At 34.5% G+C, this 57,671-nt stretch carries 51 protein-coding genes (1 of these 51 cut by a window edge); 43 read left to right on the top strand and 8 right to left on the bottom strand.

The features are described 5' to 3' along the window. The first annotated feature begins 110 nt into the window (after positions 1–110). The 6 genes from KHA90_RS11260 (at position 111) to KHA90_RS11285 (ending at position 5,757) form a co-directional block, all read left to right on the top strand. Positions 111–2,255 (top strand): T9SS type B sorting domain-containing protein, encoded by a 2,145-nt coding sequence (locus KHA90_RS11260; protein WP_213299379.1) that lies wholly within the window; start codon positions 111–113, stop codon positions 2,253–2,255. A gap of 92 nt (positions 2,256–2,347) precedes the next feature. Then, positions 2,348–2,914, top strand: a complete 567-nt coding sequence (locus tag KHA90_RS11265; protein ID WP_213299382.1) for a Crp/Fnr family transcriptional regulator — start codon at positions 2,348–2,350, stop codon at positions 2,912–2,914. Positions 2,915–2,979: 65 nt separating this feature from the next. Then, entirely contained in the window at positions 2,980–3,597 is a 618-nt protein-coding gene (locus tag KHA90_RS11270; RefSeq protein WP_213299385.1) for a DUF1295 domain-containing protein, read from the top strand. Positions 3,598–3,722: 125 nt separating this feature from the next. Further along, entirely contained in the window at positions 3,723–4,286 is a 564-nt protein-coding gene (locus KHA90_RS11275) for a Crp/Fnr family transcriptional regulator (RefSeq protein WP_213299388.1), read from the top strand. Between the two features lie 171 nt (positions 4,287–4,457). Next, on the top strand, positions 4,458–4,847 hold the full coding sequence (locus KHA90_RS11280; RefSeq protein WP_213299390.1) for a RidA family protein: 390 nt from the start codon (positions 4,458–4,460) through the stop codon (positions 4,845–4,847). 697 nt (positions 4,848–5,544) lie between these two features. Beyond that, a complete protein-coding gene (locus tag KHA90_RS11285; protein ID WP_244860304.1) occupies positions 5,545–5,757 on the top strand; it encodes a hypothetical protein in 213 nt (70 codons plus the stop codon). 39 nt (positions 5,758–5,796) lie between these two features. Here KHA90_RS11285 and KHA90_RS11290 read toward each other — a convergent pair whose 3' ends face one another. The 3 genes from KHA90_RS11290 to KHA90_RS11300 all read right to left on the bottom strand — a co-directional run bounded on the left by KHA90_RS11290 (position 5,797) and on the right by KHA90_RS11300 (position 10,771). Beyond that, a complete protein-coding gene (locus KHA90_RS11290) occupies positions 5,797–7,326 on the bottom strand; it encodes a glycoside hydrolase family protein (protein WP_213299394.1) in 1,530 nt (509 codons plus the stop codon). A 230-nt stretch (positions 7,327–7,556) separates the two neighbouring features. After that, positions 7,557–9,737 carry an HAD-IIB family hydrolase gene (locus KHA90_RS11295; protein ID WP_213299396.1) on the bottom strand — a complete coding sequence of 727 codons (2,181 nt, stop codon included), beginning with the start codon at positions 9,735–9,737 and terminating at the stop codon, positions 7,557–7,559. Positions 9,738–10,027: 290 nt separating this feature from the next. After that, entirely contained in the window at positions 10,028–10,771 is a 744-nt protein-coding gene (locus tag KHA90_RS11300) for a polysaccharide deacetylase family protein (RefSeq protein WP_244860305.1), read from the bottom strand. 365 nt (positions 10,772–11,136) lie between these two features. Here KHA90_RS11300 and KHA90_RS11305 point away from each other — a divergent pair, with 365 nt between their 5' ends. Next, entirely contained in the window at positions 11,137–12,006 is an 870-nt protein-coding gene (locus tag KHA90_RS11305; RefSeq protein WP_213299400.1) for a helix-turn-helix transcriptional regulator, read from the top strand. Positions 12,007–12,604: 598 nt separating this feature from the next. On the opposite strand, the gene KHA90_RS11310 is transcribed toward KHA90_RS11305, so the two are convergent. After that, positions 12,605–12,805 (bottom strand): hypothetical protein, encoded by a 201-nt coding sequence (locus KHA90_RS11310; protein ID WP_213299402.1) that lies wholly within the window; start codon positions 12,803–12,805, stop codon positions 12,605–12,607. 271 nt (positions 12,806–13,076) lie between these two features. Here KHA90_RS11310 and KHA90_RS11315 point away from each other — a divergent pair, with 271 nt between their 5' ends. The 31 genes from KHA90_RS11315 to KHA90_RS11465 all read left to right on the top strand — a co-directional run bounded on the left by KHA90_RS11315 (position 13,077) and on the right by KHA90_RS11465 (position 47,751). After that, entirely contained in the window at positions 13,077–13,646 is a 570-nt protein-coding gene (locus KHA90_RS11315) for a Pvc16 family protein (protein WP_213299405.1), read from the top strand. Then, entirely contained in the window at positions 13,643–14,470 is an 828-nt protein-coding gene (locus KHA90_RS11320; protein ID WP_213299408.1) for a hypothetical protein, read from the top strand. The genes KHA90_RS11315 and KHA90_RS11320 overlap by 4 nt, the downstream gene beginning before the upstream one ends. Before the next feature lie 36 nt (positions 14,471–14,506). Further along, positions 14,507–16,084, top strand: a complete 1,578-nt coding sequence (locus KHA90_RS11325; RefSeq protein ID WP_213299411.1) for a phage tail sheath family protein — start codon at positions 14,507–14,509, stop codon at positions 16,082–16,084. Positions 16,085–16,346: 262 nt separating this feature from the next. Next, entirely contained in the window at positions 16,347–16,814 is a 468-nt protein-coding gene (locus KHA90_RS11330) for a phage tail protein (RefSeq protein WP_213299414.1), read from the top strand. Next, positions 16,804–17,274 carry a phage tail protein gene (locus tag KHA90_RS11335; protein WP_213299417.1) on the top strand — a complete coding sequence of 157 codons (471 nt, stop codon included), beginning with the start codon at positions 16,804–16,806 and terminating at the stop codon, positions 17,272–17,274. The genes KHA90_RS11330 and KHA90_RS11335 overlap by 11 nt, the downstream gene beginning before the upstream one ends. A gap of 6 nt (positions 17,275–17,280) precedes the next feature. Beyond that, positions 17,281–17,451, top strand: a complete 171-nt coding sequence (locus KHA90_RS11340) for a DUF5908 family protein (protein ID WP_213299420.1) — start codon at positions 17,281–17,283, stop codon at positions 17,449–17,451. Positions 17,452–17,461: 10 nt separating this feature from the next. Continuing rightward, positions 17,462–18,139 carry a CIS tube protein gene (locus tag KHA90_RS11345; RefSeq protein WP_213299423.1) on the top strand — a complete coding sequence of 226 codons (678 nt, stop codon included), beginning with the start codon at positions 17,462–17,464 and terminating at the stop codon, positions 18,137–18,139. Beyond that, positions 18,136–19,935, top strand: a complete 1,800-nt coding sequence (gene vgrG, locus KHA90_RS11350) for a type VI secretion system tip protein VgrG (protein WP_213299426.1) — start codon at positions 18,136–18,138, stop codon at positions 19,933–19,935. Before KHA90_RS11345 ends, vgrG begins: the two co-directional genes overlap by 4 nt. Positions 19,936–20,193: 258 nt before the next feature. After that, positions 20,194–20,493 (top strand): PAAR domain-containing protein, encoded by a 300-nt coding sequence (locus KHA90_RS11355; protein ID WP_213299429.1) that lies wholly within the window; start codon positions 20,194–20,196, stop codon positions 20,491–20,493. Beyond that, positions 20,486–20,917, top strand: coding sequence for a GPW/gp25 family protein (locus KHA90_RS11360; protein WP_213299432.1), 432 nt, complete (start codon positions 20,486–20,488; stop codon positions 20,915–20,917). The genes KHA90_RS11355 and KHA90_RS11360 overlap by 8 nt, the downstream gene beginning before the upstream one ends. After that, positions 20,917–24,633, top strand: a complete 3,717-nt coding sequence (locus KHA90_RS11365; RefSeq protein ID WP_213299435.1) for a hypothetical protein — start codon at positions 20,917–20,919, stop codon at positions 24,631–24,633. The genes KHA90_RS11360 and KHA90_RS11365 overlap by 1 nt, the downstream gene beginning before the upstream one ends. Then, a complete protein-coding gene (locus KHA90_RS11370) occupies positions 24,634–27,402 on the top strand; it encodes a hypothetical protein (RefSeq protein ID WP_213299438.1) in 2,769 nt (922 codons plus the stop codon). It abuts the gene before it with no gap. Beyond that, positions 27,386–31,081: a contractile injection system tape measure protein gene (locus tag KHA90_RS11375; protein ID WP_213299441.1), complete on the top strand. Its 3,696-nt coding sequence runs from the start codon at positions 27,386–27,388 to the stop codon at positions 31,079–31,081. The genes KHA90_RS11370 and KHA90_RS11375 overlap by 17 nt, the downstream gene beginning before the upstream one ends. Before the next feature lie 139 nt (positions 31,082–31,220). After that, positions 31,221–33,239 carry a hypothetical protein gene (locus KHA90_RS11380; RefSeq protein WP_213299444.1) on the top strand — a complete coding sequence of 673 codons (2,019 nt, stop codon included), beginning with the start codon at positions 31,221–31,223 and terminating at the stop codon, positions 33,237–33,239. A gap of 11 nt (positions 33,240–33,250) precedes the next feature. After that, complete coding sequence (locus tag KHA90_RS11385; protein WP_213299447.1) at positions 33,251–34,090, top strand: hypothetical protein; 840 nt, start codon at positions 33,251–33,253, stop codon at positions 34,088–34,090. 60 nt (positions 34,091–34,150) lie between these two features. Beyond that, positions 34,151–35,074, top strand: coding sequence for a hypothetical protein (locus KHA90_RS11390; RefSeq protein WP_213299450.1), 924 nt, complete (start codon positions 34,151–34,153; stop codon positions 35,072–35,074). Continuing rightward, the gene (locus KHA90_RS11395; RefSeq protein WP_213299453.1) at positions 35,064–36,431 is read left to right on the top strand and encodes an ATP-binding protein; all 1,368 of its coding nucleotides are present in this window, start codon (positions 35,064–35,066) and stop codon (positions 36,429–36,431) included. Before KHA90_RS11390 ends, KHA90_RS11395 begins: the two co-directional genes overlap by 11 nt. A gap of 7 nt (positions 36,432–36,438) precedes the next feature. Then, complete coding sequence (locus KHA90_RS11400; protein WP_213299456.1) at positions 36,439–36,984, top strand: hypothetical protein; 546 nt, start codon at positions 36,439–36,441, stop codon at positions 36,982–36,984. A gap of 254 nt (positions 36,985–37,238) precedes the next feature. Then, positions 37,239–37,889, top strand: coding sequence for a GH25 family lysozyme (locus tag KHA90_RS11405; RefSeq protein WP_213299459.1), 651 nt, complete (start codon positions 37,239–37,241; stop codon positions 37,887–37,889). Between the two features lie 44 nt (positions 37,890–37,933). Next, entirely contained in the window at positions 37,934–39,052 is a 1,119-nt protein-coding gene (locus KHA90_RS11410) for a hypothetical protein (protein WP_213299462.1), read from the top strand. Between the two features lie 59 nt (positions 39,053–39,111). Next, positions 39,112–39,663 (top strand): eCIS core domain-containing protein, encoded by a 552-nt coding sequence (locus KHA90_RS11415; protein WP_213299465.1) that lies wholly within the window; start codon positions 39,112–39,114, stop codon positions 39,661–39,663. Positions 39,664–39,720: 57 nt separating this feature from the next. After that, positions 39,721–40,314, top strand: coding sequence for a hypothetical protein (locus KHA90_RS11420; protein ID WP_213299468.1), 594 nt, complete (start codon positions 39,721–39,723; stop codon positions 40,312–40,314). Positions 40,315–40,372: 58 nt separating this feature from the next. Further along, positions 40,373–41,290, top strand: coding sequence for a hypothetical protein (locus tag KHA90_RS11425; protein WP_213299471.1), 918 nt, complete (start codon positions 40,373–40,375; stop codon positions 41,288–41,290). A gap of 105 nt (positions 41,291–41,395) precedes the next feature. Next, entirely contained in the window at positions 41,396–42,523 is a 1,128-nt protein-coding gene (locus KHA90_RS11430) for an NAD(P)/FAD-dependent oxidoreductase (RefSeq protein ID WP_213299474.1), read from the top strand. Further along, the gene (locus KHA90_RS11435; RefSeq protein WP_213299477.1) at positions 42,524–43,237 is read left to right on the top strand and encodes a methyltransferase domain-containing protein; all 714 of its coding nucleotides are present in this window, start codon (positions 42,524–42,526) and stop codon (positions 43,235–43,237) included. It begins immediately after the preceding gene. Continuing rightward, positions 43,234–44,286, top strand: coding sequence for a type III polyketide synthase (locus KHA90_RS11440; RefSeq protein ID WP_213299480.1), 1,053 nt, complete (start codon positions 43,234–43,236; stop codon positions 44,284–44,286). The genes KHA90_RS11435 and KHA90_RS11440 overlap by 4 nt, the downstream gene beginning before the upstream one ends. Before the next feature lie 239 nt (positions 44,287–44,525). Further along, complete coding sequence (locus tag KHA90_RS11445; protein ID WP_213299483.1) at positions 44,526–44,963, top strand: 3-hydroxyacyl-ACP dehydratase FabZ family protein; 438 nt, start codon at positions 44,526–44,528, stop codon at positions 44,961–44,963. Beyond that, a complete protein-coding gene (locus KHA90_RS11450) occupies positions 44,960–46,234 on the top strand; it encodes a beta-ketoacyl-[acyl-carrier-protein] synthase family protein (RefSeq protein WP_213299486.1) in 1,275 nt (424 codons plus the stop codon). Before KHA90_RS11445 ends, KHA90_RS11450 begins: the two co-directional genes overlap by 4 nt. 4 nt (positions 46,235–46,238) lie before the next feature. Continuing rightward, positions 46,239–46,493, top strand: a complete 255-nt coding sequence (locus tag KHA90_RS11455; protein WP_213299489.1) for an acyl carrier protein — start codon at positions 46,239–46,241, stop codon at positions 46,491–46,493. After that, positions 46,490–46,999, top strand: a complete 510-nt coding sequence (locus KHA90_RS11460) for a 4'-phosphopantetheinyl transferase family protein (RefSeq protein WP_213299492.1) — start codon at positions 46,490–46,492, stop codon at positions 46,997–46,999. The genes KHA90_RS11455 and KHA90_RS11460 overlap by 4 nt, the downstream gene beginning before the upstream one ends. Before the next feature lie 377 nt (positions 47,000–47,376). Then, on the top strand, positions 47,377–47,751 hold the full coding sequence (locus tag KHA90_RS11465) for a response regulator (RefSeq protein ID WP_213299495.1): 375 nt from the start codon (positions 47,377–47,379) through the stop codon (positions 47,749–47,751). 61 nt (positions 47,752–47,812) lie between these two features. Here the strand turns inward: KHA90_RS11465 and KHA90_RS11470 are convergent, their stop codons facing one another. Beyond that, a complete protein-coding gene (locus KHA90_RS11470; protein WP_213299497.1) occupies positions 47,813–48,061 on the bottom strand; it encodes a hypothetical protein in 249 nt (82 codons plus the stop codon). 178 nt (positions 48,062–48,239) lie between these two features. Here KHA90_RS11470 and KHA90_RS11475 point away from each other — a divergent pair, with 178 nt between their 5' ends. Further along, positions 48,240–51,518, top strand: coding sequence for a CheR family methyltransferase (locus tag KHA90_RS11475; RefSeq protein WP_213299500.1), 3,279 nt, complete (start codon positions 48,240–48,242; stop codon positions 51,516–51,518). A 36-nt stretch (positions 51,519–51,554) separates the two neighbouring features. Here KHA90_RS11475 and KHA90_RS11480 read toward each other — a convergent pair whose 3' ends face one another. Further along, positions 51,555–52,013 (bottom strand): response regulator, encoded by a 459-nt coding sequence (locus KHA90_RS11480; protein ID WP_213299503.1) that lies wholly within the window; start codon positions 52,011–52,013, stop codon positions 51,555–51,557. A gap of 639 nt (positions 52,014–52,652) precedes the next feature. Between KHA90_RS11480 and KHA90_RS25630 the strand changes: the two genes are divergently transcribed. The 4 genes from KHA90_RS25630 to ligD all read left to right on the top strand — a co-directional run bounded on the left by KHA90_RS25630 (position 52,653) and on the right by ligD (position 56,570). Next, on the top strand, positions 52,653–52,778 hold the full coding sequence (locus KHA90_RS25630; protein ID WP_262899359.1) for a hypothetical protein: 126 nt from the start codon (positions 52,653–52,655) through the stop codon (positions 52,776–52,778). Between the two features lie 18 nt (positions 52,779–52,796). Next, positions 52,797–53,288 carry a hypothetical protein gene (locus tag KHA90_RS11485; RefSeq protein WP_213299506.1) on the top strand — a complete coding sequence of 164 codons (492 nt, stop codon included), beginning with the start codon at positions 52,797–52,799 and terminating at the stop codon, positions 53,286–53,288. 113 nt (positions 53,289–53,401) lie between these two features. Next, positions 53,402–53,884, top strand: coding sequence for a hypothetical protein (locus KHA90_RS11490; protein ID WP_213299509.1), 483 nt, complete (start codon positions 53,402–53,404; stop codon positions 53,882–53,884). Continuing rightward, entirely contained in the window at positions 53,871–56,570 is a 2,700-nt protein-coding gene (gene ligD, locus KHA90_RS11495) for a DNA ligase D (RefSeq protein ID WP_213299512.1), read from the top strand. Before KHA90_RS11490 ends, ligD begins: the two co-directional genes overlap by 14 nt. On the opposite strand, the gene ku is transcribed toward ligD, so the two are convergent. Further along, positions 56,567–57,337 (bottom strand): non-homologous end joining protein Ku, encoded by a 771-nt coding sequence (gene ku / locus KHA90_RS11500; RefSeq protein ID WP_213299515.1) that lies wholly within the window; start codon positions 57,335–57,337, stop codon positions 56,567–56,569. The two genes, ligD and ku, sit on opposite strands and share 4 nt — an antisense overlap. Before the next feature lie 12 nt (positions 57,338–57,349). Continuing rightward, positions 57,350–57,671 carry the 3' portion of a SpoIIAA family protein gene (locus KHA90_RS11505; RefSeq protein WP_213299519.1) on the bottom strand. It continues 47 nt past the right edge of the window, so the window shows 322 of its 369 coding nt (coding positions 48–369); its start codon lies beyond the right edge, outside the window — the gene reads right to left on this strand; it ends in the stop codon at positions 57,350–57,352.

Below are 57,671 nucleotides of genomic sequence, written 5' to 3' on the forward strand. Positions count from 1 at the left end.
CATCGCCTAACGGAATCACGGGAATTTGGAATCCCACAGCAATTAATTCTTCGGTTAGCGGAAATTATATTTTTACCCCAAATACAGGACAATGTGCCACGACTTCAACTTTGTCTGTTACCATTACGCCCGAAATAATTCCGGATTTTGATACAAGTTTGACTTTGTGTAGTGGAAATTCTGCGCCAATTCTCGCCATAACATCGCCTAACGGAATCACGGGAACTTGGAATCCCACAGCGATTAATTCTTCGGTTAACGGAAATTATATTTTTACGCCAAATACAGGACAATGTGCCACGACTTCAACTTTATCCGTTACCATTACGCCCGAAATAATTCCGGATTTTGCAACAACACTAACTTTGTGTCCAACGGATATTCCGCCAATTCTTGCCACAACATCACCTAACGGAATCACGGGAATTTGGAATCCCACAGTAATTAATTCTTCAGTTAACGGAAATTATATTTTCACCCCGAATACAGGACAATGTGCTGCAACTTCAAATTTGACCGTTACCATTACGCCCGAAATAATTCCGGATTTTGCAACAACACTAACTGTATGTCCAACGGATACTCCGCCAATTCTCGCCACAACATCACCTAACGGAATCATAGGAACCTGGAATCCCACAGCGATTAATTCTTCCGTTAACGGAAATTATATTTTTACCCCAAATACAGGACAGTGTGCCACGACTTCAACTTTATCTGTTACCATTACGCCCGAAATAATTCCGGATTTTGATACAAGTTTGACTTTGTGTAGTGGAAATTCTGCGCCAATTCTTGCCACAACATCGCCTAACGGAATCACGGGGACCTGGAATCCCACAGTAATTAATTCTTCAGTTAACGGAAATTATATTTTCACCCCAAATACAGGACAATGTGCCACGACTTCAACTTTGTCTGTTACCATTACGCCCGAAATAATTCCGGATTTTGCAACGACACTAACTTTGTGTCCAACGGATATTCCGCCAGTTCTCGCCACAACATCGCCTAACGGAATCACGGGAACCTGGAATCCCACAGCGATTAATTCTTCGGTTAACGGAAATTATATTTTTACCCCGAATACAGGACAATGTGCCACGACTTCAACTTTATCTGTTACCATTACGCCTGAAATAATTCCTGACTTTGATACAAGTTTGACTTTGTGTCCAACGGATATCCCGCCAATTCTTGCCACAACATCGCCTAACGGAATCACGGGAATTTGGAATCCCACAGCGATCAATTCTTCGGTTAACGGAAATTATATTTTCACCCCAAATACAGGACAATGTGCCACCACTTCAACTTTATCTGTTACCAGTACGCCCGAAATAATTCCTGATTTTGATACAATTTTGACTTTGTGTCCAACGGATATCCCGCCAATTCTTGCCACAACATCGCCTAATGGAATCACAGGAACTTGGAATCCCATAGCAATTAATTCTTCGGTTAACGGAAATTATATTTTTACCCCAAATACAGGACAATGTGCCACGACTTCAACTTTGTCTGTTACTATTACGCCCGAAATAATTCCGGATTTTGATACAATTTTGACTTTGTGTCCAACGGATATCCCGCCAATTCTCGCCACAACATCACCTAACGGAATCACGGGGACCTGGAATCCCACAGTAATTAATTCTTCGGTTAACGGAAATTATATTTTTACCCCAAATACAGGACAATGTGCTGCAAAAGTGACATTAGCAGTTAATGTGTCATCTTTTAAATATTCAGTAAGCCAAGAATGCATCGACAATAACTATTTTATAAAAGTTATTCCTAATTCGGATTTTAAAACTTCGGATTTTAATTATAGCTGGATTGATGATAATGGGAATCAAATTGGCTATAATGATGCCACTTTTAATTTTACAGAATATAGTGAACGTTTGAATAATAAGCCTTTACTGCCCTTACAACTCAAGGTTATCGTAAGTCTTGAATCTTGCGAAATTGAACAAGTTTTTCAAATTGCGGATAATTTATGTGGCATTCCAAATGTAGTTTCTCCTAACGATGATGGGATAAATGATAATTTTAATCTTAGCAGTTATAATGTAAATAATCTTAAAATTTTTAACCGTTACGGAACAGAGGTTTACAATTTTCAGGGAAAATATGAAAATCAATGGTACGGACAATGGAGGAATGGGAAATTACCCACCGGAACTTACTTTTATATAATTTCTACTCAAAATGGAGAATCAAAAGCAGGATGGGTATTTTTAAGCTATTAGGTAATTTGAGAAAATAAAATAGATTTTTTGTCTAACTTCATTAATTTTATAAGCTAAAAGCAGGATCTCATAATGAAAAATCGACTAAAAAAATGCAGCAGATAAAAGCCTATTTTCAATCTAAATTGCAATTGACAGATGAATATTGGGAACTGTTTTCATCAAAATTAGAGCAAAAAAAATTCCCTAAAAAATCATTGCTTATTAAAGCTGGTGAGACTGAAAAATATCTCTCGTTTATCAACAAAGGAATGGTCCGACTTTATATTCCGGGTGAAATTGAAGATCTGACTTTTGGATTTGCTTTCGAAAATAATTTTGTCAGCGCTTATGATTCTTTTCTTACCCAAATGCCTTGTACGTATTGCATTGAATCTCTAGTAGAAACCGTTGTCTGGCAAATATCTTATGATGATTTACAAAGTATTTATCAAAACTCAAAAGAAGCTAATTTTATGGGCAGACTTGCCGGTGAATCTCTTTTTTTAGAAAAAGCACGAAGAGAAATTTCCTTCCTCAAAGATACTGCTGAACAGCGTTATTTGCATTTGTTTACACAACAGCCTCAACTCATTAAACACATTCCGTTAAAATATATTGCTTCGTATATTGGCATTACGCCACAAGCTTTAAGCAGGATTAGAAAGCGAATTTCTTAACCTGGGTTCATTGTTTTGAATGACTATCTTTTACAATTTTGTCATAATTATAAAAGATAGAAATCATGAAATTAACCGTAAATTTTATTATCAACGCTCATAAAATATTGGTAAGTCCGTTTGGCATTTTGCTAATGTGGTATTATGATAATTGGTCCGCCTCTGCTTTTCTGTATTTGGGTTTGCACGGAACTTATTCATTATTGTGGCTTTTAAAACAGGATTTATATCCTGACAAACGATTTGAACAAAAAATCCCTGTCTGGATTGGGATTCTGACTCCGTTTTTGCCACTTGCAGCCTATTATATTGCGCCTTTTCTTTTAATTTCCCGACACATTACTTTGCCTGCGTGGATTTTTGCTGTTGCGCCTGCGATTTATACTTTGGGCATTTTTATGCATTATGTCAGCGATGCGCAAAAACATTATACGTTACGTTTACAAAAAGGAATTATTGATGATGGTTTATTTGCAAGAACCCGAAACCCGAATTATCTGGGCGAAATATTAATTTATGCTTCATATGCGCTTTTATCCTGGCATTGGCTTCCGTTTTTAGTATTAGGCGGTTGGATTTTATACTTTTTTAAAAATATGCGCAACAAAGATCAATCGATGTCAAGACACGCCGCTTTTAACGATTACAAAAAGAAAACAGGAATTTTATTTCCAAAGTTTTAGCCCGATAAAAGCATATTACAAAGTTTTGAAAAAGATATTTAAACACAAAAAGACAATCTTTACGGATTGTCTTTTTTAGCTTTATCCCATTTCATTATCAAAATTTCAATAACTTTGAACCCAATATGCGGGCAAATCTTAGAGAACATATCGAAAAAATAATTCCGTTAACGGATGAGGAGTTTGCGTTTATATGCACTCATTTTTCGACTAAAAAATTTAAGAAACATCAATTTCTTATTCAGAAAGGTGATCCTGTAAAATATTGTTACTTTGTCATTTCAGGACTTTTAAAATTGGTTTACACCGATGACTCTGCAAAGGAACATATCGTTTCTTTTGCCATGGAAGATTGGTGGGAAAGTGATTATTATGCATTTTTTACTCAAACCGAAGCCACAATGTCATTAGAATGTCTGGAAGATACTGAGGTGCTTTGTTTTTCGCTTGACGATTATAAAAAAATGTGTGACGGACTTCAAAAAATGGAACGCTTTTTTCTGGAGAAGGCAAATTTTGGCTTTCTGGGATCGCAGCGCCGCATTATTTCCTGGCTGACTTCGAACTCAAAAGAACGATACGAGCAGCTTTTAAAACAATCTCCGTCACTGATTCAGCGCGTTCCTAAAAGTCTTATCGCTTCGTATTTAGGGATTTCGCGCGAAACTTTAAGCAGATTATCTTCGTGATGTGACATATCTCACTTTAAATTCGTGAGAAATGTCAATACCTTATTCCACTTGTAATTCACAATTTTGCAGTACAAATTTTAAACTGTTATTGTGAAAAAATCAGCACAACTTTTAGTATTTCTACTATTAACGATGCCAATATTGGCACAAACTAAAAAATCGAAGCAAATGGAAAAAAGAGCAATTAATCCGTGGGAATGGCAAAATCAGCGCAGTTACGTTCAGGCTGTCGAAGTAAAAAATCCGCAAGGAACACTATATGTTTCAGGTCAAACGGCGATAAGCGCGGACGGAATTTCGAGTAACGAAAACATGGAATCGCAAATAAAACTGGCGCTCAAAAATCTGGAACAAGTAATTACCGAAGCCGGATATGAACCTAGCGGAATTGTTCGCCTGAATATTTATACGACAAATACTGAGGAACTTTGGCCCCATTTTAATCTAATTCAGGATTGGGTTGCGAAACACGGTATGAAACAAGCGACAACCTTACTGGAAGTCAAAAGTCTTTTTGAAACCTTAAAAGTAGAATTAGAAGCTACGGTTGTAAAATAATTTAATTTGATATTGAAATTTGATATTGAAATTTGATATTGATATTGAAATTTGATTTTGATATTGGTAAAGTAAACCCGACAGGTATAAAAACTTGTCGGGTTTTATGCTAATTATAGAATAAAAAGACTAAAAAAAGTTTACCACAAATTGCGCAAATTTTCACAAATTAAATTCGTACTCATTCGTGGATCCCGATAGCTATCGGGAGTGGCAAAAAAAATACAAAATCCGCGTAAATCAGTTTAACCTGTTAAAATCCGTGGGCTATTATTTAAAAAAGTTTACCACAAATTGCACAAATTTTCACAAATTAAATTCGTTCTTATTCATGGATCCCGATAGCTATCGGGAGTGGCAAAAAAGATATAAAATCCGCGTAAATCAGTTTAACCCATTAAAATCCGTGGGCAAAAAAATAAATTCTTTCAATTACAAACAAAAGCATTTCAATTAGTTACAACCGCAACAATCAAAAAACAAAGTTTATTTCAAAAATTACAGCTTTTTTTAAAACTAAAAAGTAAGTTTTATCGTAATTGTTTGAAACGATAGTCTTGTAATGAGATTAGATTCGATTCACTGTAACGTTTTTGGAAAAACATTGAATTTTTTCTTATTCCTGATTATCGTTCTTTTTTATTAAATTTTAAGAAGATTAAGTGTGGACAATGTAAATGTGCAAAGGTTAAATAAAATGCTGGCTTACCTAAAAAGCAAACAACGCGAACTAAAAAAACAAAATGATAATGACACCCGAAGTCTTGAATCCATGATAAAATATCTGAAAAAAGATATGCTGGAGCAATTTAAACTACATCATTACGACATTTACATCAAGAATGAAATCAATAATACCGAAACTTTTATACAAAGTGTTCAAAGTATTATTGACTCTAATTCTCAGTAATTATTTTATAACTTCATTGTAATAATTTCGTTTAATATCTTAATTCCCTACTGGATCTTTCATTTGGGTTATTTTATTGTATTCTTCAAGACCTTTACTAGGATCTGCCGTTGCATATTCATTTTCCGGTTCCGGAATAACGTGAATTTTTGAATCGCTTAACGCAACTATCGCAGAACACACATAAACACCTATTTTGCCTTCGCTGTATTTGAAATCCAGTAATGTCAATTTTACAACTTCATTGATCGAAAGTTCATAATAATTTCCGTAACGAATGATCTTGAAATAGATTTCCTTAGTGTCTACTATTTCAAATTGATTGGTTTGGATATTTTCAAAAACAAAATTATTTTTTACGTCTTTTTCATTAAATCCCCATGCTCTGAACTGAACAAAACCGTTTACAAAATCAATCGAGATATAATAAGCAGTTCCTTGCTCATCACATTCGATCACGAAACCAGTTCTTCCCATTCCTTCAACTGCCAGAGTTCCTTCCCAGACAAAATTTTCAGATGGTTTGTCAAAGCAATACACTTCGTAACCGCTTCTACAGCCTATTCTCCATTTATTTTCGTTCTCCAGTTCAAAATTTGCCGAAGGATTTCCTAAAATCGGAACCGGAATTGGCAAGTTTTTTTGATGGATTGTTCTTTGATACAAAGTTCTCCAATGGTGATATGTTTTTAATAAAAGTCTTCCATTACTATCAACATCCAATTGTTTTGGCGGTGGAATTACCCGAAGTGTATTAACATTTCCTCCAACAAAGTAAAAATTATAAATCAAATAATAATCGCCTTGTTTTACAATTCTTGCTGCATAATTACCTTGTGGCATCAATACATTATTATGAAAAGCGTGATATTCTCCTTTAAAATCAGGAGAAAACCAATAGCGTACTTTTATATCTTCGCGAATTGATCCTAATAAATAATGCCTTCCTTTAATTTCGACCACACAAGGACATTCAATATCATCATAAACATACGCAACATGAAGTGGTTTTTGAAGTACAAATCCCTTTTCGCCTCTTTTTGCCACGCCAATACAACCACGCCTATATGTAGGTCCTACGGCACTTCGGGCACAAATAAGCAAATAATCTTCTCCTTCAAATTCATATTTATAGGGATCTCTAAAACTCAGCCATTCCCGCGGATTATTGTCTCTGCTTTCATAATACGGAGCATTACTTTTAAGCGGTAAACCGTACTGATTGTCTTTTGTCCAATGCAATAAATCGGGAGAAATTGCACGTCCTATTTTTTGCGTCAATCCCTTATCCTGACGTTTTAAACCTGTATAATACATTTCGTAACCTTCTCCGGCAGAGTTTTTACTTACGTGCATTGTCCATAACATATCATCATCCCATTCTCCGGGATCGCCTACAAACAAAGCATTTTTAACTCTTTTCCATGAAAGACCGTCTTTTGAAACTGCATGCGCAATGTAATCGTGATTGGGAATTATCAAATGAAATAAATGATGGATTCCGTTTTCGTCAATAAATACATCGACGTCGCCAATTTCCCAATTACTAAATCCTGAACCTGAATACATATTCTATATTTTTATTTAATTTGTTGTTTGTGTTTACTATGCGTCAAATAGATTCCTATTTTTCTAACACATAGAAACATAGGTTTATGTGTCTCATCTTAAAAAAGAATGCAAAAAGAAATACATTTCTTCACATACTTAACTTTGTGTATTTAAAACAAGTGAAACGCCTTTTTTTGAGTTTACAAAAACTATGTTTCTATGTGTTAAAAAATTACACACAACAACTATTATTTAATTATTTTATAATGTTTTAATCCTTCTAAAATCCCCGATGATGCTGAACTTTTAGCTACATAAATACTTTTAGTCGTTTCATAATCAGCTAATTCTACACTTCGGTTTCCTACGATGATTCCCCTAATTGCGCCTCGAAACATATCAATATCGTTTCCGGAATCTCCCGCAGCAATTACATTTGTTAACGGAATCGACCATTTACGGCATAAAAACTTAATAGCATTTCCTTTTGATGCTCTTTTAGGAATAAAATCCAGAAATTCGCCATGACTAGGGATAATGTTTATTTTGTACCAGCCTGTGCCTAAAGCACTAATTAATTGATCATAATCGTAATTTTCTTTCTCATAATAATAGGATATTTTATAAGGGTTTTGTGCCTCTTCTTCCTGCATGCGCATCCACGGAATCTCTTTTAATCGGTTGACGATATCATCTCTTTTCCAGCGTCCTGCGAGGAATTTTGCCCAGCCTTTGTCCAGAATATAATCTTTACCGTTTGTATAATAAATTTCGGTTCCCACAGAACAAATAATAAAATCCGGAATAGGAAATTGTTCTTCTTCAATGACTTTTTTAACCAGCGTTAAATTTCTTCCTGATGCTAGGGCAAAAGCCATTTTATCAGTACGACTATTTAAATGTTCTTTTAACTCCAATAATCCAGGATTATTAAGTTTAGGCTCAATCAATGTTCCGTCAATATCCGAAACAAACAAATGGGCGACTTTCCTTTTTAATCGCTCAATATTAATATTAGGGTAATGCTGTTTTTTGAATCCTGAACCTGATGATGATGATAAATTTTCATTCACCAGTTCTACATATTGATTCACGTGGCTTAACCAACTGTAATGTTTCTGGATATTAATTGCTCCGTTATTAGAGTAATATTTCCATTGACTTTCATTAGTTAAGATATTTCTTAAAGATTTTTTGATTTCATTTTCATCCAGTGGATTTACCAATTCTCCGTTTTGACAAGTGGGAATAATCTCTGATGGTCCGCCATTTTTTGTCACGACAACAGGCAATCCTGAACTTGCAGATTCAATTACGGTTAAACCAAAGTTTTCATGTAGAGCCAAATTCACAAAAACACCGCGTTTTTCGGCGGCATAACGGTAAATAATCGAAACCTCATTTTCAACGTCATGTTTCTTCGGAATCGCCATTTTTCCGTACAAATCATATTTGTCCATTAAAAGCAAAAGATCCGTAAGAACATCTTTTTCAGATTCCGGCATTTGCGAAATATCTTTCCTGATTCCGGCAAAAATTACCAGATTGGCGATGCTTTGCAATTCCTTGTCTTTACCATAAACCTCAATTAAAGTATGAAGATTTTTATGACGATCCGGTCTTGAAAGCGCTAAAATAAAAGGTTTGTGCGGATTAATTAAAAACTTCGAAATGGTTTCGGCAACCCAATATTTCCTTTGCTCCTCTTCCATTTGTTTTTCGCCATCTTGTTCTCTGTGGTAATACGGAACAAATTTAGTGGTATCAATTCCGGGAGAAATAGCGTGGTATTTTCCTAAACCAAAATTTAAGTATGGTTTGTAAGTTTCAATTTCCTGCTCTGTCGAAGTAACAATAAATTCAGATAATTCTAATGTTTTTTCTTCGGCGGCAATTCTTTGAGCAAACTTGAATTTCTTTTCAATTTCTTCTTCATTTTCCCCACTTTCAAGCAGTTTTTTCTTTTTATGGAAACCAAGTGAGTGCCCGGTATGTGCAAACGGAATATTTAAAATTGTCGATAATTCACTTGCTACATATCCTGCATCACCATAATGGGAGTGAATCCAGTTTGGGAAAATATCATGAAGTTTGATATGTTGAACAACTCCGTTTACAAAAGTGTCCAGTCCGTCCCATAATTGTTCTTTTGGCTTGTACTTTTTCCCTAAAAAGGGAATTCGCCTTATGTCTAATTTTTCATTAACAATTTCAATAGGTACTGCATATTCCGGCGAAAGCTTTGGATCGTCAATTAATCTTGTAAATATATGAACGTGTTCTACATCTGGATGTTGTGATAAAAACTCAGCGAGTTCATACACATATTTAGTTTGTCCGCCATTATCAGCATCTCTACCAATCTCTAAACCTGAACCTTTTAAGAGTCCATGAATGTTGATTAATGAAATTCGTAATTTTGTCATCATTGTACTTTATTTGTTAGAATTTTTAAGGTACGAAAAATCGACGAATTTGACCCGAACTCCTAAAAAAAATAACAAGATTCTTAACATTTCATAACGATTATGTAAGAATCATAGTGGTGACAGGTTGAGTTTGATTTTAAAAAATAAAAATTGCATGACAAGTTTCTCCACAGTTTAAAAAGATTAAAAATTGATTGTAAACCTGTGCAAATCCGTTCAATTCGTAAAATCCGTGGGCAATAATTTATTCGTGAAAATTTGTGCTAAAAAAACAGTTGCATCAAATTTTTTTATTCTTCCGGAAGCAATTCATCTAAATCAGATAACTTATAAAATTTAAGATCGTTAAGTTTCATGTATTTACAAATAAACTCTAACGTTTCTATTTTTGTCTGATAATTTTCGGTAACATTTTTAACAGGTTTATGTCCGCATAAAAGTAGAATTTTATTGTGCTTTTTAGCATAATCCAATAATTCCAGAACATACGGAATGCTAAAATGAATGTGGCTGTTATCGATATCAAAAGCAAATACAATTTTTGAATTATTAAAAAAACTATCTTGTTTTTCAGGAGCTTCACCGCCAAAAGCCCTTCCTCTTATAATTTTATAATCCTTTGATAATGCTTTATCCAGCGCATCAGATCTTTCTCCGTAAGGATAGGCAAATGAAGTCACATTAAAATTATGCCTTTTCATGGAGACTATCATAGGATCAATTTCCTGTTTCATATAAGCATCAATTCCGTGTTGTTTTACAAATTTTACGGCGTTATAATGGTGATAGCCGTGCGCCGCAATTTCATGTCCTTCTTTTTCCATTTCATGCAATTTCTTCATTTGTGGAGCACCAATAGAATCGATTCTGCAAACATTAAAAGTCGCTTTCCATCCATATTTTTTCAAAGCCTGATCTGCTTCGTACCATTCATCGACATAAGCATCATCAAAAGATAAAAGCACGCCGGCTTTATAGGGTTTTGATACCGGTATTTTGTTTTTGGTTTCGCAGGAAAAAAAAGTTAAGAACATTAAAAACAATATTGCTTTTGTAAAATACACTTTCATTAAGTTGCTGTTTATTAATTATTTATAGTTTCAATAATTGTAAAGCTCGTAATTCAAAATAAGGAATTATCTGCATTTAAAGATACATATTTCTTAATTACAAAATTTCAATTTTTGATTGTCTTGTATTGTTTTATTTATCATTTGAAAAACTATTGAAAGAGTTTCATTTTGAAAAACAATCTACCAAATAATCTAACCTTAAAAATGGATTTCATGACATTAAAAAACCATTTTGTAACATATTTTTCATTTCTTAGTAAAGAGATATTTACTTTTAAATCGGATTAAAAAACAAATAACCAGGCAACAAATACTCCCCAAAAAAAATGCTTGAAAAACGAACGATATTAATAGGATGTGATGATACTGTGGTTTTAACCAAGGTACTCAATATCTTGTCTGTCATATCAGATTTTACTTTTTCGACCGTTTCTGTTTCACGGGCAAGTGACCTGAATGATACCGCCAAATCTCTTAATCCTGATCTTATTATTTTATGTTTTGGCAGAAATCAATCTATAATTAACGATCCAAATTTCAATTCCGGCAAAAGAGATATTCCTATTTTATGTTTGACAAAAAGTAGTGAATGCGAATCTTTATGCTGGTCAAAAAACTGCATTGTTTTTACATATCCTTACAATCATATTGATAATACTGATTTTTTAATTTACAGGATTCAATCGATTATACTGCTTAAAAAAACAGAATCAGAAGCAAAACCAACTTCCACTTTTGCAGCGGCAGCATTTCAAAAACCAGATAATGATACAACGCGCGAATTAAGTCATTATGTAATGGAACTCGACCAGAAAATTGAAGTATTGCGCAAAGTAAAAGAACGCATTTCATATCTATATCCCAACGTAGATAATTCAACCCGAATTGAATTAATGTCAATTGTAAATTCTATAAAAAACGTTGCAAACGACACAAAACTCTGGGATGATTTTAAAATTTATTTTGAACAGTCAAATCCCAATTTTCTTTTGGCTCTAGCCAAAAAACATCCTTCGCTAAGTTCCAAGGATTTAAAATATTGCTGTTATATCAAAATGAATATGAGCAATAACGACATTACAAATCTTCTGGGAATCAATCAGGAAAGCGTACGAACTCACAAGTATCGCCTTAAAAAGAAATTAACGCTTGAAAAAGAACAAGATATAATTTCGTATTTACGAACTGTTTCGTAAAAAATGCAAAATTGTTGATTTTGATTGTCTGTAATGGATTAAAATCCATCTCTACAATATGTTTCGTTCCTCCGGAACTCTTATGAAAATTCCGTTGAAACACAAAATAACCCCAATATTTGTCATCCGAAGGAACTAGGAATCTCATCAAGTCGCTCGACTAAGATTGTTTTTGCCCACGGATTAAAACAGTTTAGACGGATTTTCACCGATTAACAAAAATATTTGAATTATTAAAATTGCGGAACAATCAATTTTTGTCGATTTTGATTGTCTATGATGGATTAAAATCCATCTCTATAATATGTTCGTTCCTCCGGAACTTTTATGAAAATTCCGTTGAAACACAAAATAACCCCAATATTTGTCATCCGAAGGAACTAGGAATCTCATCAAGTCGCTCGACAAAGATTATTTTTTTGCCCACGGATTAAAACAGGTTAAACGGGTTTTCACCGATTAAAAAAAATAATTGAATTATTAAAATTGCTGCACAATCAATTTTTGTCCATTTTGATTGTCTATGATGGATTAAAATCCATCTCTACAATATGTTTCGTTCCTCTGGAACTCTTTTACGAAATTCCGTACGAATGATTCATTTTGTAGCCAGCGATTTTAATCTCTTGTACACAACGTAACCAACGTAACCTAAATATTTGTCGATCTTCATTGCGTATGATGGATTAAAATCCATCCCTACATGTTTCGTTCCTCCGGAACTTTTTTTAAATTCCGTTGAAATAGAAAATAATCCCAATTTTTGTCGATTTTGCAATACAGATTCTTCGTTCTTCACAATGAAAAACTTTGCGGTCATAACTAGGAACATTCTTCCTCTACATAGAATTAACAAAACAAAAACCATAATATAAATAGACAATATATATTTTGTCTATGTGTATTTTTTTTGTCTACAGTTTGTCTATAAAATGCACCAAAAAACATTCATTGTGTATACGAAAAGTATATTGATTATTTTTCGTACAAATCTAATTATCAGGTACTTTTACACGTATAGACAGAGAATCTATTTCACTATCTTATAATCTGTTTAAGAGTTAAATACCATGATAAATTCATCACTTAAATTTACGAGTAAATTACTCAATCAGTTTTTAAAAAACCGATTTACGATCACAGAGGACAAAACTGCTGTAAATTATATTGTTGATGTAAACGGATCTTTTCCTAAGGTAAATATGAACAAGGTCGTTTTGTCTGTAATCAATATCGAAAAAGAAACCAATCAGCCTTTTTATATTCGGAATCAAAAATTAGAAAACGGAAATTATTCTAATTTTAATCCAACAGAAAGATACAACGTCGATTTACTAATAAGCTGCAATTTTGATGATTATAGCGAATCGTTACAATTTCTGGATGCGGTAATTCATTTTTTTCAGATCAATAATTATCTCGATTCCGCTTCCTCCTCCTCTATTCCTGATGGTCTCAGCAGACTTGAATTTGAATATGAGAAAATTTCTTACCATCAAATGCACAGTTTATGGACAGCAATGGGAGCAAAATACCAACCGTCGATCATGTACAAAATGAAACTGATGAAAGTTCAGTCTCATGAAACCATAGACATTATTCCGGCAGTTACTACTACCAATAATAACGCAGGGATATGATACAGAGTAATTTCATAAAGATTTTTGGCGTTGCGGTTTATCATTCTTTTTATGATAACAACAAATGCAATTGTCTGCACTTTACTCCTAATGCTAAAACGGCGAAAGCATTTCATAAATTCGGATTTAAAACAAATCTTGTTACTAATGGTTTTGAATTATTCTCTAACACAAAATCATCAGTTTCAGATTTCTTAGATTATATATTAAAAACAACACATCAGGATTATTTTGAATTTGATATCAATTGTAGTAATCCTAATTTTATTTTGTTTACCGCATTACCAATAAACTGGCTGGGCGAGATTAATTATTCAAGCCAGGATCCTAAAAACCAAACCAATAAGGATTCCATTATTCTCAACCAAACATTAGAGACAAAACCAATTTCTAAGTATTTTGGCAATCTTAAAATATACTTCGACGATATCAAAAAGAGTACAAATTCTTTACTTTTCGAAATCAATTTTACTGCAAGAGCAACGCAATGGCAATATTATTTTATCAATAAAAATAACATTCAGCTCAGCGATCCATCCATAACCGAAAAAGAAAACATACAATTTAACGGGCCAGAAAAAATGACGCTTCAAACAGGAGAACAAGCATTACTTTTTACTTCAGGCACAACCAATATTTTACTGAGCGAAAAACCAAAATACAAATTTGATTTAGTTAATAAAACCACATCAAATCCTTCATTACCAACAAATTCAAAAGGCAAAATCATCTTTAAAGGATTGCCAGTTCCTGATGTTTCGAGAATTGGTATCATCGAAAATCAGCACCATCAAGTGACATCACCCATGTATATCTATCTATAAAAAACTATTTATAATGAACACTAAAATCAAGAATCAATGAATTTATCTACCATCCAGACTCCTGGTGTTTACATTCAAGAATTAAATGCTTTCCCAAACTCGGTTGTAGCAGTTGCTACGGCAGTTCCGGCATTTATTGGGTATACACCTCAGGCATCATACGAAGGAAAATCGTATACAAATGTGCCTGTGAGAATCACATCATTTGCTGATTTTCAAGCTTTTTTCTGTTTGCCGGATCCTCCTGCGCCCGCGAGTCCAGCGAAACAATACAGTCCTGAATATTACTTAGTGCAGCAAAAAAGTCAGCCTTTAAAAGGCGATTATATGCAAATTGGTGCCTCGTTTTATTCCATCGTTCCAGATCCTAACACGGTTTATTATTTGTACAATAGCGTCAGGCTTTTTTACGAAAATGGCGGTGGTGATGCCTACATTGTTTCGGTTGGACCTTACGGACCTGCATCTCAAAAACCGGGAACGCCTGGAATACCTGTCGTGAACCCCAATGTGGAACTAAACGATTTAACCGGAGGACTTGCTTTATTGCTAAATGAACAGGAACCTACTATGTACATTTGCCCCGAAGCCACTTTATTAAGTGTCGAAAATAATGGAACGTTAATGCAGGAAATGCTTTTGCAATCTACAAAAATGCAAACTGCAATGTGCTTGTTTGATATTATTGGCGGCGATGATCCGGATCCTATTTTATATACGCAGGATATTTCAAATTTCAGAATGAATACAGGTTCTGTTGGGTTAAATTACGGAATGGCGTATTATCCTTTTATAGGAACGACCATCATGCAAAACACAGATATTGATTATACCAACTTATTTGGTGGCGATTTAAAGCAATTACAGGCAATTCTTAATCCGGCAAGCGCACCTAATCCTGCTGTTGCCTCTATTCTTGCCAATGCTCAGGCGCCTAACAGCACTTTGACGGTAACGCAAAACAACAATGCTTTATTAATTGCCAGTCAAACTTATTCGTTGATTATCAAACATGTATTGACAGATGCTAATATTCTGCCTCCAAGTGGTGCAATGGCGGGAGTTATTACTACGACAGATAATATGATTGGTCCGTGGGAAGCGCCTGCAAATACATCAATTGTTGGAGCGGCTTCATTACCAATTTCAATTTCCGAAAGCCAACAGGCGAACTTAAATGTTGACGCTATTTCCGGTAAATCGATCAATGCTATCAGAATGTTTAACGGATTGGGAATTTTAATCTGGGGATCAAGAACACTGGACGGAAATAGTCAGGACTGGAGATATATTCCGGTACGCAGAACGATGATTTTCCTGGAACAATCTTGTAAACTCGCAGCTCAGGCGTATGTTTTTCAGCCAAATGATAAAAATACGTGGGAAGCAGTAATTTCTATGATTAGCAGTTTTCTTAATTCAATCTGGAAACAAGGCGGTTTACAAGGCGCAAGTGCTTCTGATGCTTATTCTGTAGCTTGTGGATTAGGTTCTACCATGACGGGAGATGACATTTTGAATGGATTCATGAATGTGTCTGTAAAAGTTGCAGTAGTGCATCCGGCTGAATTTATCGTACTGACGTTTCAACAGCAAATGGCAACTTCGAGTTAATATAAAATCCAATCATTACGCATAATTGATTTAACACATAGTCGCGATAGCCATCGGGACATAGATTTTTTGTATGCTCCAAAAAAAGGTGTTTCACTTATTTGAACGCACATAGCAACCTATGTTAAAGAAATGTATTTATTATTGTATTCCTATTTCTAGAACATAGATCCTATGTTTATATGTGTTAAGAAAATTTTCATTACTCAAAACAAAAACGAGTTTAAAATCTAGTAAATCTTTAATTTAAAAATAAAATAAAATGGCAACAGATGACGGAAGCGTACAAGGCGCAACATGGCCCATGCCTAAGTTTAGGTTTGAAGTAGACCTGGGAACAGAATTGACAAAAGTAGCTTTTCAGGAAGTTACAGGAATGGATGTCGAAAATCAAATTATAGAATACCGCAAAAGTAACAGCCCTCTTTTTTCTGTAGAAAAAATGCCCGGAATTACTAAATACGGCAATATTACTATGAAGCGAGGCATATTTGTAAACGACAATACTTTTTGGGACTGGCATCAGCAAGTCGTTATGAATACGATTAAAAGAAGAACGGTGCTGATAAAATTACTAGACGAAAAAGGCGGCGTAACCATGCAATGGACGCTTAATAATGCGTGGCCAACTAAAATTACCAGCACAGATTTAAAATCTGATGGAAACGAAGTCGCCGTTGATACTATAGAAATTGCACACGAACAACTCATCATAAAAAATGGTGGATAGTACGGATTATCCGGTTAGCTTTTATTTTACACTTTCATTTTCAGGTGTAGATGCGGCTTTCAAAGAGGTATCAGGAATTTCTAAAGAATTAAGCATTGAAGAAATTGTTTGCGGAGGCGAAAACCGTTTTAAATACCGCCTCCCAACCGTTTCTAACAGTCAGAATTTAGTGCTTAAACGAGCTATTGTGCCTGCGGGATCTCAACTTGTCAACTGGTGCGCCAACTGCATTGATCAGGGATTATCAAATGCGATTCAGCCGCAAAATGTGATTTTAAGATTACTCAATGCCAGCGGAATCGTCTGTGTTCAATGGACTTTTAATAATGCTTATCCCGTAAAATACGCCGTTTCTGACTTAAACTCTCAGGAAAGCAACATTGCAATTGAAACTATTGAACTCGCTTATACCTATTTTGATATTTCATCGGATACTAAGTTTGATAACCTTTTTACCTAAATTATTATGCCAATCGAAATACGAGAACTTATTATCAAAACTGAAATCGTAAGTACAAACACGAAAAATTCGGCTGTAGCCAAAGAAAGAGAAATAGCCATTTTAAGGAAACAATTGTTAGAAGAATGCAAAAGGTTAATTGCCGAAAAAAATCAGGAGAATAGCTATAAACGTTAAAACAAAACCAATGGCAAGTTTAGAATTAATGAAAATAACGGGATATACAGATGAGGATTTTCAAAACAAATTCTCAGGAAATCCGTATGCTTTCATGATTAATCCTGATACTGTTAAAATCCAAAAAAACATTGAATACAACGAACAGCAGGCTCCGGCAACAAGCTCGGCTTCGCAAAAATATAAAAGTACGCCAAGTAATAAATTGAGTTTTGAAATTGTAATTGATTGTACCGGTATTGTCGATTCTGGACGTACGGATATGGCAACAGAAATTACGGCATTGGAAACGATTATTTACACGTATAATGGTAAAATTCACCGTCCTAATTTTGTAAAAGTACAATGGGGGCAGAATATTACTTTTAACGGAGTTCTGGATAGTATCGATATTTCATTCACGCTTTTTAAACCGGACGGAAGCCCTTTAAGAGCTAAAATATCGCTGTCATTCAGTCAATATATTTCTCCTAAAACCGTGACCATGACAGATGCGCCGGAATCACCGGATCTTACTCATATTGTCAACGTTGTTGAGGGAATGTCATTACCGCAATTGTGCAAGCAAGTCTGGAACGATGACTCGTATTATATTCAGGTTGCAGGTTTTAATAAACTTAATAAGTTCAGAAACCTGAACGGAATTGATAAATTAATATTTCCACCCATAAATCCTTCTAATTCATGAGTGCATCAAACGAAATAAAAAGCGGCGGAATTGCTACTTTCTCGGTCAAAATTAATGGCACTTTAATTCCGGATGAATTGAGTGTACTTTCTGTTCATATCGAAAAAAAAGTGAACCGTATTGCCATTGCTAAAATCGTAATTCTGGACGGAGAAGCGAACACAGGAACATTTACGGCAAGCTCCTCCTCGACTTTTGTTCCCGGAGCAAAAATTAGTATAGAAGCAGGATATGATGAAACTAATCAAGTTGTGTTTTCGGGCATAATTATGGCGCAGACTATCAGGATCGATAATTTAGTTGGTTCTGCATTAGAAGTTGAATGTCGGGATGAAGCTATAAAAATGATTGTGGGCAGAAAAAGCCTTACGTATTCCAATCAAAAAGACAGCGATATCATTTCATCAATAATAGGAACATATTCAGGTTTAACCTCAGATGTTGATGCTACCACAACAACATGGCCGGAACAAGTGCAATATTATGTTACAGACTGGGATTATATTCTGGCTCTCGTCGAATCAAACGGATTAATTGTAACTACGATAAACGGAAAAGTTTCGGTTAATGCACCGGATAAAACCACGACATCTGTACTTACAGTTACTTATGGAGATAATTTGATGGAATTTAATGCAAGACTAAATGCCACAACGCAATTAGGAAACGCAACAGCTAATTCATGGGATTTTAAAACACAAGCCGTTATAAATGGTCAGGCAACGCCAAATGTATCAGGATCAGGAAATTTAACTTCAAAAACATTATCTGAAGTTATTGGACTTGATGACTTTCAATTGCAGACTTCGGCACCTTTAGAAACCGCAGATTTAACGAATTGGTCAAAAGCGCAAATCATCAAAAGTGAATATTCTAAAATTAGGGGAAATGCTAAATTTCAGGGTACAAACTTAATCGATCCCGGAAAGTACATGACTTTTGCCGGCGTTGGTGACAGGTTTAATGGCGACTATTTAATTGCAGGCGTTACGCACGATTTATCGCAGGGAAACTGGATTTCTGAAGTGACTTTGGGACTTTCTCCTATTTGGTTTACAGAAGAACCTGATGTAATGGCTCCTCCCGCGTCCGGATTGATTCCCGGAGCAAAAGGGCTGATTAACGGAACGGTAAAAAAGATGTTTGGCGACCCTGATTCTCAATACCGAATTTTAGTTGAGGTTCCGTTATTTGATCCTAATGGCGAAGGAATCTGGGCAAGGCTTTCTAATTTTTATTCCACAAGCGGTGCAGGAGCTTTTTTCATGCCCGAAGTTGGTGATGAGGTGATTCTGGGTTTCCTGAACGAAGATCCGCGTTATCCAGTGATTTTAGGAAGTTTGTATAGCGGAACACAAATAAAACCGTTTACAGGATTAGATCCCAATGAGAAAAATTCGGTGAAAGCCATAGTTTCAAAATCAGGAATCTCGGTACAATTTGATGATGAAAATAAAATCTGGACGGTTGAAACGCCCAATAAAAACACCATAATTATTAGCGATAAAGACAAACAAATTACGATTAAAGACGAAAATGAAAATAGCATCATAATGTCCAGCAGCGGAATCGATATGTCAAGCCAAAAAAGTATCAGCATATCTGCTCAGGAAAATGTAACCATAAAAGGAACACAAGGCGTAACCATTGAATCCAACGGTGGCGATGTACAAACAAAAGGATTAAACATCAAAGAATCAGCAGACATGCAATACAGCGCACAAGGCGGACAAATGGCACAAGTGTCCGGTGGAATGGAATTGACCCTGAAAGGTGCGATGGTGATGATTAATTAGATTTTTAGATGTTAGATGAAAGAAGCAAGAAGCAAGATGAAAGATGTTAGAAGCAAGATTATAGAATATAGATTATTTCTTATAAGTTTTACAAGCTATCGCAACTAAAATCAAGTATTCCCAATAAAACTCATAACTCACAACTAACATCTTTCATCTTTCATCTTTCATCTTGCTTCTTGCTTCTAACATCTTGCTTCTTGCTTCTTTCATCTTGCTTCTTTCATCTAACAACTAACAATTAACAATTAAAAAAATATGCCTCCAGCAGCACGACTTACAGACTTTCACGAATGCCCGATGGTAACACCTGCAGTACCGCCAATTCCTCATGTGGGCGGGCCAATTATTGGTGTAGGAGAACCAACTGTTTTAATTGGGGGATTACCTGCGGCACGAGTTGGTGATATGCTGGTTTGTGTGGGACCGTCGGATGCTATTATAAAAGGATCGGCAACAGTTATGATAGGCGGATTACCAGCCGCAAGAATGGGAGATACAACCGCTCATGGAGGATCTATTGTCCTGGGAGCATTAAACGTAATAATAGGTGGATAATACAGCACATAAAGACAACGCTTTTTTAGGTTCGGGATGGGCATTTCCTGTGTCTTTCTCTGCAGATAATCATCAGCTTAATTTATCGGCTAATGAAGCCAATATCAACGAATCTATTAATATAATCCTGAATACCAGAAAGTGCGAACGAACACTCGAAGCTAATTTTGGTTCAGGATTACAGCAATTTATGTTCAGGAAAATTGACAGCACTTTAAAAGGCGAAATTACCGAAACCATCAAGTTTGCCTTATTACGGTATGAACCGCGAATACTGGTGCAGGATATAAAAGTCGCCGCAACAGATATCACAAATGGTGTAATCGAAATACTGATCATATACCTCTATGCACAAACCAATACAAGACACAATTATGTGTTCCCGTTTTATTTAAAAGAAGGTACAAACCTAGCCCGAAAATAATGATTTTAACTGATCAAAATAGCGCCATAAATTCACTCAACGAATCACTCGTTCCGGATCCGTATTTAATTGACGGAAGAACGGAACAAGACTGGTTGCACTTTTTGACGGAATTTAGCAAACTGATCAATTTCTATAACGATAAAAATAAAATAGAAGGAAACTGGAATCCGTTTTTACTAAAAGATCCTGTTTTTTTAATGGCATCCATTTCAAAAACCAATTATAAAAACCTGCATTCATCTTATAAAAACAGCTGTTCTGAGATTAAGAGATTAATTCAAAATGAGACTAATTCCCAATCCAATGCATTGAATAAATTATTCGATCATATTACTTCAGTCTATAAAATTATCGAGCGCTGGACCCATTATTTGCTAAGCAATAATGAAAGCTACGACCTGAAAACTTACATTATTAATGAAGTAAAAAACAGATTAAGCATTGATTTTTGGGCAATACAGTCGTTTAGAAACTATTTGTATAAACTATCCTTTAACGGAATTTTCATTGTTCCTTCGCCACAACAGGATTTCGATTCATTTGATAAAAATATCTGGAATATCAACAAAGACAAAAGTCCGTTTTGGGAAGTTTTTGGGTTTGAAACCGAACAGAATATTTTGCAGGCAAAGGATAAAATGACCACTTTTTGTTTGGATATTCTAACCAAAATCGGAGATAAATTATTTCATTTTCTGGAAACAATCATTCATCATTCCGGTAAGGAATTCAAAAAGTTAAGTCTTAAAAAAGGACATTTTCCGGACACAACATTATTGCGTTCTTTTGTAAATATTTTGCAATTGCAGCAAAACCAATTGAACAAAATTTCTGAAAAACATCTTGATTTTTATTATAAAGATATTCTAAAACAAACCAAATTACCAGCAATTCCGGACAATGCTTATTTGTGCGCAACACTTGCAAAAAATGATTCGGTATTTACATTGCCGTCAGGAACTTTATTTAGTGCAGGAATTGATGCGCAAAAAAATCCCGTGTTATTTGCTTCCCAAAAAAATGTCAACTTAAATCCAGCCGTAATTAAAAGTGTTCAAACACTTACGTACCAAAATCAGCCCAATACTAATTCGTTCAATTTGCAAACTATTAGCAAACCAACCAGTATTCAGTTAGATCAGGACAATAAAGCCATAAGCTGGGAAACCTTTGGAACCACTACTCCATCTGTAAATGCATTGCCTGTTGGGATTTCTTTTGCTTCGCCAATGTTGTTATTGCGCGAAGGACAACGCACAATCACTTTAACGCTTGAATTTGATTCGGCAGTTGATTTGCAATTGTTACAAAACGCAACTTACTTTTTAAGCACACAAAAAAACTGGCTGAAATTAGTAGTACTTCCAACTGATTTTCAACTAAATGCATCATTGCCAAATACGGTTATAATTACGCTAAATATTGATCCTGTACAACCTTCAATCGAACCTTTTTTAATTAATCCTGACGGAATATCGAGCGATTGGCCCATGATGAAAATCTTGTTTCAAACGATTTCAAACCCCAATACACCGCCTAAAATAGTGAATCTGACTATTGAAGTAAAAATTAAGGGAATCAAAACTTTTCAATTGTATAATGATTTTGGCGAATTAAATACAAAGAATCCCTTTCCTCCTTTTGGACCAATTCCTGTGGCAAATGCCAATTTTATAATAGGCAATAATGAAATATTCAGTAAACCGCTCGACAGCCTTTTGATAGAAATTGACTGGGATAAAAGACCTGCCGATTTTGAAAATTATTACAGCGCATACAATCACTATTTGTTTGTTTTGAATAATCCAACCAAACAAAATAGTTTTGTATCAGAAGTGGAAGATAAAATCAAAAATATTTTTCATAAAAAAGTCGTTTTACCCAATCCTGATGTGCCTTTTTCGAACAAAGCTTTTACGGCTAATTTCAATATAATGCAGGGCAAATCATGGCAAGGACTTACAATGACCAAAATTGAAAATACAGCCAATGATTCGGTTTTTGTACCAACTTCTGAGGTTTCAAGTCCAGTATATTTATTTGGTCAGGAAAAACCGGATCCTAAACAGCCAATCCTCTCAACATCAAGTAGTTTATACATTTATTACAAAACAAATACATCACAAATAGCAACAATTCCGTTTCTGGCAGATCCAAATATTCAAAAAGAACCTTTAAAATTCACCGATACAAGTTCCTCAGGATTTTTAAAAATGACTTTATCGGGTTGTGAATATGGTTTTGGCTCAGAATTATATCCTAATGTTGTCGCCAATATTGCACTTCAAAACGGAAATAAACTGGCAATGGCAAAAGATAAAGAAGTGACCGATTTTGTGGCATCGGCTAATTTGCCATTTGCTCCAAAAATCAAAACTTTTACCGGAACATACTCCGCAAGTGTAACCTATAAACTTGACGGAACAAATCCGGATTATCCGTTTCAGTATTTCCTTTATTCGCCATTTTCTACTTATAGTTTATTTGACAGCATTACAATTGATTCAACAGCAACAGTCATAAATACCACAATTACAGGAGTTTCAGCAACATCAATTACAACCGGATTTCCGCTTTATCCGTCATTTAATTATACCGGAGCATTATTTATAGAACTGACGAATTTAATCTGCAACAGCTCGATAAATTTATATTTTGAATTAGCCCGAAACACCACCGCCATCACCACCGAAGACAGCGTTCAATACTACTATTTAACTAAAAACGGCTGGAACGAAATAAAGCCATTATCAGATGAAACAGATCAGTTTAGATGTTCAGGAATTATAGCATTACCAATTCCTGCAGATTGCGGGAACAACGCCATGTTTATGCCCGGAACCAACAATTGGATTGCTGTAACCGTTACCGGAAAACCCGAATCGTACTCTAAAACTACCTTTTTACAAGCGAATGGTTTTAGTGTTGAACGAACAGGAACTGCCTTTTTATCCAATACAGAAAAGCCAGAAATAGCGGCTACTACAATCACAAAACCGGAAACAAAAATTTCGCAAATAGCAACAATAATTCAGCCTTTTGCATCCTTTGGAGGAAAAGCCGCAGAAAATAAAACCGACAGAAACCGAAGAGTCAGCAATAGCATCAAAACCAAAAACAGGGCCAGTTCTCCCGCCGATTATTTTACTTTGATCGCTGAAAATTTTAATGATGTTTATTACTCAAAAGTGGTAACTAAAAACAGCGATAACAGCTGCAATGTTTATTTGGTCAAAAAAGCCAAAGAAAACGACGCTAATGCCTTTATCCCTTTAGTTGACAATTCATTAGAAATTAAAGTGGAACAGTTTTTAAAACAAAATTCCTCGCCTTTTATCAACTTAAATGTCAACAATTTTAATCTGGAATATGTTTGTATCGCTACTAAAATCAGCATTAAAAGTGGTTATCAGGAAACACTTATTCAAAAGAATGTCAATCTTGCTCTCAAATTATATTTATCGCCCTGGATAACGGATTGTCCATCTCAAATAGAAATTGACAAACCGCTGACTAATGCCAAAGTAAGCTCTTTTATTCAAAATATTGAAGGCGTTGCAACGGTTGAAAATGTTTATTTTTCAAGTTATTACATCAATAGTACAACAGGTTTACAAACGAGTTTAAAACAAAACAAGGAAACCTTAAAACCGCACGGACCCATAACATTATTGGTTTCATCGCCTAATCACGATATTACTTTTTTATCATAAATGGATACAATTAACCACATATCAAAAACCAAACTCCCTTTGCATCAGGATTTTAATTTCCTGAAAAGTGAAGCGATTGATTTTATCCAAAATCATATTGGAAAAGAGTGGACCAATTTTAATCCAAGTGATCCGGGAATGACAATTTTAGATCAGTTTTGTTATGCCTTGACGGAATTAGGGTATTGTACTGATTTTACAATTCCCGATATTTTAACAGATTTTACCGGTAAAATCGCCATTGACGACCAGTTTTATCTGCCGTACAAAATATTGACAACTTCTCCTTATACCATTAATGATTATAGAAAATATCTTATTGATGGAAACGAGAATATCTTTAATGTTACAATACTTTGCTATAACAATAATATTTTCCCAATAAACAGGATTTATCAGGTTTATCTTTATATCAATCCGGATATTGTTGATGTAATTGAATCCAAAAACATATGTAAATCAGCATTTTATTATTTGAATAAAAGCCGAAATTTAGGTGAAGTTTTTAATCTTCCAATTGCTTTACAAACTCAAAATTGCTCGATTGGCGGGAAAATAGAAATCACAAAAAAAGTGGATCTTTATGCCGTTTTACTGGATTTACAAAGTAAAATACGTGAATTTATATTCGCAAAACCGGAACAATTAAGTTATGAAACCTTAATCGCAAAAGGATATAATTCTGCAGCAATATATGATGGTCCGTATTTAAAAAATGGCTGGATTTTAAACGAATCTCTGGCTGATAAAATCGATCAGATAAAAGCAATTGATTTAATTCCGGTGATTGAATCCGTGACGGGAATTGTAACCGTTTCAGGTTTACAGCTTTATCAGAATGAAAAAATCACTTCTGTATTGCAAGCTACAGTAAATCAAATACTATCGATTGATATTCTGGGTTCCTATAAAAGTAAAAATCTAACGATCACCTGCAATGGAAAAGAAGTTGCGTTTGATGCGTTTGGACCCTTAATTATAACGCCCGATAAATTTGAGGAAACTACGGCAAACTTAAACAATAAGGTGCATTTGAAATTGCCAAAAAGCAGTTTTAGGGATATTAATACCTACTATTCCATTCAAAATACTTTTCCGCAGCAATATAATATTGGTGCAGATAAAGTTGCTGATGATTCGGCGCCAATTCAGGTTGCCCAATCCCGACAATTAAAAGGATATTTAACCTTATTTGATCAAATACTGGCGAATCAGTTTTCGCAATTAGCAAATGTTTCTAAGTTATTTTCGTTTACGAATTCGGTTTGCGGAGCGCCATCTGACGAAGAAAATTTCTATGCGGTAAAAGATAAAGAACAGCAAAAAAATCTGGAATATCCTGTGCCTTACAAGATGTTTTCGCCAAGTTATTTTTATCAGTCTCTATATACCGTGCCGCATATTCGCCCAATTTTAAAGGACAGTAAAACTTTTGATTATAGTTTTGGCAACGAAACCGAAGCCGAACAACAAGAAAAAAGCTGGTTTGAATATCAGCAGGATCCGTACAATCCGTACATTTTTGGGATGATGAAACTCATTGAAGAGGAAGATGTTAACTTAGACCGACGCAATAAATTACTGGATCATTTGCTTGCGAGACACGGCGAATCGCCTAAAGTTATTGATGCCATTATCAATGATACGATTTACACGGGTGACAAACGAAAAGATCAGTTGATTTTGAAAAGTCTGTATTTGCAAAATCTTGGTTTACTGACTTATAACCGACAAAAAGGCTATAATTTCCTGAGCGCATCAAAAATTGCTGATAATACAAGCGGCAATATTGATGTAAGTCTTCCGGTAATCAAGTCGAAACATTTGGGATATATCAGCGAAAACACAACCGATTTCATATTCAGATCAGAACAAATTAATAAAAAAGAAAAATTAAGCAGACCGGATTTTAATAATTTCTCCGGACTTGAATTGAAACTTAATTTATTATTCGGTTTAAAAAATATATACTCCAATTTCATCACGTCTCAATTTGATATTCAGCAAAACAATATTGAAAATCAATTGAATACCTACAAAACCATTCAAAAAACGTTTTGGTTTAAGGAAAAACGAAATGGCAGTATTCTTATTGAAACCATTCTTTTATTGAATCAGTTAAAGTATAATATCGAAATAATCAAACAAAATCAGGTCAATATTACATCATATAGCCTTGAAAATATTGATTTTCAAACCATCAGCAATCTTAATTATGTTGTAAATACAACGGCAGAAGCCACGTTAGATACTAATCTTGGGCAAGGTTATTTAGTGTTTTCTGATGTGCAATTTCCTGTGGTTACAAATACCTCAGAAGCTATAAATTTGACAGATTATACAAAATCTGAACTTTCAAATTATTATTTCCGCATCACGATTGCTTCTGGAAATGGAAGTATTACGATAGACAATTCAGTATTTAAGAAAAATATAATTCTGGTATTTCCTGATTTTATTCCTGTATTACAAACGCCGGAATTTAAAAAACGACTAAAATACTTTCTTAAAAATAGTCTGCCGGTAAATGTGAGTTACGAATGTCTGTTTTTAAGTCTTCAGGAATTAGAAACTTTTATTCCCAATTACGTAAAATGGCACGAAAGTCTGCGCTTTAAATCGGATTTAATTCCTGTAAAAACAGAACAAGATCAAGCAGCAATCAACAATTCGGCACCATCTGCAACGACAAATCCTGCTGAAACTGCAATCAATTTAATCAATAGTTTAACCTCAATTTTAGCAACAAAAAATGGAAGAAATAAATAGCCATATTGTATCGAGCCTAAAGTGGGAAACTACTTTTGATCAAAAAACCGAGGGTTACAGGCTTCAGGAACGATTGAGTACGTGGAGCAAAATTTCTCTGCCCAGAGAAGTCGCTGCGATATTTAATGAATTATGTCCGCCGGAACAAAGCTGGAGAATTCAATCCCTGGAACTGGATTTGGGTTCTTGCGATTATAACGATCTGGAATTTGACCTGAGCAGAAAAATACGCAGTTTATTGAAGGAAAAAATAGCAGAATTAATTCTGTATCAAAACAGTCAGAAACAAAACGGAATAGCGGTTTACAATAAGGAAAAATCAATTCTGGACAACCTTATGATTTTTTTACTTGAAGGTTATTTACCGTGGAATTATCAAAACAAACAAGGTTCTGTGAATCAGATTATGGCAGAATTACTTCAGAATAATCTAGCCGAAATCATTGCCATTATAAAAGCAACCGGAATGACAAATGAGGAAGTAAGAAAAAGGATTTCATGGCAATTTGACGAGAAAAACATCACGAAAATAATTGGCGCGCTTGAACCTAATAACAGCGGTTCCATCATTGAATTTAATTTGATTATGACCACAATTCAGGTTAAGGAAACGATTGTACAAACGAGTACGGCAAGTTTCAGGAAGAATCTTTGGTTTTTTATCCTTAATTTTTTACTGCTGGAACGCGGAACGCTTTTTAATAAAATCGCTTTCATGAAAAGCAGTATTTTACAAATGGCAAACCATTATAATATTGCTTACGCGGATCTTATTTTACTGATCGAAAATACGATTGTAAAACTGTCTGATAAAACCACTCATAACAACAATTTTATCGATTCGCTGAAAATCCTGACGCAGGAATATGAAACGCAAAAAAGCAATACTTATACGCCGGAAATAAAGCCAAATTACTGGACCATTTTTGAGCAATTATTAAAAGATAAAAAAGAAAGAAAGTCTAAAACAGCAAAAAACAATTTGAACGAATTGATTGTTGCGCTCAATAATGAGAATAAAACCAAATTTAATGCGATTATAAATCAGCTTTTCAGCAATGAAAGTTTCCTTGTTGCGCTGATTCCGGATTTAAATGAAACATCGATTAAAATCTTGTTTTCCAGACTGGATACAACGCCATCTTTACTGAATATGGAAACCGTAGTTTATTTGAATAAGTTGAGCAAAACGCTAAAACTCAAAACAAATAGTAAAGATTTATGGGAAATAGGAATTCTATTCCTGATCAAAAATAAAAATGCAGACAACAATGCATTCTTATTGTTTTGTACAGCAGAATTGAGCAGAAGAAACCATCTCCATCAGGAACAATTACTGGCCTTATTTACAAATGCTAAAATTCCGGCAGCGGTAAAAAACAATAATTCGGTTTTGATTTATACGGCATTAAATTCTATTTATTGTCATGAAATAAGTCGGAATAATTCAAATTATCCGGCAATTCATTTTAAAAATTTAGTATCAAAACTGGAAATGGAATTGCTGAAAAATGCAACAAAAAGTATCTTTTTTAAAGATTTGCAAAGATCGTTAATCAAGACAATTGCATTGCATCCTAAAATGGCTTTTGAAGTGATGCTTTCGTATGGGAATAAAGAGGTTTTAAAGAAAATACTTCCGCTGGTTCTCAATCGTGAAATGCTGCAATTACTGGTAAAAACAGCTAATTATAAAAAAACAAAATTAGTTCAGACGATACAGATTGTATATGAAATCCTGGACGAAAAAGACCAATATGATTTTCCCGAAGAATTAATGACGGATCATTTGTTATTGCTGGGAATGCAGGAAATACTGTTTCATCCGGAACATAATTCATCTTTATTCCTGGAAACCATTATTGTACAATTATCAAAAAAAATAACGCATACAAGACGCGATAAATATTTTGAGTTTATCACAAAATTGATTCAGTCAAAAAAGATAAAATCTTTTGGTGTTGCGATCAAGAAAACCTTTCTGAATCAGTTAAAAAACAATAATTCGGTCGATACATTGGCGCTTGCATTATTAATTCAGAATACTTCGCAAAACGCTCAAGTCGAATTATCACAATTATTAGTGAACAATTTTGATGATTCGGGATTTGCTTCGCTTCGAAAAAAAGATAATAAAGAAATTGAAAACATCTTGCGTTATTTTTTGACAAACGGAACTTCCATTAAAAATAACTGGATTAAAAAATCAGCGGTTTTTATCGTAAATCAATCAAAACCGGTTTCAAAAACTGAAATTAACGAGGCATTCAATGAATTGTTCTGGAAAACTATTTTAAAATATTCCGCTTATAAAGGAAATGAAATGATGTTCGAAAAGCTGTTGCAAAAGGAACTTAAATTGTATTTGAAAAGTATTAATGCTGATGAAAAACAAGAAACTATAGATGTATTAAATGGTTTTGATAACACCCGTTTTATAACTGAATCAAATGCTATTGCTGAAAATTCCATAGTTCTAAATCAAAAAATATCAGATAGATCTTTAGAAAAAAAAGATACCGAAAATATACTGTTTACAGGAAAATTATATGATAAGGAAAAACAGGAATTGTTTACCAGTATTATTTTAGAGAGAAAAATTCCTTTTGGATTTAATCCATCACAAACGGTTGAAATAAAAGACATTCTGAATGAAATTATTAAAAAAGATCCAAAAAACTTCTTTAAAATAATTAAAAAAGAATTTATTCCGGAAGCTCAAATGGATTGGCTTTGCCGAAATATTAGTTTTCATAATTTGTCTATCGGCATTAGCCAATTAGATAAAAACAGGGAATCGTATTTGCGGATTATGGAGAAATTCAATCACGTTTTGGGATTAATGGCGATTAAAGGAATGGCACCTAAGGAATTGCAAAGTATTTTATTGCGAAAAGTATTAAAAGCTGCTGCAAATGATAATTGGCGGCTTATTGCTATCGATAAAATCTGGAACGAATTAATCTGGGATGTTGTTACCAAAAAAGGAATTGCTAAAAAGAGCTTTTTAATGGATGTTGAAAAATACATTTATCAGTTTCCACTGTCTTTGCAACTGAGTTTCAGGGAAATTTTACAATCAGAAAAACAAACCGTTTCAACTACTAAAAAAACAGCAATACTTCAAAAAATGAATCCAATTAAAACCCATCAGAATCCAAAAACACCTTTAAAACAAGGTATTCCAGTTCGAAATGCAGGAATCGTTGTTTTAAATAATTATATCCCTATTTTATTTGAGCGGCTTAAAGTGCTAGAAAACAACAAGTTTATAAGCAATGAATTTCAAATTAATGCAGTTCAATTTTTACAATATGTAATTACGGGAATGAATCAGACTGAGGAAACGTTTTTGCCTTTGAACAAAATATTATGCGGCTTGCCATTAACGGATGCGGTTCCGGATTCTATCGAAATTTCGCAAGATAATCAACAATTAATCAACGGTTTAATTGAGGCGGCAATTTCGCATTGGCCGGAAATTGGAGATTGCTCGATTGATGGTTTCAGGGGAAACTGGCTTGTCAGGGACGGAATTCTGGTTGAACTGGAAGACAAATGGGAACTTACGGTTGAAAAACGAGCTTATGATGTTTTGATTAACAAATCTCCGTTTGCTTTTTCACTTATAAAATACCATTGGATGGAAAAACCTTTGCATGTAATATGGCCTTATTAAAATATTGAAACTCGTTTTGTGTTGATTTTAATTTTTTAACACATAGTTCCGATAGTTATCGGAACTATGTGTTAGAATAAAATTACAAAAACGGGAAACATCAAATACTATTTAAATTAATCAACTAAAAAAAACTATTATGAACAGCTACAATGAAAATCTACATTCTAGTGTATTGTCTTCATTAGAAAGTCAGGAAATGACTAAAAAACAATTGAGTACACAGTTGGATTCATCCATGTTTACACTTTATTATGCCGAAGGTGCAGAAATTGTTGCACAGGAAAAACTGGACAGTACAACAAAAATGTATCAGGACAAACAGCACATAAATAATGTTGTTGTTGTGAATAAAAACATGTCTGACAACCTTTTACTAAGTGCAAATCAGCAAAAAACCTATATAACACAATCTGTCAGCAATATGGCGGTTTGTGCATCAAACATTCAAATTGCTTCGAATTCAATTGTGCGTTTGGCAAGTGATATAGGCAGTATTTACAGCATTATTAATGCCGCTGATTACGGAACTCAAATTTATCAGCAAAGTCTGGAGGCTTATAATTTAATCAACAAAACGGCGTATCACGCTGAGGAAACTTCGCAGCATGCGATGGAAGCATCTGCATCAATTGCAGAAGTTTCATCGGCTACAATTGCAGATGAAGCTAAATTAACCAATACATCTGTCAACAATTTATTGCAGGTTACAACGGCAGATTTAAATGCGGTTACTGCAATTTTAACGGCAGATAATGCTACTAAATCGCAGGCAAGTATGGCCACCAGAAGTGCTGAAGGTGCCATAAAATGCAGTAAAGTGGAATATGAAGCTTCAAAAAAAGCGTATAAAATTAACAACGACAAATTCAATCAGAATTTAGAAGTTAAAGTTCCTAAACCATTTGATTCATCAGAAAAAGGCAGTTTTACAGTTTCGTTTGATTATTATAAAAGTCCGTTTTCGGTCAAAGATAAAGGTGCCGAAACGCCAAATCTGGGATTAGAAAAACCAGTTCAAAACTATAATATCATACTGGTTAAGGACAGTAAAAAATCATTTTTTAATGTTTCTACAGCCGAAGATTTATTGAATAATCCGTCGCAATTTAAACGAATTCCCGTGCTACAGGATTCAAATACTTCAGATAAAGTTTCTGTTTCCTTAGGTTCAAACGAGTTATTAGATTCAGATAATGAACCGTTGTCTCTGGGTGAAAGTTATGTTGCTTTTTTATTGATCGTTTTTACTGAAAATTATAAAAAAGAGATCAATACGTTTGATGAATATCTCTCTGCTCCTTCTGAAAAATTTACGTTAACCCATACTTTAAATCAGGCAGAAAAAATCAAACCGCCTAAAGTCTCTGATGCTTCAACAGATAAAAACAAGCTTCATGATCACAAAAACGTACCTGTTACCACGATCAATTTCACGGTAAAAAAAGAAGATAAATTAAAAATTTCTGAGATAAATTACAGATGTCTGCTTTTGCCCTATCCGGATGATTTCCTGACGAATGCTGAGTTAAATAGTCTGGAATATAAAATAGAAACCTCTGAGGTTGATGAAGAAATAATAACGGTTGAAGAAGAAGTTAAATTTTTAAAAGACGAAATTGAAAATCTAAACAGCGGAATTACCCAGTTGAATACTGAAGCTTCAAAAACTCCTAAAACTGATGCTAAAAACACAACAGAAGCTGATCTGGCCAAACAAAAAAACAACAATTTTAAAGATGCTTTGAATGAAGCGAAAGCAAAATTGGCGACTGCTACAGAATTGTTGAAAAAACTAAATGGCGAGAAGGCAGACATCGAAAAAAGCAGCCCGAAACCGGTTAAAAATGATAAGGCATTTTTCTTCAATTTAAATTTAGCCGAAAATGTTCCTGCCGGAAATTATACTCTTGCCCAAGCTGATAAAGCAGCATCAGGAGCTGAAAACGGGACATTTGAGGCTCTAATTGATTCTACAACAACAGATAATTTTGGGAATCCTTTAATTGAAGACAAAAAATACATTCCTGTAATTTTATCTTTCTACAATGGCGCTGAAATTAGTAAGAGTAAATATACCAACAGCCTTTCGGACTGGGAAAATACAACGCCATTTTCCTATTCTGTAACTGATAAAGAAACTACACCAACTAATTAATACTAAAATATATGGAAACTCAACTATTACATTCCGCTCCAAAATTGAAAAGATACGGAATAACCGAAAAGAAAAAATCTGAATTAGATGTATTAAAAAATCAGGTAATTGATGCTCAGGCAGATGTACAGCAACAGCAGGTAATTGTAACATCGCTTACCGAAAAAGCATCAAAATACCAAGGTTATTTATTAACTGCCGATGGTAATCGTACACACGCTTTGAGCAACAAAAACCTGATCGATCAGGTGGTTCAAAACGCTTATGATTTAGCCTATAATTCAAAAAATGCTTTTAGCAAAATGACTATTTCAAATGATGCTGCGATTGAGGTGGCTTCAAGAGTGAGTGACTTGATTAATAAACTGATTTATTCGGTAGAAATAATCAATAAATTATCCAATCTTGTTATCCGAAAAAAAGCATTGAATCCGCTGATTTCTGATGATTTAATTACACGATTAAATACGGCTGGAACAGATGCAAATAATGCTGTCGCGCTTACTTTAATTGCTTTAAAATCTACATTAGCGGCAGAAGCTTCGATTTTAGAATCTGAAGCAGCTATTACTCTCGAAAACAGACAGGCAAATAAACTTTACCTGAATTTAACCGATGAAAAATCAATTGATACGCCATTATCAAATTATCCGGCTACAAATACTTCAATTAGAGGTTTGCTGTATAATGCGTACAAAGAGACACAATTAGCTTATGAAAAAGCCAATTTTGCAAACGATGAAACTACGAGACAATTGAATATTGCAACTACGAATTTAAATAAGGCCCAAATCAAACTTAATTCGTTACAATCCGGTCTAGCAGCGGCAAATGCAGCAGCATTGGCTTAGTAAAAATTAAAATGTCCGCTGAAATATTTCAGCGGACTTTCATCACGTACTTTTATTGCTATGGACCATACTTATAAAAATTTTTACAGACAATTTTATTTAAAAACGGGAGGTTTTATACCTACTAAACCTTTAAATAAAAATCTTTTTCCAGGGGATTATTTCCAAATCAAAAATGGAGCAATTGTGCTTTTGGGCAACGTATACCACAGTACTATTGTACCTCAACATGATGTTGATTTAAGTGATATTATGATACTAAACGCCTCAAACTGGAATTTTAGTGACGGGATTTCAAAACCCTATTCAGGACGTGGATATGGAAATAACCCGGTAGAAGGTCAGTTTGAATTTAGCAAGCAAGTACTTTCTTTTGCCCAAAATGGCAGTTTTATTTTTAAGGCTCAAGATCCGGAATCGATTAAAATTAATAACTGGAGCGAAATTCAGCAGCAATTAATTATAAAAATGACGCAGACTTTATTTTCCTTTCGGGAATTGTATATCGTAACAGAAAGTGCGACGGCAAACAATACCACGTTAGCGATTGCAGGCGCAGAAAATGCCGAACTGGAATTGGCAAGTGATGCAGAAAACTTTGGCTTGGTTGATATTTTTGGAGATCAGAACACGAAAACAATCCAATCTAAGGATATTGAATATTATCATCGCGAAAACAAAAGAAAACCAGCTTATTTTAAAGCAAAAAAATTAGTGGTTCAGGAGGATAAACTCGCCTATTTTATAAGTGACTTTATTAATAAAGACAATAATAACGGCGAATGGGTGAATACTTTTTTTAATTCGAATTTTCATAATGATATTGATTATAATTCGCAAATGATCATGCAAAATGCGCAGGGTTATTTTCTGGATATGTTACAATCAAATGAACTCAACCCTAACACGGCTTTGATCTATTTTAAATGGGCTGATGCCAATTTAGACGATGTTGAAAAACTATTTGCAAGTTATGGAGACTAATCAGGAAATCCTTGTTTTGTATAACGAAATGGATTGGTTACAAAAGGTAATCGATCAGGTTATTTGCAGTTATTTGCTTCAGGAAGGTCATGAAAATCAATGGCAGGATACTCCGTTGCCGAAAGCAGAGGAAGAAACTAAAGACAGCGTTTATTATAAAAAACTGGACGAATGGAATTTGAATCTCTACGAAAGACTTTGCCTTGCTTTGATTATTGCGCCTCAGATAAAACCTGAAGTTCTGGATATTTTTTTTAGCAAAAATGCAATGTACGATCGCGGTTTTACTGAATTTGGCGGGGTAATCAATAAAAACCACAGCGGATTTTTACCAACGGGTCAAACCTTTTCATTTTTAATTACGGCGGTAAATCCGGAGTTACGAATTGATATGCTAAATGTGCTTCATCCTGCTAATATCCTGTCGAAAGAACAGGTTTTAATGATGGAAAGTACAGAATCAAATGTTCCGGTTTTAAATCAGATTTTGTCAATTAATGAACGTTGGTTACATTATTTCATCACCGGAAATTTGCCTAAACTGGAGCATAGTGTTTCGTTTCCGGCACAACAAATCTCAACTAATTTAAACTGGTCAGATTTGGTTCTGGAAGATAATGTAATGCAACAGGTCATGGAAATCGACGCCTGGATTAATTATGGCGAAACGTTAATGAAAGACTGGGGACTTGAAACGAAGATAAAACCGGGATATCGAACGCTTTTTTACGGACCACCTGGAACCGGTAAAACACTTACGGCTTCTTTATTAGGAAAAAGCACAAAAAGAGACGTTTACAGAGTTGATCTGTCTATGATCGTGTCAAAATATATAGGGGAAACCGAAAAAAATCTTTCTAAAATATTTGATGTTGCACAACATAAAGACTGGATTTTATTTTTTGATGAAGCAGATGCGCTTTTCGGAAAAAGAACCACCGCAGCGTCATCAAATGACAGGCACGCGAATCAACAAACGGGTTATTTATTACAACGCATCGAGGATTTTCCGGGCGTTGTTATTTTGGCATCCAACTTAAAAGAAAATATGGATGAAGCTTTTTCAAGAAGGTTTCAGTCAATGATTCATTTCACAATGCCAACTGCGGAGGAAAGAATTCAATTATGGCAAAAAGCATTCTCCGGAAAATGCAAACTGAATCCTGATATTGATATTGAAAGCATTGCCGAAAATTATGAACTCGCCGGAGGAGCAATTATCAATGTTTTAAGATATTGCGCCTTAATCGCTATCCAGAAAAATGAAACAATGGCAAGTTATCAGGATCTGTTAGAAGGGATTAGACGTGAATTCAAAAAGGAAAACAAAACACTGAGTGTTTCACAAATGTATTGATCTGGTTATGAAAAAAATTGAAAACGCAACTCAAAATTTAATTTCAAAAAAGCATTTATATTCTCATAAAACGGAACTGGAAATTGGGGAATGGAAAAAACATTTCGGTTTTGATTATGTCAATACAATCATTGCAATGGCATTAAATCATTGCATAAAAAACCATGAACTTATTGTAAACGGGTATTTGATTACAAAAAACAGTCTGTTTTTAATTGCTAAAACGCACGAAAAATCCATAGATACAGCGATACAAAAGTTAGAAATTCACATTACTTTTTTACTCAAAATAAATCCTGAGAAAGTAAAAAAGAACAAATATGAAATGGCATTTATCGTTGATGATGACGATCTTTTTTATGCAGTTCGAGGGTCTTTATTTAAGGTATATCCGTTAAAAAATAATGATCTGACCGCTCTTTTAACAGGGAAAAAAATAACGCTTCCATATTTTAATCCGGAGCTTGAAAATTTAAAATCGATGATTAAAAACCATCCTTTTTGTTCGGCTATTGATTATTCCGGCGCTATTGGACCTGTTCAGTTTCTTTAATTGTAGTTTTTGAGTCTCAGTTTACAGTTTACAGTTTACGGTCTCAGTTTACGGTCTCAGTTTACAGTCTCAGTTTACGGTCTCAGATTAAATAGTTGCGCAGTTAAATGAAAGAAAAAAACACATTATTGTCAGACTGAACGGAGTCGAAGTACCGCGTTTAGTATTCTTTTCGGAGGGAAAAATATATCTTTCTATGTATTAAATGTTTTTTGAATAACCAAAATAAAAAATTAACTAATCAAAATAAAAAAATGAACACAACTGCAACAGCATCTGATAATTTTAGTGTATTTGGTATAGATATTTCGAGATATCAGGGCGATGAAATCAATTTCCTGAACAAACAAATTGACAAACTTACTTTTATAATCTGCAAAGCTACGGAAGGAATTACGTATACCGATTCTTCTTTTAAAACCAATTGGCCGGCAATTCAGGCAAAAGGATATGTTCGCGGCGCGTATCATTTTTACCATTGCAATGATGATCCAACCAAACAAGTTGCCAATTACTTAAGTGTCATGGGTACATTTTTAGATACCGACTTTCCTCCTATTGTTGACTTTGAAGAAACCAGTATTGATATGGGCGTTGATAAAGCCAGTATACAGCCTAATCTATTGCAATTTTTAAGCTTACTAGCGCAAAAAACAGGACGAAAACCACTTATTTATACAGACAATAATACCGCAAACGCTTATTTAACAGATCCAGCTTTCGCCGAATATAATTTATGGATTGCTGATTATAATAACACGCTGACATTACCAAAAGTCTGGCAATCTAAAAGCTGGACGATCTGGCAACAATCACAAAGCTACAAACTAAACGGTCAGCTTAATGACTATGATATTTTTAATGGCGACAGTAATGCCTTTTCAAATTTTATTCAGTCGAGTTAACTAAATTTTAAATCAATTATTTATTAATCAATAAACCAATTATTATGAACAAAAATTTCAACGGAATGTGTTATTCAGCATTTCCACAAGGCTACAATACCTCAACAGCAAATGATTCTTATATCTTTTACGGTAGTGATATTTCTTACAATGCTATGGCACCTGTCTGGGGAGAAAAATATCTCTCAAAAAGTGGTAGCTCCTGCAACCTGACCGGTCCCAATAAAGCCAGAAATGACGTCCAGACATTAGCAAATATGGGAGTTAAACTGATTAGATTATACGATTGGGAACCACGAAATAATCATATAGAATTTTTAGATTATTGTAATTCACGTGGTATAAAAGTTTTGGCATCAGTATCCAATTATTTTCTTAAATCTGGTGTTGATAATGGTTTTAAAGATCGGGATAAATTAATTCCGGCATTAATCAATTCCTTTTCTAATAACGAAAAAACAGATTACCATAGTGCTTTTGCAGGAATTATAATGGGTAACGAACCTGGATTAAGTGGATTTAGCATTCAAAACTGTATCGATTTTACACTTTCCTGGGTAAATATTGAAGCATCAAAATATGCAAAGTACAGAGAATTAATGATAGGACATCCTGTTGATTTTGGTACCTATGGAGGGGAATTTCCCTGCTTCGGCTTTTGGGATCCTTTATTTGCTGCTTTAGATCAAATAACCACTAAAAATTTAAATAAGCGATTATTCCTCGCTCCTCAAACTTATGCTGATGCTCAATATCTTTTTAAAGATGCCAAAGGAACCGGAAGAGCTTATGTCGATATAGCATATGAAAAATATAAAAAACAAATGTTATTTACTGAAATTGGACTTGACAGAACAAAACCTGACTATCAACAAAAGGTACAGGATCAATTGGCAGGAAGTATCGATTATGCTACTAAAAATCCGGAGAAGTTAATTGGTATTTGCTTTTTTCAGTTTGCTGACAAAGTCTGGATGCCAGGAACTACAGAAGGTTCGTTTGGCACACATAGTCAGGGCAAAGAAATAATGTGTACTATTAAATACGCAGATGGAGATTTTACACATTGGGACAAAAAAAGTTATGACAACATAATGAATGTAAATACCTTAATTCCTACTCCGTTATATGATATTGTTGTAAAAAATTACAAGACAGTTTAATCTTTCTAATTTCAAAAGATAAAATTATAATATAAAAGTAGATTCCTAAAACCAAAAAAATGGCACAACAACACGAAAAATTATCTAAAAATGAAACGCAAACTTGTGCGGCAAATGTCAACAATAATGCCATTCAGTTAAAAGATAACAGAGAATCAGGTTCTGCACAAAAAATGCTTCTTAAAAAAGCTGTTGGTCAGGAATCTACTTTTAAACCTATTCAAAAAAAAGCGAACAATACGGGTTTACCCCAAAATTTAAAATCCGGAATAGAAAATCTTTCAGGACATTCTATGGATAACGTAAAAGTACATTATAACTCGGGCAAACCCGCTCAGCTTCAGGCTCACGCCTATGCACAAGGAACCGAAATTCACCTTGCTTCAGGACAAGAAAAACATTTGCCTCATGAAGCCTGGCATATAGTACAGCAAAAACAAGGACGCGTCAAACCTACCATGCAAATGAAAGGTAAAGTAAATATAAATGATGATCGGGGTTTAGAAAGTGAAGCTGATCTTATGGGTGCAAAAGCCCTGACCGTGCAACGAAAAGAAAAAGCCGCAGCACATAATTCAGGATGTGGATGTGCAGGATGTTCATCCCATTGATTGAAATGAAAAACTCGGATTTAGTACAGATGTAAATAATAAGAAAAAGAAAGGAAAATGAACACATATCACAATAAAACTTTAGAAAATACAACCCAAATTGCAGCCAGCCATAAACATGATCAAAACACTGCAATACAGTTGAAGGATAATCGTCCAAACTCTGTTGCTCAGCTGAAACAAATTGATTCAAATGAAAAAGTTGTTCAGCTATGCCAACACAACCATCCACAGCACGCAAGTATTGCTGTGTGTCCTTACGGATTAAAATCCGCAGCATTTCGAATCCCTCCAAAACACGTTAAAGGCGCGAAAGCAAGCAAATTTAGTGAAGGAAGCCAAGCGGTAATGGATCACGCACATGCGCAGTTAACTGCAGGAAATGCTACCGTAGAAAGTACAATTGCTGGCGGTGGACATGATATTGAAGTATCAGTACCAAGAGCTCATCGTCATCTCCCCGCCCGTCCCCCACGTAGATTCAATGTTCATAAAACATCTAATAACGACGGATCTGGTCAATTGGCACATGATTTTTTCCTGAAAAATGGGGAATCATCTGAGTCAGAAGCTTCAGATGCTGAAGAGGAAGATGCAGCTCCAGCCGCTGCCGCTGCGGAAGAAGAACATAAAGAAGAGAAAAAAAGTTAATAATAAAGATATTTTCTAACTATTCCATTTGAAAGTTAACTAATATAAAAAGGAATTTATGTACACGCACGAAAAAAATATACATCAAAAGGTTTTTAAATCTGTTCCCGTTAGTTTATCTAAAACTTCCATAACCTCGCAACATGCAGTGGAATTGGTAGATAATCGTCCGAAGTCTATTGTTCAAAGAAAGATGGCCATTAGTAATACTATAATGTCTTCACCCCTTAAATCGTTAATTCCGCAAGGACGGCAAGTTTTTCAAAGAGTAAGTAATTTGCAGGAAAAAACGAAAATAAGAGCCGGACGCAGAAAATATCGCAGAAGAGCACTTAAAAGAATCGAAAGAATCCAGCTTCTCGGTTTGCGTAATGTTGGACAATCTGCTAAGGCGCGAAGTATGTTTGGCAAAAGCGGTGTCGTTGATGCTAAAAAATTTAATCGATACTTTCACGGGCATAAAGCAATGGATGAAATGATGAGTACCGCAGTTACGCTGGCACATGCGCATACTCTTCATCAAAAAGGCAAATTTAAAGCAGCAAAAGACATTATAAGCCTTTCAGACAGAGCTCGATTCCCTACATCACACATGGGACATCATGTTCCGGGCTCGAGATTTCAGCATCCAACATCTGTAAAAACACAAACTTACGGCAGCCGCGGATTGGCGCATGGCTCTTTTGACCGTGATCGGGCAAAAATAGTTTTAGCGATAAGAAAACCTGTCAAGGCAATTAAAACAGCAATTGCATACTCTATGAACAATGGCGCGCAGCCTCCTTACGCAAAAAATAGCCTCACAAAATTTACAACTGCTAAAGAAATCGAAGAAGCTGACAAGGCGCACAATCTTCGCGAAGACTATAAGGATTATGTGCGCGGAGGAAGAGGAAAAGAAGTAGCTGCTGATGAAGAATGGAATCCCGGTAAACACAGAGGAAGATCCGTTAGTCCGCCACGTACGAGAAAATAATTTCTAAACTCATATATAATGTTACAGCTGTTTTTTTTCCAAAATCAAAAATAAACTTAATATTCCCATCGTTATTATTTGAGATTTAATGCTTAAATTGGTAATATGGAAAAACAAACAGATGTAATAATTATTGGTGGCGGACTTGCGGGTTTGACTTCGGCTATACATCTGTCTCAAAAAGGAATAAAAGTAACCTTGATCGAGAAATCCGGATATCCAAGGCATAAAGTCTGTGGGGAATATATTTCGAATGAGATTCTCCCCTATTTGCTTTGGCTTGACCTGGATGTTTCGGAACTAAATCCTACTACTATCTCTAAATTTGAGTTTACGTCAAATAATGGAAAAACTGCAACTGCAAAACTTCCGTTAGGTGGCTTTGGCGTAAGCCGATATGAACTCGATAATTTTTTATATCAAAAAGCACTCGCCCACAAATGCATCGTTATTAAAGAAACCGTTACCGGTGTTTGCTTTAACGATGATGAGTTTACTGTTACAACTCCTAACCAAATTTTATCGGCAAAAATAGTATTGGGCGCTTTTGGCAAACGCTCTAATATCGATCAGGTTTTAGAGAGGGATTTTATCCATAAAAAATCGCCGTGGCTGGCTGTAAAAGCACATTATTCCGGAGATTTTGATAATGATCTTGTAGCGTTACACAATTTTAAAGGCGGTTATTGCGGTGTATCTAAAGTAGAAAACAATAATATTAATATTTGTTATCTGGCAGATTATACCACTTTTAAACAATATAAAAACATAGAGGATTATCAGCTTAATGTATTGTGTAAAAACAAACATCTAAAAACTGTTTTTGATAATAGTACGCTCCTTTTTGATAAACCCATTACAATCAGCCAAATTTCTTTTGATAAAAAACAGCCTGTCGAAAATCATATCTTAATGATTGGCGATACTGCGGGACTAATTCATCCGCTTTGCGGTAACGGAATGGCAATGGCGATTCACAGCGCAAAAATAGCCTCAGAATTAATTATTGATTATTACTCTGATGAAAAAATAACGCGCGAATTATTAGAAAAAAATTATACCAGAAAATGGAATATCCATTTTGGGAAAAGACTGTTTATGGGCAGGATTCTGGCGAAAATCCTAACTCATAAAACCATTACTAATGTACTTTTTGCCCTTGTAGCATCATTTCCGGGAATATTACCCACAATAATCAAACAAACGCACGGCAAACCTATAGCAATCAATTAAATGGCATTAAGCACGAAATACAGAACACAGGAAACTGAAATAATGGACGATTTTTCTCTTGAGGGGAATGAATTACAAGATGCATTAGACAAAATTGCCAGTATTAATCAGTTATTGGGCGGCAACAAACTCACGCTTCACGGCATAAAAACGTTATTGAATAAAACAGATGATGAAAAAACAATTGTAATTGCAGATATAGGCTGCGGCAATGGAGATATGTTGCGAATGCTGGCAAATTACGGTCAAAAAAACAACCTGAATTTTAAACTTATAGGCGTTGATGCCAATGATTTTACAATAAATTATGCCAGAAAATTATCCACCCAATATGCTAATATTGAATATATCTGTGTGGATATTTTTAGCAAAGATTTTACTCTGATTAAGTACGATATTGTTTTGTGCACACTTACATTACACCATTTTACCAATGAGGAAATATTAAATATAATTACTATCTTTAATAACAATGCTACATTTGGGATCGTAATTAACGATTTACATCGCAGCAAATTAGCATACAGGCTTTTTAAAATGATTGGGATTATTTTTAATTTAAATAGAATGTCGCGCGAAGACGGATTAGTATCTATTTTAAGAGGATTTAAGAAAAATGAGTTAGAAAGCTTTTCAAAAAAACTGAATTTTAAAAACTATACCATAAACTGGAAATGGGCTTTTCGCTACCAGTGGATAATTGCTAAAAAATGAGTGTAAAAATTATAACGGTTGCAAAGCAACTACCACAATATTCCCGCGAAACGGCTGATATTCTCCCAATGCTGGAAGGATGGCTTCACGGACAAGACGAACGTTTTATTAAAAAAGTAAAAAAGATTTTTGAAGGTGCCGCCGTAGACAAACGCTACTCTATCATGGATCCTGCCGAAGTTTTTACGGCAACATCATTTGAAGATAAAAACGATATTTATAGTCGGGAAGTGATTATTTTGGGCGAACAAGTACTGGAAAAAGCACTTAAAAAAGCAGACTGGGATCCACAATCGCTGGATTATATAATTACGGTAAGCTGTACCGGAATTATGATTCCGTCATTAGATGCTTATCTTATCAATAAAATGAAATTGCGCCAAGATATTGTGCGCCTGCCAGTAACCGAAATGGGTTGTGCTGCAGGAATATCAGGCATTATATATGCCAAGAATTTCCTGAAGGCAAATCCCGGAAAACGTGCTGCGGTAATTGCGGTTGAATCTCCTACGGCAACATTTCAGCTGGATGATTTTTCGATGCCTAATATTGTCAGTGCAGCAATTTTTGGTGATGGAGCCGCATGTTGTCTTTTATCATCGTATGAAGACGATAATGGTCCTGAAATTATAAATGAGGAAATGTATCATTTTTATGATGCAGAACATATGATGGGATTTAAACTCACGAATTCAGGATTGCAAATGGTTTTGGATATTGAAGTTCCGGACACGATTGCGTCACATTTTGAAGATATAATTCATCCTTTTCTTGAAAAAAATAACTTAGCAATCAAGGATATCGACCATATGATTTTTCATCCCGGCGGAAAAAAGATTGTAAATACAGTCGAAGCCCTTTTTTCAGGATTAGGAAAAAACATTGATGCTACAAAAGAAGTTCTCAAACAATATGGAAATATGTCGAGCGCCACAGTTTTATATGTTTTAGAAAGCATAATGGATGAAAATCCTAAAGCCGGAGAAAAAGGATTGATGCTTAGTTTTGGACCTGGATTTTCGGCGCAACGGGTTTTATTACAATGGTAATTATTTAGAAAAATCTATTGAATTGAATTACTTGCATATAAAATTAGATACTGATTTTACCGATTCACTATCGCGAAAACGCAGATAAAAACAGATTTTAAATCATTGAAGTTTTATTTTAATTAAGAAAAAATCCGTTTTTATCCGCGCACAATTAAAAGCGGATTCCATATGAACTATTTTAAATTTATTATAACAATATATTTACTAAGAAATCAATCGGTCAAATAAAACAAATTATGGAATTGAACACTATTATAGCACAATTGCCTTACAGCAAACCTTTTTTATTTGTAGATGAATTGTTGCATGCAGATGAAAACAGTGTGAGCGGAACGTTTACTTTTAAGGAAGATCTTGATTTTTACAAGGGTCATTTTAAAGATAATCCTGTTACTCCGGGCGTAATCCTTACAGAGACTATGGCGCAGATTGGTATGGTTTGTCTGGGGATTTATTTGCTTGGCGATAAATTTAATAAAGAAACCGTAATTGCTTTTACATCGGCAGATATGCAGTTTTTAAAACCCGTTTATCCTAACGAAAAAGTAACGGTAACATCTCAAAAATCATTTTTCAGGTTTGGTAAATTGAAGTGTGATGTAATTATGACAAACGAAGCCGGACAAGAAGTCTGCAAAGGCATTTTGGCGGGTATGATTACAAATAAACTATGAAAAAACGAGTTGTCATAACAGGTTTAGGCGTAGCAGCTCCAAACGGAGTTGGAATTCCTGCGTTTACAAAAGCCTTAAAAAATGGCGAATCAGGAATCAGGCATGATGCTCAATTAGAGCAATTACAATTTTCCTGTCAGATTGCGGGTCAGCCACAAATATCTGATGAACTAAAATCCCAATATTTTACAGAACTTGAATTGCGCGGTTTTAACAGTACCGGAATTTTATATGGCGTTATTGCAGGAATCGAAGCCTGGAAAGATGCGGGATTAACAATAGAAAACAATGAAAATCCGGATTGGGACAGCGGAACTATTTTTGGATCCGGAACATCCGGAATCGATAAATTCCGCGAAAGCATTTATAAAATAGACGAATTACAAGTTCGCAGACTTGGCAGTACTGTTGTGGCACAAACCATGAATAGTGGCGTGAGTGCTTATCTGGGCGGAAAACTGGGACTTGGAAATCAGGTTAGCACAAATTCATCTGCCTGTGCTACAGGAACCGAAGCTATTATGATGGCGTTTGATCGCATACAATCCGGACAGGCAAAACGAATTTTAGCAGGAAGCACGGGCGATAGCGGACCATATATTTGGGCGGGATTTGATGCTTTGCGCGTTTGCAGTTCAAAATATAATGATAATCCGGAGTTAGGATCACGACCTATGAGCGGTTCTGCAGCGGGATTTGTTCCCGGAAGCGGTGCCGGAGCTTTAGTTATCGAAGAATTAGAAACTGCCTTAGAACGAGGAGCCACAATTTATGCCGAAATATTAGGCGGAAATGTAAATTCTGGCGGACAGCGTGGCAACGGAAGTATGACGGCACCAAATAGTACCGCCGTTCAACGTTGTATTACCGGCGCGTTGAACAATGCCGGAATTGCTGCAACTCAAATTGATGCCATAAACGGACATTTAACGGCAACTACAAAAGACAGTCTCGAAATTGAAAACTGGACAAAAGCATTGGGATTATCAGGTGCTGATTTCCCTCATATCAACTCCTTAAAAAGTATGACGGGACATTGCCTAAGCGCAGCCGGAAGTATTGAAAGTGTTGCCACGGTTTTGCAGCTTCATGAAGGTTTTATATTTGGAAACACAAATTGCGAAGATCTTCATCCGGAAATTACCGCTTTAATTGATCCGTTAAAAGTGCCATTAAAAACAATAAATAGCAATCCTGATATAATTGCCAAAGCAAGTTTTGGTTTTGGTGATGTAAACGCCTCTATCATTTTTAAAAAATTTCAAAAATAATTATATGAACAAAGAAGAACTTATTGCTCAGCTAAAAGTAATTATAAAGCCGTACACTACAAATACGGAAGCTTACGACAATCTTACCGAAGAAACAGATTTTATTAATGATTTGAATATAAACTCAGCTAATCTGGTTGATATTATTCTGGATATTGAAGAAGCCTTTGATGTTGTAATTGATAATACAGACATGGAACGTATGCTTGACGTAAAAACTTCGGTAGAAATTATAGAAACAAAACTTGCTGCAAAATGATTGGTAATGATGTCATAGATATCATACAATCACGCAAAGAAAGTAATTGGCAAAGAAAAGGTTATCTCCAAAAAATCTTTACAAGTCAGGAACAACTATTGATTTCAAATGCACCAGATCCTGAAATAATGGTCTGGCTGCTTTGGAGCATGAAAGAAGCGGCGTATAAAATTTATAACCGTCAAACCAAAATCAGAGCTTATATTCCTCAAAAATTGATTTGCTCCATCATATCGCTAAATCACGATTATAGTAGTGGTACTGTCAATTGTGCCGAAAATAGCTATTATACCAAAACATTTATTGCTCCGGAAACTCTTCACACAATTGCCGTACAATCTCTAGACAGTTTAAATAATGTAGTTGAAATCGAAAACAAAAACATTATTAAAGACATTAGCGGAATTCCGTATTTAACTTCTTCCCTATCAAATACATTTCAGGACGTTTCTATTAGTCATCATGGTAAATTTGAAAAAGTAGTAACCATCAGGCCAGCATTTTAAAAGTTATTTAAGATTTATTCTAAATATATAATTCCAAAAACCTTTATTTAGTATTAAAACATGGGAATTATGTAACTAAAAAAGTAAATTATATAAAACTAAGATAGGTCATGATTCTACATTTATAAAAAATAGAATAGTACTGTATTAATTTTTTTACAATTTTTCTAAAGAAATTAGTTTGTAATAACTATCTTTTATAACCGCTTACAATCAAATATTTATGACAAAATCTGACTCTTCAACTTTCTCTTATTTTTTATACTGCAAATAAAACTTTTCGAGACTTTTTATAATTGCGTAGTTGTTATTTGCAATTATAACATCCCACATTTAAATGATAATATCAAAACCGAATAACACATTAATTTACAATCATGAAATACAAAAATATCTTACAAATTGATGATGATTATGATGATTGTGATTTTTTTTCTGAAGCTCTCGAAGAAGTTTCTACCGCGGCGTACACTGCAATTCATAACCCAATACATGCTTTACAGCAACTTGTAAATCAAGAAGTTCGCCCTGATCTTATTTTTCTTGATATTAATATGCCTATTATGACAGGAATTGAGCTATTAGCCGAAATCAAAAAAAAGGAAAATATTAGTCATATACCTATTATAATATTTTCAACTTCGATTACTACCGAAATAAAAAATCAGATAAAACTTTTAGGCGCAATTGACTATTATATTAAGCCTAATGATTTTAGTTCGTTAAAAAATCTTTTAAAGTCTTTGACCTAAAAAAAAGACCTGATGTACAGGTCTTTTGGCAGTAGAAAAACAACTTATGGCTTCCAAAACATTAATTTGGTGTTGTTGGACTTGTTGAAACAGTATCTTTACGAGTTGTTGTAGTGGTACTTTTCTTTTTACTAGTCGTAGGATTTGTGTGTGTTTCTGACTTATGAGTCGTTGATTTTTTTTCAGTTTTCGTACGATTATTTACGATCGTATCTGACTGTGTTTTCGATTTTTTCGACTTAGGAGTTTCCTGCGCGGTGGCAAAACTTACGATCCCAATCATTGCAATTGTTACAAATAAATTTTTCATAATATTGATTTTTAAGTAATTAAATATTCTATTAAATTATTATATCGTAAATTTTAAAAAGATTGAAAACATAATCTTACATTTTTAATAATAAATTATTATAACATTTCCATTTTCACAGAAAGACTTTCTTTTAATAGTAAAAGACTTCCTATCTTTGATTTAAATACAAGCTTACATGAAACTTCCTGAAACAACACAACCTGAACATAGAAAGCAGGATTTCCCAGTAGTGGGAATTGGAGCATCTGCCGGAGGGCTGGATGCTTTCAAAAAATTACTTCAGGAAATCCCTAAAGATTCCGGAATGGCGTACGTGATTGTACAACATTTATCTCCTGACCATTCGAGTAATTTAACCGAAATATTATCTCAACACACACAAATTCCTGTTCATGAAATTGTTAATGACATTAATCTTGCTCCGGATAATATATATGTTATTCCGGAGAATAACAATTTAGTAGCCGAAGACGGTGTTTTGAAATTACACACAAAAACGCGTGCCGAACGCAAAAATGCAACCATAGATATCTTTTTTGATTCATTGGCAGAAATACATACGACATTTGCAATTGGCGTAATTTTATCAGGAACTGCTTTTGACGGAACATATGGTTTAAAAAAAATAAAGGAATTGGGCGGCGCAACCATTGCACAAGATCCTGACACAGCGGCTTTTAAAGGAATGCCTCAAAATGCGATTGATGCAGATGTTGCTGATTATGTCCTGGCGCCGGAAGCTATAGCGGAACAACTATTAAAAATATATAAAAGTTACACAACCAATTACGGTTATACTGATGAAGAGCATATTCCTAAAAGTGAAGAGGAAACTTTGCAGCAAATCCTTAATCTTGTTTTTTTAAGAACAGGAAATGATTTCCGTCATTATAAACAACCTACCATCAGAAGAAGAGTTGCCCGAAGAATGGTTGTTGTTCGCAAGGAATCACTTCAGGATTATTATAATTTATTACGAAATGATAAAGCCGAACAGGAAGCATTATTCAATGATTTCCTGATTCCGGTTACGTACTTTTTTCGTGATACTAAATTTTTTGAATCTCTGCCAAGTATTATTTTTCCGCAATTAATTCAAAATACAGTAAATAATAATCTGCGTGTTTGGGTTCCGGGATGTGCGACCGGTGAGGAAGCGTATTCTCTCGCGATCAGCATTCATGAATATCTTGTCGAAAAAAACAATAAGGATATAAAGGTTCAAATTTTTGCTTCGGATCTTTCAGAGAAATGTATTGCACAAGCCAGAACAGCTATTTACTCTGCTCAGGATATCCAACATGTTTCTCCGTCAAGGCTTCAAAATTATTTTACAAAACGTGATGGACATTATCACATCAATAAAGTAATTCGCGATATGTGTATTTTTGCGGTCCATAACTTTATTAAAGATCCGCCTTTTGCAAGAATTGATCTTGTTTCGTGCAGAAATGTGCTGATTTATTTTGATCCGTTTTTACAGAATAAAGTTTTGAGTTCCTTTCATTATTCCCTTAAGGAAAAAGGAATATTATTTCTTGGACAATCAGAAACTATTGTCAACGCACCCAATTTATTTGATCCGTTAGGGAAACAAATAAAAATATTTACCCGCAAGTTTGCAGCAGGACGTTATGTGCCTGAAGCATTCAAGCCGGCCAATATTAATTCGCGGGAAAAAACCGAACTTCAAAATAAAAAAATGCCTGAAACCGATTTCAGAAAAATTGCAACAGATATTTTGTTCCTTAAATATACTCCTGCAAGCGTTATTATTAACGATCATCTTGAAATTGTTCATTTTCATGGAGATACAAGTTCGTTTTTATTGCCATCTCCTGGAAAACCTAATTTTAATATCTTAAAAATGGCTCGTGAAGGCATTAGTTTTGAACTTCGCAATGCCATTTTGAAAGTAAAAAAGGATAATAAAAATGTATTTAAAGATAATATCGCCGTAAAAGATCAATCCTATCTTGCCGCTTTTGAGGTTGTTTCTATCCCAAATGATGAGGAACATCTTATGGTTCTTTTCTATAAAAAACCACTTCCTGATTTGGATTTGGATCTTAAATTAAAAAGAAAAAAAACCGATTTGCTTCGTATTGATGAACTTGAAAGTGAGTTAGCGCAATTACGTGAAGATATCAAGCGTGTAACCGAGGAACAGCAAACGGCTTTTGAAGAATTACAAACTACAAATGAAGAATTATTAAGCAGCAGTGAAGAATTGCAGGCAATGAATGAGGAACTGGAAACATCAACAGAGGAACTTCAGTCTAATAATGAAGAATTAATGTGCGTAAACGATGAATTACTGGATCGTCAGGAACAATTGATTTCGATGAGAAATTATTCTGAATCGATTTTTAAGACCATTCGCGAACCTTTATTAATTATCGATAAAGACTTTTTTGTAAAAAGTGCTAATCCCGCTTTTTATAAATATTTTGAAACTACCGAAAAAGAAACCGAAGGTTATTCCTTATTTGAAATTGGGGATTGCCAATGGGATATTCCGGAATTCAGGAATTTGATTACCAAAATGCAGGGTGAAAAAACATCTATTGAAGATTTTAAAGTTGATACAACCTGCAAAGGAATTGGTAAAAAAATCATGATGGTCAATGCGCGAAAAATTATTGATGCCAAACCTGCCGGAATGATTTTACTGGCGATAGAAGATATTACTGAAATAATTACTGCCAATCATTTACTGACAATCAAAAATGCAGAGCTGGAAACACACAACGAACAATTAGAAACATTTAGTGCTGCGGCAAGCCATGATTTACAAGAACCGCTTCGTAAAATACATATGTTTTGCAAACGAGTTATTGATAATGAACCGGATATATCCGAAAACAGTAAACACAATCTGGAACGCATGTTATTTGCAGTTACTAATATGAGTCAGTTAATTGCTGACCTTATCAGCTATTCTCGCATTAACTTTATAGAAAAAGAATTTAAAAAAACAGATTTGAATTTGCTTTTGAAAAAAACGCTGTCAGATATAAAAGATACAATTCTGGAGAAAAATGCTGTAATAACAGTATTGCCATTTCCGCAATTAGAAGTAATTCCGTATCAAATCCAGCAGCTTTTTAACAATCTGGTTTTAAACGCTATAAAATACACAAAAGAAGGGGTTATTCCTGAAATTAAAATCGAAACGCAACAACCATCGACAGATGAAATTCTTGAAATTGGTGGAGATAAAGACATCAATTATGTAAAAATCTGCATTACTGATAACGGAATTGGTTTTGATCAGCACTATTCAGAAAAAATATTTAATCCGTTTTTTAGATTGCACAGTAACTACCAGTATCACGGCAGCGGTTTAGGACTAACCTTAGTCAAGAAAATTGTATTGAATCATGAAGGATTTATAAAAGTTGTAAGCAGCATTAATCAAGGTACTTCATTTTATATTTACTTGCCTTTATAATCAAAAAAAAAGATACCATAACGGTATCTTTTTTTTTTAATCTTCAACTTTAATTGTTTTAATTTCTATTTTATTGTACTGGGCAATTGATTGAGGTTCGTTCCAGTAATCTATAACCGTTTTTATAACCTCTTTAAATTTTGTATAATTAAAAGGCTTTACAAAATAGCTGTGCGTAGGTAAAGAATAGGGATCGATTACAAAACTTTGTTCAAAAAGTGTTGTAAAAAACAAGTACGGACAATTGAACAATGTCCCCACTCCGTTATCAGGGTTAACCTCCATGACTTTATAATTCATCACATTCAACAATACAATATCAGAGAAAACCAAAAATGGTTTAATTTCATGACGAATCATATAATTACAAGCCGTCTCGGCTGTATTAAAATAAATAATCTGATTAGTGTAGTTTAACTCTGCAAAAACTTCAATAAATAATTTACGATCTTCCTGTTTATTTTCTATTATTACAATTGGGCCTTTTCTATTCATAGTCATTATCTTTAAATTCTACATTGATAATGTGAGCTTTGTAACACACAAAATACAATGTAAATATTTTAAAATTTAGCCAAAAACACCTTACAAAATCTCTATTTGCGTTTATATAATTTTCATTTGGAAATTTTTAATTGTTAATATTTTGCAATATTGCCCACGGATTTTACGGATTATACTGGTCAGCACAGGTTTTTTTATACCTGCGACATCTGTGTTAAAGTTTTATTGAAAATTGTCATTCCCAGAAAACGATCTCATTAAATAGCTGCGCACATAAGTCAATCTTTGACGAGTTACAAGTCTGATCCTTCCTTCGTCAGGATGACAATAATGAGATGAAATGCGCGTGAACCATTTTAATCCGTAAAATCCGTGGGCAATAATTTGATTCGTGAAAATTCGTGAAATTCGTGGCAAACCTTTTTTAATCATTTTACTCATGTCATCTTTGGCTATTATTATAATTTCTATTAATAGCAAAAAACTAAGATGCTGATAATTATATAAGTACTCGTTTAAATTTTATAATTAAATGTGATATGTTCAGACTAATTTTAACTTAATCTTTTAGCATTCAATCAGCTGAGTCGAAAGATTACTTTACTATTTATTAATTTAATATCTAATATTATGAACACTTCAAACCAAAAAAACAGCGGCACTACGGGTGCAAAATCAACAGACAAAAAAACGAGTACAGCAAAAAGTACTACAAAGTCTACTGATACTAAAAAAACGACAGGAAACAAGAAGTAAACCTTTAAATCATTACATATGATAACAGGAAACAACAACGAGAATTACGGTCGGGAAGACCGTAATTTTTATCATTCTGAAGATGATATTCGCCAAAACCCAGATACAAGAGAAAATGATATTTATGCTGCAAATCAAAGCAATAACGAAAGTTATGTAGATGAATATCAAAAGAGTATTGACGAAGGATTCTCTGATGATGATCAGATTCTAAATGACGACGAAGATTTCACTGCAGAAGAAGAGGATTTAGACGATGAACTCTCTAATGCTTTGGATAGAGATACTTTTGAAGAAGATGATGATCTCGATGAAGACCAGGATTGGGAAGAAGATGATGATCTGGACGAAAGCGATTTAGACGATGATCTTGTTGAAGATTACGACGAAAATGATCGTGAACCGGAGAGTTTAGCCAGTGATAATTCGAGAGACGAACTGGATCAGGAATACGATATTGATCAGGATCTGGAAGAAAAAGATCCCGTGAATAATCCCAGAAAGTTTTAAGCGCTTTGCTTTATAAAATAAACCATTCGCTGCGGCAATGGTTTATTTTATTTTAACCCAACCCCTATTTACTTTTTAACCACAAATTATAAAGCTATTAAAAACAACTACTTATGGATATTTATATTTTTATACAGCTCCTAATAGTTTCAATTGCAGCAACATCGGCAATGACATTATTTAGTTATGCCGCATCGGCGAGTTTTCGCGAATTGTACAAAGAGCCTGTTTTACTCACTTTTATGCTTACAAAACTAAATATTGAAGTACAACCTAAAACAAAAGTAGTTTTAGCGTGGTTACTGCATTATTTCATCGGTCTTTTATTTGTACTTGGTTATTACTATTTATGGATAAACAATATTTTGCCGGTTTCGTTTTTAAGCGGCTTTTTATTAGGATTTGTCTGCGGGATAATAGGCATTATAGGCTGGATGATTATGTTTAAATTAAGCAACCATCAACCGGAAATCGATTTTAAAGGTTATTATTTTCAGTTGCTTCTCGCCCATATCGTTTTCGGACTTGTTGCAACTCTTGTTTACCACCTTTCATTAACCATTTTAATACTTGTAAAAGCATATGTCACTGTCTAAATACAATCAGAAAAGAGATTTTAAACAAACCAAAGAACCCAAAGGGAAAGTGGAAAAATCAGCAAGCAATTTGATTTTTGTGGTGCAAAAACACGCCGCATCACATTTGCATTATGATTTTAGACTTGAAATAGATGGCGTTCTTAAAAGCTGGGCAGTTCCTAAAGGTCCATCAATGAATCCGGATGATAAACGCCTGGCAATGATGGTTGAAGATCATCCTTACAGCTACAAAGATTTTGAAGGCACAATTCCGGAAGGAAATTATGGCGCCGGAAATGTCATTGTATGGGATAACGGAACGTATACGCCCGATGAACCATCAGAAAATGCAGAGAAAAAATTACTGGCAGATCTTAAAAAGGGACATTTAAGTTTTATTCTAAAAGGAAAAAAACTTAAAGGAGAATTCTCGTTGATAAAACTGAAAGGCAAACAGGAAAATGCCTGGTTATTAATCAAAAAACAAGATTCAGAAGCAACTGAAACTGATATTCTGAAAAAAGACAAATCGGTTATATCCGAAAGATCATTGGAAGAGCTGGAAAAAAATTCTAAAAAGGCAGCAGAAAAAACGAAAGAAAAAACAAAGCAAAAATCGGCAGAAATAATTGAAGATGAATCTGAAGAAGAAATTGACGAAAAAAAGCCGTCAAAAAAAAGAAAATCTTCAACTATTGAATCTGCTTCATTTATAAAACCAATGCTGGCAAATATAAAAGAAGAACCTTTTGATGATTCTGATTGGGTTTTCGAAAATAAATACGATGGATATCGTGCCGTTTCTGTAATAAACTCTACTGAAGTACAATTGTTTAGCCGAAATGAATTATCTTTTAATTCCAATTTTAAACCCATTGCTGATGAACTCAAAAAAATAGATCACGTTGCGGTTTTAGATGGTGAAGTTGTAGTTGAAGATGAAAACGGGAAAGCAAATTTTCAGTTGCTTCAAAACTACATTAAAACGGGATTGGGAACTTTAAAATATTATGTTTTTGACCTTTTAAATCTAGACGGAAATAGTATCACTGATTTGTCTTTGCTGGAAAGAAAAGAATTGCTCAAAATCTTATTCAATAAATATGATTTTACTAATGTTTTTTACTCGGAACATACTGTAGAAAAGGGAATTGAACAATTTGAACTCGCGATAAAAAACAAAACCGAAGGAATAATTGCTAAAAAAGCCGACAGTATTTATTCTCCTAACAGAAGAAGTAATGACTGGCTGAAAATTAAAATTGCAAATGAGGAAGAAGCCATTATTATTGGCGTAACCAAACCTAAGAATTCAAGAAAATATTTTGGCGCAATCCTGCTTGGGCAATATTATGGCAAACGCCTTCAGTTTATAGGCAAATGCGGGACGGGGTTTAATGATGCAACGCTTAAGGAATTGTACACCAAACTGGAACCTTTATTTGTAAATGAATCTCCGCTTAGCGAAAAAATAAATATCAGAGATGAAATTCAATGGGTAAAACCAAAACTGGTTTGCCAGATAAAATTCTCTGAGTGGACGAATGACAAACATTTAAGACATCCTGTTTATCTGGGCTTACGAATTGATAAAAAAGCAGCCGAAGTTTTTTTGCCTTCGAATATTAAAATGGAAACTTCGGCTGAAAAGCCTAAAAAAGAAGCAAGAAGAGAGATGAAAGACGAACCGCAGAAAGATATTAAAAAAGAGACTAGAGAAGAAGCAAGAAGTGAGAAGCAAGAAAATGAGAATAGTATCACTGAAAAACCAAAAAATAAAATGGAAAATGATTATGATTTAAAAATCGGAAAAACCACTTTGCATCTTACCAATCAAAACAAGGTTTATTTTCCGGATGATAACATTACAAAAGGCGAAATTGTGCAATATTATAATGAAGTTGCTGATTTGATTTTGCCGTATTTAAAGGATCGTCCGCAATCGATGAACCGTTTTCCTAACGGAATCAACGGCCCTAGTTTTTATCAAAAAGATGTAGATGTTGACAAAGTTCCGTCCTGGCTTAAAACCAAGAAAGTTTTTTCAGAATCTAATGATGAATATTTAGATTATCTGATTTGTAACGATAAACCAACTTTACTTTATATGGCGAATTTAGGCTGTATTGAAATGAATCCGTGGAATTCGACTATCAAACATGTTGAAAATCCGGATTGGCTGGTAATTGATATTGATCCTGAAAAAGATGATTTTACCGAGGTTGTAAAAACGGCTTTAACGGTAAAAGAAGTTCTGGACGAACTCGAAACGGAGTGTTATTGCAAAACTTCGGGCGCTACGGGGTTGCATGTTTATATTCCGCTTGGCGCGAAATATGATTATGATTCGATTAAAATTTTCGGAGAATTATTAGCAACCGAAATACAATCGCGTTTACCGGAAACAACTTCTTTAGAACGAAGTATAAAGAAAAGAAACCACAAAATATACATCGATTATCTACAAAACCGACGCGGACAAACGCTTGCTGCACCCTATTCTGTTAGACCTAAACCGGGCGCAACGGTTTCAACGCCATTAGAATGGGACGAAGTAAATTCAAAATTGCATCCGTCACAATTCACTATTAAAAATGTGATGAAACGTTTTGAGAAAAAAGGAGACTTATGGAAGCCTGTTTTAGGAAAAGGTGCCAATATTAAAAAGATATTGCAAAAGCTGGAAAGCAAAAGTCTGGATTAAGAAGATTTCTTCTTATCCAGACTTGCTTTTAACATTGCCATTAAGTCGTCGCTTTGTTTGTGAACGACTTTTAATTTTGGAGCCGCTTGTTTTTTGCCTTTGGCTTTATTTTTAATTATTTCCATAAGCTTCGCAGTATATTCGTCTTTATAAGCACTGATATCAAATTTTTCGGTCAGTTGATCGATTAATTTTTCGGCCATATCCATTTCTTTAGTCGATTTTTTTGAAGCCGGAGGAAGTTTTAATTCGTTTGGATCTCTGATTTCCTGATCAAATCTGATTCTGTTTAACAAAATCACATTTTTATAAGGTTTTAAAATCGCCAGACTTTCCTTGTTTCTCAAAACAAAACTCGTCACTCCTACTTTTCCTGATGCTTCAAGCGCGTCTCTAAGCAAAGCATATGCGTTCATCGCGCCTTTATCAGGTTCAAGATAATACGGTTGTTCGTAGTAAATGCTATTGATTTCTTTTTCTAAAGCAAAACTCTGAATGGCAATTGTCTTTGTTTTTTCAGCATCTGCAGCTTCAAAATCTGCATCTTCAAGAATCACATATTTATCATCGATTTTGTAGCCTTTTACAATATTGGCGAAAGCGACCTCTTTGCCGGTGTTTTCGTTTACTCTTTTAAACTTGATGTTGGAGTGATCTTTTTCATCCAGCATATCCATGTCAATACTGCTTTCCTGCACGGCAGAAAATATTTTAATGGGAATATTTATTAACCCAAAACTGATTGATCCTGTCCAAATTGATCTCATAATGTCTGTTTTTTAGATATTTTGATTTCCTTCAACCCATTTTAAAGCTTTATTGAAAGCCAGTTTTTTAAATCCACGGAATTCTCCGGTTGTATTAAATGTAAATCCATCACCAAAACTTGCCTCTTCAGAGTCTGAAACAATGGCAACCCGGTTCCAGTTTTCAAATTGTTTCAATCCGGTAACAGCATCTTGCAGCCACGAATTTTCGGTAAAATTTTGAATATCAGTATCCACGGCAAACAAAAAATTGATTCCGTTGGATTGTTTCGACAAACCTTCGATTTCCGGCAATACAACACTTTTAAAATCAGCTGTTGTTACCTGACCGAGC

This window comes from Flavobacterium psychroterrae, assembly GCF_018380615.1.
GTDB classification, from domain to species: Bacteria; Bacteroidota; Bacteroidia; order Flavobacteriales; family Flavobacteriaceae; genus Flavobacterium; species Flavobacterium psychroterrae.

Bases quoted from the DNA above. Each gene is read 5' to 3' on its own strand.
- KHA90_RS11265 (WP_213299382.1), top strand. From the start codon at position 2,348: ATGCAGCAGATAAAAGCCTATTTTCAATCTAAATTGCAATTGACAGAT.
- KHA90_RS11465 (WP_213299495.1), top strand. From the start codon at position 47,377: ATGAAATACAAAAATATCTTACAAATTGATGATGATTATGATGATTGT.
- KHA90_RS11340 (WP_213299420.1), top strand. From the start codon at position 17,281: ATGCCAATCGAAATACGAGAACTTATTATCAAAACTGAAATCGTAAGT.
- KHA90_RS11325 (WP_213299411.1), top strand. From the start codon at position 14,507: ATGAATTTATCTACCATCCAGACTCCTGGTGTTTACATTCAAGAATTA.
- KHA90_RS11440 (WP_213299480.1), top strand. From the start codon at position 43,234: ATGAGTGTAAAAATTATAACGGTTGCAAAGCAACTACCACAATATTCC.
- KHA90_RS11375 (WP_213299441.1), top strand. From the start codon at position 27,386: ATGGAAGAAATAAATAGCCATATTGTATCGAGCCTAAAGTGGGAAACT.
- KHA90_RS11385 (WP_213299447.1), top strand. From the start codon at position 33,251: ATGGAAACTCAACTATTACATTCCGCTCCAAAATTGAAAAGATACGGA.
- KHA90_RS11270 (WP_213299385.1), top strand. From the start codon at position 2,980: ATGAAATTAACCGTAAATTTTATTATCAACGCTCATAAAATATTGGTA.
- KHA90_RS11405 (WP_213299459.1), top strand. From the start codon at position 37,239: ATGAACACAACTGCAACAGCATCTGATAATTTTAGTGTATTTGGTATA.
- KHA90_RS11445 (WP_213299483.1), top strand. From the start codon at position 44,526: ATGGAATTGAACACTATTATAGCACAATTGCCTTACAGCAAACCTTTT.
- KHA90_RS11285 (WP_244860304.1), top strand. From the start codon at position 5,545: ATGCTGGCTTACCTAAAAAGCAAACAACGCGAACTAAAAAAACAAAAT.
- KHA90_RS11400 (WP_213299456.1), top strand. From the start codon at position 36,439: ATGAAAAAAATTGAAAACGCAACTCAAAATTTAATTTCAAAAAAGCAT.
- KHA90_RS25630 (WP_262899359.1), top strand. From the start codon at position 52,653: ATGAACACTTCAAACCAAAAAAACAGCGGCACTACGGGTGCAAAATCA.
- KHA90_RS11415 (WP_213299465.1), top strand. From the start codon at position 39,112: ATGGCACAACAACACGAAAAATTATCTAAAAATGAAACGCAAACTTGT.
- KHA90_RS11315 (WP_213299405.1), top strand. From the start codon at position 13,077: ATGATAAATTCATCACTTAAATTTACGAGTAAATTACTCAATCAGTTT.
- KHA90_RS11435 (WP_213299477.1), top strand. From the start codon at position 42,524: ATGGCATTAAGCACGAAATACAGAACACAGGAAACTGAAATAATGGAC.
- KHA90_RS11390 (WP_213299450.1), top strand. From the start codon at position 34,151: ATGGACCATACTTATAAAAATTTTTACAGACAATTTTATTTAAAAACG.
- vgrG (WP_213299426.1), top strand. From the start codon at position 18,136: ATGAGTGCATCAAACGAAATAAAAAGCGGCGGAATTGCTACTTTCTCG.
- KHA90_RS11345 (WP_213299423.1), top strand. From the start codon at position 17,462: ATGGCAAGTTTAGAATTAATGAAAATAACGGGATATACAGATGAGGAT.
- KHA90_RS11305 (WP_213299400.1), top strand. From the start codon at position 11,137: ATGCTTGAAAAACGAACGATATTAATAGGATGTGATGATACTGTGGTT.
- KHA90_RS11365 (WP_213299435.1), top strand. From the start codon at position 20,917: ATGATTTTAACTGATCAAAATAGCGCCATAAATTCACTCAACGAATCA.
- KHA90_RS11470 (WP_213299497.1), bottom strand. From the start codon at position 48,061: ATGAAAAATTTATTTGTAACAATTGCAATGATTGGGATCGTAAGTTTT.
- KHA90_RS11275 (WP_213299388.1), top strand. From the start codon at position 3,723: ATGCGGGCAAATCTTAGAGAACATATCGAAAAAATAATTCCGTTAACG.
- KHA90_RS11455 (WP_213299489.1), top strand. From the start codon at position 46,239: ATGAACAAAGAAGAACTTATTGCTCAGCTAAAAGTAATTATAAAGCCG.
- KHA90_RS11330 (WP_213299414.1), top strand. From the start codon at position 16,347: ATGGCAACAGATGACGGAAGCGTACAAGGCGCAACATGGCCCATGCCT.
- KHA90_RS11370 (WP_213299438.1), top strand. From the start codon at position 24,634: ATGGATACAATTAACCACATATCAAAAACCAAACTCCCTTTGCATCAG.
- KHA90_RS11320 (WP_213299408.1), top strand. From the start codon at position 13,643: ATGATACAGAGTAATTTCATAAAGATTTTTGGCGTTGCGGTTTATCAT.
- ku (WP_213299515.1), bottom strand. From the start codon at position 57,337: ATGAGATCAATTTGGACAGGATCAATCAGTTTTGGGTTAATAAATATT.
- KHA90_RS11410 (WP_213299462.1), top strand. From the start codon at position 37,934: ATGAACAAAAATTTCAACGGAATGTGTTATTCAGCATTTCCACAAGGC.
- ligD (WP_213299512.1), top strand. From the start codon at position 53,871: ATGTCACTGTCTAAATACAATCAGAAAAGAGATTTTAAACAAACCAAA.
- KHA90_RS11425 (WP_213299471.1), top strand. From the start codon at position 40,373: ATGTACACGCACGAAAAAAATATACATCAAAAGGTTTTTAAATCTGTT.
- KHA90_RS11420 (WP_213299468.1), top strand. From the start codon at position 39,721: ATGAACACATATCACAATAAAACTTTAGAAAATACAACCCAAATTGCA.
- KHA90_RS11430 (WP_213299474.1), top strand. From the start codon at position 41,396: ATGGAAAAACAAACAGATGTAATAATTATTGGTGGCGGACTTGCGGGT.
- KHA90_RS11380 (WP_213299444.1), top strand. From the start codon at position 31,221: ATGAACAGCTACAATGAAAATCTACATTCTAGTGTATTGTCTTCATTA.
- KHA90_RS11460 (WP_213299492.1), top strand. From the start codon at position 46,490: ATGATTGGTAATGATGTCATAGATATCATACAATCACGCAAAGAAAGT.
- KHA90_RS11490 (WP_213299509.1), top strand. From the start codon at position 53,402: ATGGATATTTATATTTTTATACAGCTCCTAATAGTTTCAATTGCAGCA.
- KHA90_RS11475 (WP_213299500.1), top strand. From the start codon at position 48,240: ATGAAACTTCCTGAAACAACACAACCTGAACATAGAAAGCAGGATTTC.
- KHA90_RS11480 (WP_213299503.1), bottom strand. From the start codon at position 52,013: ATGAATAGAAAAGGCCCAATTGTAATAATAGAAAATAAACAGGAAGAT.
- KHA90_RS11335 (WP_213299417.1), top strand. From the start codon at position 16,804: ATGGTGGATAGTACGGATTATCCGGTTAGCTTTTATTTTACACTTTCA.
- KHA90_RS11290 (WP_213299394.1), bottom strand. From the start codon at position 7,326: ATGTATTCAGGTTCAGGATTTAGTAATTGGGAAATTGGCGACGTCGAT.
- KHA90_RS11395 (WP_213299453.1), top strand. From the start codon at position 35,064: ATGGAGACTAATCAGGAAATCCTTGTTTTGTATAACGAAATGGATTGG.
- KHA90_RS11450 (WP_213299486.1), top strand. From the start codon at position 44,960: ATGAAAAAACGAGTTGTCATAACAGGTTTAGGCGTAGCAGCTCCAAAC.
- KHA90_RS11300 (WP_244860305.1), bottom strand. From the start codon at position 10,771: ATGTTCTTAACTTTTTTTTCCTGCGAAACCAAAAACAAAATACCGGTA.
- KHA90_RS11295 (WP_213299396.1), bottom strand. From the start codon at position 9,737: ATGATGACAAAATTACGAATTTCATTAATCAACATTCATGGACTCTTA.
- KHA90_RS11485 (WP_213299506.1), top strand. From the start codon at position 52,797: ATGATAACAGGAAACAACAACGAGAATTACGGTCGGGAAGACCGTAAT.
- KHA90_RS11280 (WP_213299390.1), top strand. From the start codon at position 4,458: ATGGAAAAAAGAGCAATTAATCCGTGGGAATGGCAAAATCAGCGCAGT.
- KHA90_RS11355 (WP_213299429.1), top strand. From the start codon at position 20,194: ATGCCTCCAGCAGCACGACTTACAGACTTTCACGAATGCCCGATGGTA.